This is a genomic window from Pelagicoccus albus, assembly GCF_014230145.1.
GTDB lineage: Bacteria > Verrucomicrobiota > Verrucomicrobiia > Opitutales > Opitutaceae > Pelagicoccus > Pelagicoccus albus.
This window is the reverse complement of the sequence record NZ_JACHVC010000005.1, coordinates 7,501-65,171: the sequence shown is the minus strand read 5'-3', so window position 1 is coordinate 65,171 and position 57,671 is coordinate 7,501. Positions and strand designations below refer to the sequence as shown.

Sequence of the window (57,671 nt, the reverse complement as noted above, 5' to 3'; positions counted from 1 at the left end):
ATGACATCCATCTTCAACAAGACAGCCTCCGAGCTGAACGAGCTGTATCCGGACCGAACTCGATTAGAAGTCGTGCATCGGGACGCTTTGGTACTGCTTTAGGCCCGCAAAACTCGCCAAGTCCTCCGCTCCGCGCGGAACGCGCAAGAAAATGCTTCTTCCGCGAGGAATGATCCCTCTTACTGGACTCGAATGGATTTTGAAATAGGCCCAGGCAAAAACACATTTGAAATTCCCGAGATCGATTTTCGGGCCGAACTGAACGACGAACAATTCGCCGCAGTCACTGCCAAGCCAGGCCCCCTCCTGATCCTCGCTGGCGCTGGTTCTGGAAAAACCCGCACCCTCACCTATCGCGTCGCCTATCTGCTAAGCCAAGGCGTGCGAGCCGGAGAGATCCTGCTGTTAACATTCACCAACAAGGCAGCCAAGGAGATGCTGACCCGCGTAGAAGAGCTAACCGGCGTGGAAGGCCGCAGCTTCTGGGGTGGGACTTTCCACAGCATCGGACATCGCTTGCTTCGCATGCACGGAGAGGCTATCGGCGTCCCGAAGAATTTTACTATCCTCGACGCAGGCGAAGCCGAAACCGTGCTGAAGCATGCCGTGGAATCCGTGGAGTCAGCCTTCTTCAAAAACAAGACCCACCCCAAGCCAGGCCCGCTTTCCTCCATCATTAGCATGGCGAGAAACACCTGCGAATCGATCGAACGCACCGTGATCGATTTTTTCCCGCAGCACCACGAGTTCATCGAGCGAATAGAGGGCTTCGCCGAGGCATACGCCAAACGCAAGAAGGAGCAAAACGTAGTCGATTACGATGACCTGCTCGTCTTCTGGCTCAAGTTATTGGACGAGGCCCCTGAGGTCGCCGAATATTACCAGCAACGTTTTCGCCATTGCTTGGTGGACGAGTACCAGGACACAAATGTCCTGCAGGCCGCCATCATCGACAAAATGGCTCCGCATCACAGGATCATGGCCGTGGGGGACGACGCCCAATGCATCTACTCTTGGAGAGGCGCGAACTTCGACAATATCCTAACCTTCCCGGACCGCCATCCCGAGACGGAAATCCTCCGCATCGAAACCAACTACCGGAGTACTCCGGAAATCCTAACGATGGCCAATGCGATCATTTCGAATCGCACCACCGCTGGTTTCGACAAGGTTCTTCGAGCCCACAAACCATCGAGTCAAAGGCCATACGTCGTGCAGGCCATGGATACCCGCGAACAGGCCCAATTCGTGATCACTCGCATCCGCGGCCTTATCGACGAAGGCCATGATCCCAAGGAAATCGCCGTTCTTTACCGCTCCCATTTCGTAGCCTTGGACATGCAAATGGAGCTCTCACGGGCCGGCGTGCCGTACCAAATCACCAGCGGCGTGCGCTTCTTCGAGCAAGCCCACATCAAGGACCTAGTTGCCCATTTGCGGCTCGTCTACAATCCCGCAGACGTCTCCGCTTTTCTTCGGATTTTCCTGCTTCTTCCGAAAGTGGGGGAAAAGACCGCTCAGAAACTCTACGACCACACCCTCGCAATCGCCAAGAAGAACGAGATCGACTTCATCGATGCTCTCCGTCACGAGGCGACTATCAAAAAAGCTCCCGCCGCCGCCCGAGCCGATTGGGAATCCGTCGCACTCAGCCTGCGAGACATGAAGCAGATCGCCGATAGCGGAAGCCCCGACGAAGTTGTTCAGGTCGCAATCGATGGCTGGTATTCTTCCTATCTTCAGGGAGCCTACGCCAATTATTCAAATCGCTTGGAGGATCTCAATTCTCTGGTTGGATTCGCAGCTCGTTTCGAGGAAATGCAGGAACTTATCGCTCAGATCACGCTCCTAAACTCCGAAACCGCAGACCGCATGGAAGAGTCCAACGAATCCATCCGCCTCACAACTGTGCACCAAGCGAAAGGCCTCGAGTTCAACGTGGTGTTCGTAATCGGAGCTGCGGATGGCTTTTTCCCGACGCGTCGATCCATTGACACGGGTGACACCGAAGAGGAAAGAAGGCTTTTCTATGTGGCCGTAACTCGTGCACGAGATGAGCTTTACGTGCTGTATCCCAAAATGAATACCAAAGGTGGACCGAGCATGTTCCTCAACCCAAGCCGCTTCCTGCAAGAAATCCCAACCGACCTATTTGAGCCCATTCGAATCCGAAGAAACTACGGCTGGTAGCCAATAATCCCATTTCAAATGAAACGCCTAATCACTTTCCTCACCCTAGTAGCTCTCGCCGCAACCGCCAGAGCAGAACTCACTGTTATTTCGTCCGCCCACCGCGAAGCGGATTCTTTCAAACGTTTCTCTGAATATCTCACCGGCAAGCCGAGCGAAGGCCGCTACGAGATCATTCGCAGCGATGACTCCAGCAGGGACGGGTTCTATGTTTCCTTGCTGGCCAGTGACAAAGCGGCTATCGAGCAAGTATCCACTGTCAAAGTACAGTTTGTCCGCGCGGGTACTCTGGAAATCGAGAGTTTCGAAAAGAAGGCGGATTCTCTGAAGAAGAAGCGAATCTTGGTCGGCTTTACCGAATCCGAATGGCACGGATCCAAAAACCATCCCATGGCTTGGAAAATCGAGCTTCTTGATTCCGCCGGTACAGTCTTGGAATCCGCCCAGAGCTTTCTTTGGTCCGAGTAGGACGGCTTGGAGAGACTGCCTTCCGATGCGCGAATGGACGCCATGGAAAACCCTTGATATTCTCCAGCCCTTCAGTGAGCAAAGCCTCTCGGAAACTTTAAACGGAGGCCAGGCCTTTCGCTGGAACTATTCGAAAAAAGACGAATATTGGCTAGGAGTCTGGGGACAGAATGTAGCCCGACTCCGCCTCACAGAAAAAGACTGTATCCAGTTTTCCCATCCAATTGACCATTTAGGATGCGAGACGGAATTGGCCCGATACCTAAGAGCTAAGTTCGATTGGGACCTCGCCATCAACAATCTCCCTTGGCGTAGCGATCCACATCTGGAGGCTGCAATTTCCGCCTTCACTGGATTACGAATCCTTAAACAACCCTTCGGCGAGGCAGTCCTTTGCTTTCTCTGTTCCGCCACCAAACAGATTCCCCAGATCAAGGTCATGTGCGAACGCATGGCACTTCGATTTGGGAATGAATTGACCGCAGGTATTCACGCCCTACCGACATGGAATCAACTTGCAACAGCGAGCGAGACCGAGCTCAGAGAGCTTGGGCTCGGTTTCCGTGCCAAGAATATAAAGAAGACCGCGGACATCCTCGCCCAGCATCCTGAACTCCTAGACCAAATCGAAGCGAGTCCCTATGCGGAGGCCAAGCAGCGTCTGGTCGAGCTACCCGGCGTCGGAGAGAAGATTGCCGATTGCGCCCTTCTATTCGGAGCGGCTAAGCTGGAGGCGTTTCCAGTAGATACATGGATCATCAAAGTCCTTGAAAATCGCTACGACCTTCAAGCCTGGACTCCTAGCCAACTCGCCCAGTTCGGTCGCATACACTACGGAGCCTACGCAGGCTTCGCCCAACAGTTCGTATTTTCCTACGAGCGTGCCACCGCAGTTACTCAAAGATCAAAGAAGTGAATACAGACGTGAAAGATTCCCATTGGGCAGAGCTTGCCCGCGAAGTAGCCACTAAAGCCCACCACGGCCAATTTAGAAGAGATGGGATCACTCCTTATATCGCCCATCCGGAAGCCGTTGCATCCCGGGTCGAAACCGATTTGGAAAAAGCGGTTGCCTGGCTACACGATGTCGTGGAAGACACGGAAACGAGCACACAGGATTTGAAATCACATGGCTTCCCGCCTCAAGTAATCGAAGCGGTGGCGACTATTACCAAAATGCCTGGCTTGCCATACGAGGAGTATTTGGATCGCGTCCGGGCCAATCGTTTGGCCCGCGCCGTGAAAGTGGCCGATATGCTTTCTAATCTCTCAGACCACCCCACTGAGAAGCAGATCGTAAAATACGCAAAGGGCCTTCTCTACCTACATCCGCGTCCCGCAACCCATAAATGAAAAGAATCATCCTAACCCTTGTTGCGTGTTGCTCAATTGGACTAGAAATTTGGGCCGCAGAAAAACCGATCGAGCCATTTCCCAAAGCAAAAGAAATTCTCTCTGAAACTGGATATCGCGGCACGATCCTGATCTATGACCTCGATCACGACACATACCACGCCAGCGGCCCAGCAATTGCAGATGAGCGATTCATTCCCGCTTCAACTTTTAAGATCCTAAGCGCGCAAGCCGCCTTGCAATCAGGTGTCATCGCAAACGCCTCCACAATCATTCCATGGGATGGGGTCGTTCGCGGGAGGCAGGAAACAAACCAAGATTTGGACCTTACCCATGCCTTTCGCATTTCCGCGGTTCCTCACTTCCAAAGCTTAGTTCGGAAAATTGGATACGATCAAATGCAAGCCTACATCGATTCCATCCCCTACGGAAACCAGTCCATAGAAGGCGGCATCGATAAGTTTTGGCTAACAGGCAAACTCAGGATTTCGCCACGCGAGCAAATCCAATTTCTCACGAACTTGTATCACAATAAACTGCCTTTCGACCAATCGGTAATGGATGCCGTCAAGGAGATGCTACGCAATCCTGAGGAACCGGAAACGCAGTACTTCGCCAAAACCGGATGGGCAACATTGGAGAATAACCTAAACGTTGGCTGGTGGGTGGGCTGGGCAGTACGAGACGACCGAAGATTGTTTTTCGCAACCGTCATCGAATCCCCCAACCCAGCTGATAACTTTGGCTTAGCACGCATTGAGACCACAAGAGAAGCGCTCGATGAAGCGTTCCAAGAATTCGAGTGATGAGAAGTTCAAATGAACTCCGTACCCTCTTGCAGCGCATCGACGGTCGTCCGTATCCAGCCTACAGGGACATCAAGGGAAGCTACGATTTCGAGTCCTTCACGCTGCGAATTGAAAAAGTGCAAGGAGACCCATTTGCCTCCCCTTCTCGCGTGAGCGTAACCATTTCCCACCAAAGGTCCGGGCTTCCAGCTTCGACATTCTCCAACAAGTCCAGACGCATCGGCAGCGAAAATTGCCTCGCCTCCCTCTTCTCCAAAGCCTGCCGAAAAGCTTCTGGCCAACGTGGTTCCGGCAAATCAGGACTGATCAGCATCGACACACCAGGCCAGGAAATGCTGGAGCGAAGCTGCCTACAAATCGGAACGAACGAGACGACAGCGAGCTTTTCCCTAGGCTTACCAGCCAATGGACGCCGCATAAATGGAAGGACTGCGAGCGAGCTACTCCTCAATCAACTTCCAAAGATAGTGAGCTCGGCTCTTATTCCCAGAGACGATGATCTCGATACAATATCACGCTATGCAGACGCCGCCGAAGACGCGGATTACCTCCGCAGTCAGTTAACTCCAAATGGCCTGGTAGCCTTCGTAGCAAACGGAGCCATTCTCCCTCGCAAATCCGGGGTAGACCAAGGCCCCCTTTCCGAGGCGGTTGCCTTCCAATCCCCCACCACCCTACGAAGAAGCTTCAAGCTTCCCCATGCAGGAGTCGTATCCGGGATGGCAATACCTGAAGGAGTCACCCTGATCGTTGGCGGTGGCTACCACGGAAAATCCACTCTTCTCGCCGCTATCGAAAGAGGCGTTCACAATCATCGCCCGGGAGATGGTCGAGAGCTGGTTGTCGCTCTAAGCGATGCTGCAAAAACGAGAGCCGAGGATGGCAGATCTGTAGCTAGGATAGACTTGAGCCCCTTTATCGGGAAGCTACCGGGAGATCGTGACTCCTCAGCATTTTCCACTCAAAACGCATCCGGCTCCTCCTCTCAAGCTGCTTCAATCATTGAGAGCTTGGAAACCGGCTCGAAGGTCTTGCTGCTCGATGAGGACATCTCTGCCACCAATTTGCTGATACGCGACGAACGAATGCAAAAACTGATCGCCGCCGACAAGGAGCCGATCACCCCCTTCGTCCAGCGAGTTAGGTCACTGTATCGGGATTGTGGGGTATCCACCATCATCGTGCTCGGAGGATCGGGTGACTATTTCGAACCAGCCGACTTGGTTATTGCGATGGACAACTACCTGCCACGCGATCTGACCCAGGAGGCCAAAAAGCTCAGTGGCCCGTCTCAAGATGCCGCTGCTCTGAGCCCCAAGAAGCTCGCTCTCCAGCCAGAGCAATCCTCTCGCTTCGCCCTACCCGATTCCATCAATCCCTATGTTTCAGGACGCGGTGCCCAGCCGAGAAGCAAAATCAAGGCTCGCGACCTGCGTTCACTCGGTTTCGGAAAAGAAGAAATCGACCTTTCTCTCGTTCCACAATTGGTAGATTCCTCCCAAGTCCGAACCATAGGAGCCGCCCTTCGTTACGCCGTAGACCAGCGACTTTTCGAAACGCTTAGCCTCCCGGAAGCCTTGTCCTGCGTAGTTCAGAAGATTGAGGAGGAAGGTTTGTCCCTCCTTGGAGACTACGATTTAGCCGCCATGCGGCTTCAGGACCTAGCGGCAGCATTGAACCGACTCCGCTCCCTCAAAATTCGGTAGCCTCCGAGCTATGCACACCGACTTCTGCATCGTTGTCTTGACCGACTCCCTTTATCTTCCCGGCACGCTTAAGCTCCTGGAATCATGGCGTCACCACAATCAGCCCCTCCCCGTAGTCGCCCTCAGCAAAGACCCTGAAACGCTAGCCGACTCAAGGCTCCGAGCGATCACGGAAAAGCAGGTCTTACTCGAAACGGATTCTTATCGGGATATCCAGCCTTACAAAAAACGTAGATCCCGCCGGCATGCTGAAACCTTCTACAAATTCGAAGCGTTCCGGGATTTCGGATACCGGAGAAACCTCTTTCTGGACAGCGATATTCTCTGCCTCGGACCGGTTCCGGAGCTATTGGGCGAAAACGACTGTCCCTTAATGGCCGCCCCAGACACCGGTTTTCGGAAAACACGAGGCTACAAGGGGCACTTAGCCGAGGTAAACACAGGCGTACTCTCGATCCACCGGGATTTGCTCGGAGAAAGGACCATTTCTCAGCTAAAGGAAATCGCCCAAAACGAACCTGGCCGCGGTGGGTACAATTCGGGCGACCAAGGGATCGTAAACAAATGGATACACCGAAACGGCATGGCCGTGAGTCTACTCACCCCTGAGTACAACCTTATCAAAAAGGACTATTCGGACTTGAGCGGCCTGGAGACCTGCCGACTTCTCCACTTTTGCGACAGAAAACCTTGGATCAAATCACTCGACCAACCGCACCCATTGGAGGAACTTTGGTTCCGGGGAGGCAAAACTTAATGACGCTTTGCCCTTGTGAGGCTGCCTAGAGAGCATAGTTTGAGTTTTCGAACCTCAACGGAAAAGCAAACAAAAGTGGCATCGACCGACAACCCAGGAGATTTTTTAGATCAACCACCTCGTGTAACTTCGCGACAGCGAATTGCCAAGACCCAGCGAAAACCGTCGGTCCCGATTAGCGAGTCGCTGAGGTTCTACCTGACCGCTTTCAACCGAGAGCACAATCTGCCGGTAAAATACAATCAGCTAGAACGCTTCCAGATGGGAGCGCCTCTCTACGACGCCAACGGGGAAGACACGCTCTGGGAGACCTTGATCTACGAGCCCTTCATAATGAGGCAGCTCAACGAGGGATTGAAGCGGATCTACGCGATCTTGAGATCTGGGGGCGACGAGTCCGTCATGGAGCACCTTTACGTCGACCGCATCGACTACTGCGTATTTGGAAACTCCAAGCCGTTTCGCATCCGCATCGTAAACTCCCGCAACGACAACCAAGACTACTTCTACATCAAAAAGGCGGACGCCTCCCGCGCCTATGGACTGGAGCTTGAGCATCTACTTTCTCCCAATCGCATGTTCTACCTAACCGATGGCGATACCTTGGTAGAAGAGCATGTGGTCGGCCTACCGGGCGATCGGTTTATCGACGATTGGATGCAGAGCCCTCGGCTCAAAGCGATCCGTATCGCCAAAGAGCTGATCAAGTTCAATGAACGCTGCTTCGTTCGGCTCCTTGGGGACATGAGAGCCTACAATTTCGTGGTAGGCATCACTCCTGATTTCGAGGAAACGCAAATCCGTATCCGTTCGATGGATTTCGACCAACAATCCTACGACGGTAGAAAGAACTTCTACCTGCCTCAGTTCTTCAAGGAGAACAATCCGTTGGTAGAATTCTGTACCAGTCACATCGATGCCAAGACAGCCAAACAGTATCAACGCGAGGAACATGCCTTGATATCCCGCCGTATCGACGCAATCAACCTCAGACTCCGCTCTCTTCTGGATAGCATGTCACAAGACAAGCTGGCCCCCATCGAGAATGTGCACCAGCTACGAGAGGAGTTATCTGTCCACTACAAGTCAGACAGTTTCCTGAGCTGCGAATCAATGGGAGCTTTGGTGAGACAGAGCCTCGACCTCATGCGGGAAAGGGCGAGACGCTAGATTCCGGATGGTCATCGATAGCCACATCCACCTTTACCCCGAAGAGCTCTCAAAAGATCCTGAGAGCTGGGCAAAAAGGCGAGGAGAAGGCTATTGGCTCGACTGCGTTGCTCCTCCGAAGAGTAAGAGTCTTCAGGCCTGGAGACGAGTCGACGAGCTGCTGGCCGATATGGACGCAGCTGGCGTTGATAAAGCGATCATCCTCTCCTGGTATTGGGAATCTCATGACACCTGTATCGAGAGCCAAGCTTGGCTTTTGAATTGGACAAAAGATTATCCTGATCGTCTCATAGGCTTCGCTCCCTTTAATGCCAAAGGCGGGAACCAAGCCCTCGAACTTCTGCGAATCGGGCTCGACTCGGGGCTGAGAGGCATTGGCGAACTCAACCCGCCGGCACAAGGCTACTGCTACCACGACGAGATCTTGGCATCAGCACTGGAGCTCGCCTCAGAATACGACGCTAGTGTGAACTTTCATGTCACCGACCCGACCACTCACGACTATCCTGGCAAAATAGAAACCCCTTTCGCGTCTTTGCTCGACCTCGCTAAAAAGCACGAGAGCACCCGTTTTATTTTCGCCCATCTAGGAGGATTAGAGCCAATGCGAAGCGAAGAGGATCTCCCCGACAATATTTTCTACGACACCGCAGCCTGCCCGCTTCTCTACAAAAAGCCTTTGTATCGGAATTTCTGCGACAGTATCGGCCATAAAAAGGTCCTATTTGGAACCGACTACCCCTTAAAGGTTTTTCCGAGAAACCCGAACTCGCCGGACTTCGTAACTGCCCTCGAAGAGATTCGAAACTCGGGACTCGACCAAAACGAACTCGCCGCAGTTTGCGGCCTAAACGCTAAGGAAATTTTCAATCTATCATGACACTCGAAGAACAATTCGAAACCTTCCTCGACAAAGACCCGCAAGTCCCTGCCAGCGCCTACGTCGCCCCTGAGGCCGTTCTCATCGGAGACGTGCGCCTAGGCGAGAACGCTAGCGTTTGGCCCTGCACCGTCTTACGAGGAGATATCAACTACATCGAAATCGGTGACCGCTCAAACGTACAGGACGGCTCCATCGTTCATCTAGCCGACGACCTACCCGTAGTCATCGGAAACGATGTGACTATTGGACACGGAGCTATCATCCATGCTTGTACCATCCAGGACGAATGCCTGATCGGCATGGGAGCCACTGTGCTGGACGGCGCTGTGATCGGACACCACTCGATCGTGGGAGCTGGATCTCTCGTCACGCCTCGCACCATCATCCCTCCTGGAAGCATGGTTATGGGTTCCCCGGCCAAGGTAAAACGTGCCTTGAGCGAAGAGGAACAGGCTAAGGTAAAGGATTGGGCGGCCAAATACGTCAAGGTCTCGGCTGCCTTTAAAAAGCGTGCTGAAGCCTAAACGGGCTCTTCGATGAACTTCGGAGCAAGCCAAAGCGAAACTCCGAAAATCAACCAGCAGCACCAGACAAACCAGTCTCCGTATTTGACGTAAAAGGTTTGTTTTCCTACCCAGCGGCGGTCTCGAGAAATCTCGAAAACCGTCGCTGATTGTTCCCAAGGGTCGAGCGAGCCTTTGATACTGCCGAATTCATCAATCCAGCCGGTCCAGCCATCATTGCCCACTCGAATGATGGGGCGGCGGGTTTCCACCGCCCTTAAGATGGAGTGCGCCCGATGTTGAGCGGCTGCTCCGCTCCTACCATACCAAGCGCTGTTGCTTGCCACAAACAAGAGACTTGCCCCCTCCTTCACAGCGTCGCGGGATATGCTAGGGAAAACGTCTTCGTAACAGACCAGCGACCCCACCCTCAAAGTATTATCCGGCAAATCCAATGGAAGCAACTGAGTCTTCTGCCCGGGGTAGATGTCTCCGTTGATCGGAACGACCTTCTCGATCCAAGGCCAAAACGAGCGTAGCGGAATGTATTCGCCAAACGGAACAAGGTGCTGCTTCGAGTAGTACAGGGGAAACAATCCATACTCAGGCCGGATGACGAATACGCTGTTGTACCATTCGGTCTCGCCTTCGCCCTTCTCGATTCCCATCGCTCCCGCGAAGATGGGAGATCCAAGTCCAGTCGCCAATCGAGTTCCCCAGGCCTCCATGACACCGTCATCATTGAGCGGATACGGAAGTACAGTTTCCGGCCAAAATGCGGCATCTGGCTGGGACGCTTTTAGAGCAAGGGTTTGCCACTCGAGCTGGTTGACGATTTTTCGCTCAAAAGCCTGATCCCATTTCTGGTTTTGAGGGATGTTTGGCTGAATCACCGCCGCCCGAAAGGCTGCTTCTCGCTGCTGTCCTGAACTCAACCTCAAGAGCAGAAAACTGATCGCCACAATAAACGACAGAGCGACGTAAAACTCCGGACAGATTCCACGCTTTCGCGTGCGGGCATATTGGACCAAGCGCAACAGGTAGGCAGCCACGCCAAAATTTAATAGAACGATGGCAAAGGACACGACCCAGCTTCCAAAAATGGAAGCGCTCTGCAGCATAATCGGCTCAGTTGCCTGGCTTGCAGACAACGGGAGCCAAGGGAAGCCAGTTAGGAAAAATCCGCGAATGTGTTCGAAGACTACCCACAAGCCCGCAGCTCCCAAAGTGAGAGGAATCCCGGTCCACATCCCCTCGCCCCTCGCCCGATTCGCCAACCAAGCTGTTCCCAGGGCCCACAGGGCAAAATAGAGCCCCATCACTCCCGCGAGGGAAATCATACCCGCCCAAGTGACGTGGTGCAGCCAAAAGATTAGCGCGATCCAGGAAGCCCAGCCAATCCCCAAGGCAGTAAGGAATACGGAACGCAATGAGGGAGCGAAGCTCAGCCAAATGACAAAAGGAACCAGAAAAACGTAAGCCGCCTCGTTAACCTCGAAGGGAGGAAAACTCGCCACGTAAAAAAGCGGCGTCAAAACGCACGCGATTACGTGGGCGATTCCCTTTCGATTCGCTTCAAACCATTGGGCCAGACCGGTGATCATGCACCGACTCTGATAGCTCCCCTACTTCAGGCGAAGCTTAAAAAGGCGACAATTCAGCCTCAAGCGGCGGGCCTTGTTCGATGAAAAAGGCCTCGACTGATCAGAGAAAGGAGTCTTCTTCGCGTTCGACCTTCCAAGCTCGCACTGCGCCCTCGGCGATCAGGAATATGGTTGTCGTCGACCGAACCGTAACCTCTGGGCTCATGATATTTTCGAATACGGTACGTTCTTCACCCGTAATCGGGTCGATATAGAGCCGCTCTTCCATATCGGTAGAGACCATCTCCGTGTCCGAGTCCTTTTGCTCGTAGATCCAAAGTTCAACGCCTTCCACCTCCTCGTTACCATAAGGACGGACGCTGTCGGGCTCGCCGATCAGTTCAACAAGGGCTTCCACTGGCATGCCCACTTCGATCACGATATCCTCACTTGGCGCTGGAACCGTAACGGTGGAGCAACTAGCCACGAAGAGTGAATACAACAAGGTTAGAATAGGGGGTACGAAAAAAGATAAGCGTTTCATTTAAAGTACAAAAAAGGTCCTGGAAGAATCGTAAAAAGCCCCCGAAGGGCATCATGCATCTCCGGGGGCTAAACCTACTCCAAATCGCTTTAGAATGAGAAGGTATTAGTAAGCTGCCAACTTGTGGTACCCGGTATTCGAACCGCTGCTACGTCTCCGTTTGGCTGGGTCGATATCGGAACCAATTCCTTTTTGGCGAACGCATCCCGTACGTTTAGCTGTATTCGCCAATCAATCTTGTCGTTAAGCCTCAGACTCTTTCCGATCCAGAAGTCGACGTGATCTTCCGAAGGTCCGCGATAGGGGCTGCTCAGATCGAAGGAGTAACCGCCGTCCACTTCAACAAGCGGGTAGCCAATCACAACGTTGTCTTCCCAACGGTAGCTCATGCCGACGTTTGTTCCGGCGAGTTTTCCGTCCTTGAAGTCGTAGCTAGTAACAAGGTTGTAGCGCCACTCTCTCAACTCAGGAGTAGCAGTGCCTTCCTGCAGCTCGGTAAGGGCGAAGTTTGAACGGAAGGTACCATTCCACTCATCACGTACAGTCGGTCCACCTTTCCACCAGATGCGGATGTCGCCCGCGGCGGTGTCTTGTATCCAGGAATCAACGAACTCGACCCACTCGATAAGAGCCGCGCCACCTACGTTGTTGCGGATCGCTTCGGTCTTGGAGGCGTTGAGCGAGATTCTCCAGTTATCGGTCGGATTCGCGACGAGTTCGAACTCTGTTCCTCTCGAGATTGCATCTTGCGTGTATGCCAAACCGGCAGGTTGCGACTGATAGAAGGAAATAACGTCCGTATTCAAATCTCCATTAAAGCCCCATGCGGTTGTGAACTTTTCAGGGATAGCAGCGGTGAATTGACGCCATGCAGCGATCGCAGCGGCTTCAACATCTGGATCGTCGTAGTTGTAACGCCAGCTGTTGTCCGTGTTGGAAGGATCCCAAACGCCATCCAAGGTGTATCCGTCAGAGATGTTGTAATCTGCGATATTCGCCCAGTTGGTTCCCCATGAAACCATGTTGCCGATAAACCAAGTACCATCGATGTAGCTAGAGCTAGAATCGTAAACTGTGGTCTCGTAGTCCGTGATCTTTAGAGCATAACGATTGTCCTTGGTCGTGATGTACAAGCTCTTGTCCACTGTAGAGCCATTTGGTGATGCGATTGGCTGACCAAACAGGTCGACTCGTCCGGCGCCAGGCTGGAAGTTTTCCGACTCGTTGTAAGAGAAACTGACATTGAGCGGAAGACGATCTCCAAGGAACTTGTTGAGGTGCACAACCGCACTCCAGCTCTGGGATTGGCCTGATTCCACTGCAGCTGGAACCGCGTCGTAAGTATAAAGTGGATTCCGGATATCAACTACGCGAGTGGCGGAATCAGTGATAGACTCCCCATCGGAGAGGACCGTGCCCGCGTTGAGCTGCCAAGCAGAGTCGGTATCTTCTCTCCAACCGTAGGTTCCTACCAAAGCTCCGTCCCAGAAGTATCCCTGCCAGACCAAGGCCTCGGACTCCACCTCTTCGCGGGCGATGTTACTGCCAGTAACCAGATCGTAGTTTACGAGAGTCTTACCGTCTAGAGCGGTCAGCACTTCGTAAGGTCGATAGGTCCAACCAACGTAGTTCGCTGGATTTTCAGACTGTGTGGACTCGCCTCCATCTGGACCAATCCAAAGTGCTCCTGGATCTACGCCGTCGGCATTCCAAGTCGCATCAAAGCTGTAGTACATACCGGATACAGGAGTATGAACGGCGGTAACACCTGGGATATTCAGATTGGTTGCCGAGCTATAGCCAAGCAGGGATCCGCCCAAGTAGTGAACAGTGTTCACAGCAACTTCGTTAGAGCTCCAGGAAGAGCCAGGCTGCTGCAACTGATCATGATTCGAAGGACCCGTCATGTAGCGTTGGAACGAGGTGTTGGAGCTTTCCCGATTGTCCTCCACGTAGAGTCCAGTGAAGTTATGGCGTCCCAACAAGCGATTGAGCCAACCGTCTTGATTCTTATCCGTGAAGTCGTATTCAGCGAATACAGTGAAACGCATGGCATCTCTGTCTTGAGCGTAGAGATTGTTTCCACCTTGGGCTGAATCCGCAATAAACGCGCGACCGAGGTTAGGATTAGCAGAGCCATCTCCTAGGGTCGTATTGGTATCGATCATGATGGCGATATTTGCGCCATTATTCATCATGCTGACATTTCCACGATCATAGGTTTGATCGTAAAATGCCAACTCGTAGCCGAGCTTGTTATTGAAGAATGTTTGTTCCACGGAGAGGTTTAGAGCGTTAAACCCTTCCCACTCCGCTTTGTTCGGCCCGTCGATGAGCGTGTTCCAGAAATCAAATACGCTCGCGTCCTGCAGGTAGATGTTCTTGTACTGACCGGTTTCCCATGCTGGAAGGTTTGCCTGTCGAGCATAGGTTACGTACGAGTCGATCGAAGTCAGACGCTGGTATGGATTGCTGATGTTTCCATCGATGCTTCCGTCCGGAGCCAATCCGGTGAAGGTCTTGATTTCATGGACAGTCGTTCCCGACAATTCAGTCGTGGAAGAATAAGGGAACACGGTAAGCGGTCCACCGAAGTTCTGACCAAAGTTCCCGATCATTGGGATGTAGTTCGGATTGGGAACGGAGTTACCATCTTCATCCTCCACCATGGAGCGGTTCACACCTAAGCCATAGAGGCCTGACATGTCTTCCGCTCCCAACGGTGTTCCGACCCAACCTCCGGTACCGCCATAGAGCGGGTAATTTCCGGAAGAATCAAGGACCGGATCCCAGAACTGAGTAATGCGGTCCATCGGGGTAATCGAACGCGGACGGTTCGCGTCGATTGTTCCGTCTTCGTAGCTACCCGAAATCTTGAAGCTGCTGCTGTCTCCATTGAGGAATTTTGGGTCGTAGCGGAAGGCTACGAACAATCTCTGGTCCTCTTCGAAAGCGGGCTTCTGGCGATACTTTTGATCCTCCATAAGTCCTGCAACCATGACAGAAAGCTCATCCTCAAGAACAACCTTGTTCGATTTAAAAGAGAGACGGGTACTGCCGTAGCTGCCAAAACGTAGCTCGACTTCGGACTCATCTTCGAAGCTAGCGGAATCAGTAGTTGTATTGATGATACCTGCTGGACTGCCCAAACCGAACAAGATAGCGTTTGGTCCGCGCTGCATATCGACGCGACTCACGTTGTATCCATCCCAAGGGATATCGGACAGGAAGTAGTTTCTAGTGTTGTCGGCGGAAGCAAGGCCTCGAACACGAGTGTTCTGCGAAGGACTGGTCGCGAAATCGTCATTGACGGTCGGGCCATTGCCGCGTCCGGCAAAGTTTCCTCCTACGCCTCCCACTTCAGTGTTGGTCGTATAAACGAGCAAAGACTGATTATCGACCGCCCCCGTATCGCGAAGGAATTCTTCGGTAACGACGGAAATGGCGGAGCCGACATCCTTGAGATCGGTACGGATACGGGTACCAGCCAGCGTACTCGTGGCACGATAACCTTGGTTTTCGTCACCTTCGACCGTGAAGGGAGATAGTTCGAATATTTCATCCTCCTCGCTCTCATCCTGAGCCGAAAGGAATGGAGAAACTAGAAGCGCCGTGGCCCAAAGGAGAGTTTGGGCCCGACGTCTAGACAATGGGTATCTATTTGTCTGTCTGATCGTGTGGTTCATGGTTGTTTAGCTGTTAGCTTGACCTCGCAAACACGATCCAGCCGGATCTCGAGAGACAATGAGACAGGGTCTTGTTTGGGCAGGCCAAATAAGCAGGGGAAGCGGTAGCTAGGGGTTTTGGCCTTCGGCCAAATTGGGTGTTATTTAGATAAAAGCCGCTTTTGGGGAGCGACGATAGGGGTTATATATTTCTCCAGTTTTACGGTAGGGTTTGCCAAATTCTGATCAGCGATTACCGGAATGAGTCGGAGGCTCTGATTCAGAAAACGGACAGGTAGGGGGTTGACGAATGCAAGTAGGTAGCCGCATTCATCAGCTAGAAAAACAATACGATAAATGATCTAGAAAATACTAGAATACCCTTAGTCTCACTATGCACCAAATTTAGCGGCGGACTTTCCACTGTAAATATATCTCAATTCGACTCTTACCTAATAATGAGTGAAGCCATTTTCAAAAAGAGAAAGCTAATCCTTGTCACAGGCATGCCTGCGGCGGGTAAAACGACCTTTGCCCAGTCGCTAGGAAAAAAAACCGGCAGCTGTATCATTGATATTGATACAGCTACCGAGCCTGTAGTCCGAGCGGCAATGGAGAAACTAAACGGGAATCCAGATGATCGCGACAGCCCTCTTTTCAAGGACACGTTCCGAGACGCGATCTACGAGACTCTATTCTGCATCGCCGACGCGAATCTTCCACATACCGACGTCATACTCACCGGCCCCTTCACCAAGGAGCTAAGCAATGCGAACTGGCCACAGCATATAGCCCAAAAGCTGAAGTCACCGTGCGAGGTCAGAAACGTTTTCCTTCACTGTGATCCCGAGCTGAGAAAACAAAGACTGATCAATCGGGCCAACCCCAGAGACAACGGGAAGCTGGCGAACTGGGAGAAACACTTGAGCTACTACGATACGGAGAGCTTTCCCGCCTACCCGCATATCGCAATCGACACGGGTATGGAAAAGCCGGCTGAGCGTGCACTCGAAGCCGGCTTGTTTGAGTAATAGAATTTTTAGACGAGCTTAGCTCTTGCCTGAATTCTCCTCCTCGATTCGGGCAATGTATTCAGAAACATTACACGTCAGCAAACGAGTGCCATCCTTGCGAACCTCCAGCACCTTGTTAACCAACGGGTCAAGGAAATCACGGTCGTGACTGACTAGGATTACGGTTCCTTCGAAGGCCTTGATTGCGTCCTGCAGCGTTTCCTTGCTTCGGATATCCAAGTGGTTGGTCGGTTCGTCCAAAATGATGGTATTGGCTCGGCGCATGAGAATTTTAGCCAAAGCCAAGCGATTCCGTTCCCCTCCAGATAGCACCGTAGTGGGTTTGAAAACGTCGTCCTTGCGGAACAAAAGTGCACCTAAAACTCCGCGTGGATTCGCGTCTTCATGTCCCGCTTCCGCAGCGGCAGCTTCCACTTCTTCCAATGCGGTTTTCTTCGGATCGAGTTCCTCCGCCTGCTGCTGAGCGAAGTAGGCCAGTACTGTATTTAGTCCCACGACACGTTCACCCTCCTGGAAGGGCTCGATCCCTGCCAGCACGCGAGCCAAAGTCGACTTACCAGCACCGTTGACACCCACCACCGCGATCCGGTCGCCCTTGTCGATGTGGAAATTGAAGTTTTTGAAAACCTCGATCGAGCCGTAGCTCTTCGACATGTTGACCAACTCGATAACCTTCTGGCTACTAGGAGGTGGCTCAGGAAACCGGAAGTAGATCTTTTTCTCCGTCTTCGGCATCTCGATAATTTCCATTTTCTCGAGAGCCTTAATACGGCTCTGCACCATGGATGCCTTTTTGACGTTGGAACGGAATCGGTTGATGAAGTCTTTCTGACGCTGAATCTCCTTCTCTTGGTTAGCCTTTTGCTTCCGCAGAGCATCCAGACGAACCTGCGACTCTTTAACGTAGAAGCTGTAGTTCCCCTTGAAGGATTCGATTCGACCGAGACTGAGATGCAGGGTACGATTTGTTATCGTATCTAGGAAAGCTCGGTCGTGAGAGATAACCATGATAGACCCTTCATAACGAGTCAGGTAATCTTCGAACCAATTTTGGGCAATGATATCCAGATGGTTCGTCGGTTCGTCAAGGAGCAGTAGCGAAGGTTGACGCAGAAGGAGCTTCGCAAGTGCAATACGCATTTGCCAACCACCCGAAAACTCGCCCGTGTCGCGGTCCATGTCGCCTGAGCTGAAACCAAGGCCCATCAAAACACGCTCGATCTTGGACTTCATCTTCTCCGGCTCGTACTCTTCGAGCTTTTGCTCCCAGCCTCCGATCATGTCGATCATGTCGTAGTACTCTTCGGAGCTGGTATCCATCTCAGCCAACTTTTCATCAGCTTCGTCGATCTTCGCCTGCAGCTCGAGGGCATCGTCGAAAGCGGTTTCGACCTCCTTGTACAAGGTACGCCCCCTCACCTCGATTCCGTCCTGAGGCAGATAGCCCAAGGTGACCCAATCTGGCTTTTCGAGCTCGCCTCCATCGATTTCTATCTCGCCCAACATTAGCTTAAGCAAGGTCGATTTGCCAGCGCCGTTGGAGCCGACAAGGCCGATGCGGTCGCGTACGCCGATCGTGAGCGATACATCGCCAAAAATGACTTTTTCGCCGTAGCGAAGGTGGAGGTTCTTGAGTCCGATCATGGTGTTGAAAAGCGGTGCACCCTAGCAAGGGTGGAAAAAAAAACAACGGCTCATTCAGAAAAATCGAATGAGCCGTCGAAACGGGAAATTGGTGGGATTGCAGAGAAAGGCTAGTGAGCGTGTTCGAGCTCGTAGCGGGCGGAGGTGAGCTCTGTAAGCTTGATCCAGGACTTCCACATCGCATGTAGCTCCATCTTGTGCTGGCGGATCTCGATCTCGAGGAGTTTGCGACGCTCTTCTGTCGCGTTCTTTAGCTCGCGAACCTTCGCCATCAAAGCGGATGCCTTTTCTTCGAAATTGTCGGAAAGACTAACAAGCTTGTTTTGCAACTCCTTGGAAGTCTCGTCGATCTCTTGGCAAATCCGCTCGAGAAGAAGATTTTTGTCCTTCTTGACCAGAATCTGGCGAAGTTTCACGTCACTCACCCAACGGAGATCGGAAACGAGTCCGAGCTTGGAAGCGGACCAAATCAACCACTTGGTCGGATCAAAATGGTACCAACGCACGCCGTTACGGTAGTCATTCGCCATCGTGTGGTGATAGTTGTGGTAGCCCTCTCCAAAAGTGAAGAATGCGAGGATCGCGTTATCCACGGCAGAAAGCTCCTTCGCATAGGTCCGAGCTCCCCATACATGACAGAGGCTGTTGATGAACCAAGTGCAGTGATGGATAGCGAAAAGTCGCATGAAGAAACCAGCGAATAGAGCCGCAATCGGGTGCATGAAGAAACATCCAATACCTACCACAAGCAGATTCACAGCGATAGTCATCAGCCCATAGTGGTTGTGCTGGAACATGACCCGCGGATTCTTCAACAGGTCCTTAACCAGACGCTCGTCGATGGGATCGTTGTAAGTAAACATCCACCAGATGTGAGCGTACCAGAATCCCTTTTTGATGCTGTAAGGGTCCTTATCGGTATCGACGTGACTGTGGTGGATACGATGGTCATGCGACCACTGCAAGGCGGACGCCTCGATAGCGAGGCTGGAAGAAATCAAGCATGCCCATTCATAAACAGGCTTGGCCTTGTAGGTGTTGTGCGAAAACAGACGATGGTAGCCAGCGGTGATTGAAAACACCGAAATTGCCCATGTGATTCCGAAAAGCACAAGCGATTCCCAACTGAACACCGAGATGTAAGCTGGTAGTAGCGCCAGCAGCAAAACGTGATAGCCAGCGATGAAAGCGAATATTCCCCAATTTTTAATGCGCATAGGATATAGATACGAAGGAGTAGAAAAAGGGCGCGGAAATTACCCAATGGCCAGCTTAACCAGCCTATAAGACGGTTTTTTGATAAAGTAATTCAACTTGAGTTCCCCAAGCCGGTTAAGATTTGTAAATCCGAATTGCCAAAAGCAGTCCGAGTCGCCACCAAGGCCTCTCGGTTTATGCAAGTATCACCTAAACAAATTCGCGGAATACTAATCGATATGGACGGCACCTTCGTCGACCATATCCAAACCATAACACGTTGCTTCCAATGCGCTTGTCGCGAGCTCGGATACCCGGAACCTTCGCCGGAAAAGGTGCTTCGAAGTATCGGTGGCTCAATGCCCGTCACTATCCAGAAGTTCCTCCCCCCCGAGCAGGTCGAGGCGGGAAAAGAAATTTGGCGCCGCCGTTTCGAAGAAATCCATCTGCAAGGAGTGGTCGTCCTTCCAGGAGCAACAGAGCTGCTGGAAACCTGCCGCGCGAAAGAGATGAAAGCGGGAATCTTCACCAACAAGACCGGCACTCATACTCGCGCTATCATCGAAAACGAAGGCTTCACCGAGATGTTGGACTTCGTACTCGGAGCAGAGGACACGCCCTACCGCAAGCCCCAGCCAGAGTTTACCGCCGCAGCGATCGAAAAGATTGGGATTCCCGGAAAGGGCCTCGCCATGATCGGCGACTCGCCCTTCGACATCAAAGCCGGCAAGGCGGGCGGCATGACTACACTTTGTGTCACCACTGGTTCGCATTCTCGCGCTGAACTGGAAGCAGAGGGAGCAGATTTAGTCTTCGATTCGCTGGCTGAAATCGCGGTCTGGCTCGATTCCTAGGCTGCAAAATCCCGCTTGCCGAGCCACCTCACAAGCATTCTCCTAGCGGTACCTTGCCAGCCGTCCCAAATACCGAATCTCTCTCCGGCGTCCTCGAACGGATCATTTTCTTCAACGAAGAAAATAACTATACCATCGCGGAACTCAGACCGGGAGACGGCTCGGAGAAGACCGTCGTAACGGGCCAGCTGGGAGGCGTGCAGTGCGGCGAAACCGTCAAGCTACTTGGATCCTGGACCAAACATCCGACCCACGGACCACAGTTCAAGATCAGCTCCTTCAAGTCGGAACTTCCCGCCTCCATCTACGGGATTCGCAAATACCTGGGCAGCGGACTAGTCAAAGGCGTCTCCAAAGGCTTAGCTGAACGCATCGTGGATCGCTTCGGAGACGACACGCTGAGAGTGATCTCCGAAGAATCGGCGAAACTCCAAGAGGTCAGCGGCATCGGAAAGCAAAGGGCTCGTTCGATCAAAGAAGCGTGGGACGAGCAGGTCGTTCAACGAGAGCTCTTTATCTTCGGTCAAACCTATGGGCTTTCCCCTGCCCTCTGCCTTCGCATGTACAAGCAATTCGGTCCGGAGGCCACCACCGTACTTCGGACCGAACCCTACCGAGCTGCCCGCGAGGTTCAGGGCATTGGCTTTAAGACCGCCGACAAGATCGCCATAAACACTGGTATCCCCAACGATAGCCCACAGCGCGTGGATGCCGGGATCGAGTTCGTATTGCAAGAGCTCCAAGACGAAGGCCACACCGCCTACCCTCACGAAGACCTCATTGCTCAAGCTTCCGGGACCTTGCAGACCGATCTGGAGGTAATCCAAACAGGAATGGCACGGCTCCTCGAATCAAAAGCCCTCCGATCGACCAAGGCCCACGATGGTCGTGCTTATCTGCAATTGCCCTTCAATTTCTTCGCGGAGGAGAAAATCGCCCTCGCCATAAAAAGGCTCAAAGGAACTCCTAGCGCCCTGCCCCCAATCAAACGCGACATCGCAGTGGACTGGGCTCAAGAGAAGGCTGGTTTCGAATTTGGAGACTCCCAAAAGGACGCCATCAAAGGGTCCCTTGCCAACAAGGTCTTTATCCTGACCGGAGGACCGGGCACCGGGAAAACGACCATTCTGCAGGCCGTCGTTTCCATTCTGAAAGCGAAGAAATCGAAAATCCTACTCGCTGCCCCGACTGGTCGCGCGGCCCAGCGTTTGGCGGAATCAACCCGAGCCTACGCCCAAACCATCCACCGACTCTTGAAGTTCGATCCTTCACAAGGTGGATTTGTAATGAACGAAAACAAACCACTGTCTGCGGACGTGGTAATCGTAGACGAGGCCTCCATGCTCGACGCCCGTCTGGCTGCGGCCCTTTTTCAAGCCATTCCCTCGAACGCCCACCTAATTCTGGTCGGAGACGTTGATCAGCTCCCATCGGTCGGAGCCGGGAACGTACTTAAGGATCTAATCGCATCCCGCAAAATTCGCTACGTCACCTTGGACGTCGTATTTCGCCAAAAGAAATTCAGCTCCATCGTCCATTACGCCCACGCCATCAACCGGGGCGAAGTCTCTCTGCCGACCGCTTTGGAGGACGTTCGGCAGTTGGATCCGAAAAAGGACTTCCAGTTCGTTTCCGCAAGCGACCAAGCAGACGCGGCACGAAAAGTGGCAGAGGTATTCAAGTCGTTCGTGCGAGACGAGCTTTGCCTCGATCCCGTAGCCGACGCCCAAACCTTGGCTCCGATGCATCGGGGCTTGGCCGGCGTCGGAAACCTGAACCAAACCTTGCAAGAGGCCCTCAATAAAAACCGCGAAGCGATCCCCTTCGGCGCCCTCAAGTTCAGAGTGGGCGACAAAGTCATCCAGACCCGCAATAACTACGACAAGAACATCTTCAACGGGGACATCGGCATCGTCACCGGACTGGATGGGGTGAACGGCTTGCTAGACGTGGATTTCGATGGAATCGAAGCCACCTTTGACAAATCCGAGATGATCGACCTGCAGCTCGCCTATGCGGTCAGCATACACAAGTCGCAAGGCAGCGAATATCCGGTCGTTGTAATCCCGCTTCTGAAAGCTCACTTCATGATGCTTCAGCGAAACCTCATCTACACCGCAGTCACTCGCGGGAAAAAGAAGATAATAATCGTCGGGGAAACCGCCGCCTACGCAATGGCCGTCAGGAACTCGGACGCCAAGTCACGTAGCACGCTACTGCAAGAGTTTCTGAGGCAAGGTAGCAGCCTTAGCTTTTGACGAAAACGGGGTCTTAAACCTTGCGAAAAGCGAGGGTCACATTCGCGCCGCCGAAACCACTGCTGTTGCTCAAAGCAACGCTGGGAGCTTCCGCCAAAGTTTCTCGAATGATATTCAAGCTGGCAAACTCCTCGTCCAACTCACGGATGTGAGCCGAGCCAGGCGTGAATCCTTCCTTGAACGCGAGGGATAAAATCGACGCTTCCAATGCGCTCGCTAGAGAGAGTCCATGTCCAGTCAACGCTTTGGTGCTGGAGATCTTCGGAGAGTGGCCTTCATTGCTAAAAACCTCCTTCAAGGCACGACCTTCGCTCAAGTCTCCAATCATGGTGGAAGTCGCATGGGCATTGATATAATCGACTTCGCCAGCATCTAAATTGGCCGAACGCAAAGCCCGCCGAATCGCTTCCGACAAGCCAACCCCTTCCGGATGAGACATCGCCACATTATGCCCATCGCTGGCCTGTCCCCAACCAAGCAATTCTGCATACGGCTGCACGCCGCGACGGTTCACTTCCTCTTCGCTTTCCAGCACTAGCACCGCGCCTCCGCCGGTGCTGACAAATCCATTCCGGTTTCGGTCGAAAGGACAGGAAGCCTTCTCAGGCTCAGATTCCAACGACAAGGCTCGCATCCCGGCAAATGGCAGCAGCGATTCGTCGTTTATGTCCTCTCCCGCAGCCACGAACATACGCTTCTGACGCCCCAGAGCGATGTCGTCGTAAGCGAAGCCGAGAGCATGACCCGACGAAGCGCAGGCCGAGGAAAAACCGCAGGAATTACCTCGTATCTTAAACTGCGCGACCAAGTTGAAACTCAAGGTTCCAGCGATCGACGATACAATGCCCGTCGGAGGGCAACGCATGGGGCCGACTTCGTGCAGGCGCTTGGAATTTTGGTAGAGCAAGCGAGTCGATCCAGCGGAGGAAGTGTATATGCCCGTATCCAGATTGGAAACGTCCGCTTGCTCCAATTTGGCCGCTTCGATCGCTTGAGCCATAGCCACATGCACATAGGTCCCGTGCGGAGGCAACGAGCGCAAAACGTCTCTGCGGATTCGGTAGGGAGCTGGCAGTGTCCAGTCTTCGAAATCGGGTGAGCTCACGTCGAATCCCTTGACGGTGCCAGCCAACTTTACATTGCCCGGCGTCTTGACGGATTCCTGCACAAACGGAGCGAAACCGTGGCGAAGCTCTCTCAAGCTCTCCGCTACGCTAGCCTCATCGTTACCGATGCTGCTGACAATTCCGATGCCTGTTACAAATACTCGTTGAATTCCCATTTCGCTCTATGCGTTTTCCTTGAGAGAGGAAAACACCGCGCCTTGGGAATCAAGTCGAGACTAGATGCGAACCCTACTCAGACTCTTCAGGGGCAACGATCAAAGTGATCTCATCCGCCACTGCCGTCTTTTCGCCCTTCACCGTGATCTTTCCAGAGTAAACCACCATGGGCTCACGGGTGCGCTTGAGCTCTACGCTTAGCTCTAAGGTGTCGCCTGGCTTGCATACCCGAAAACAGCGAACGCCATCCGCTCCCGTGAAGAAAATGGAATTCGCCCCACCTTCCGATTCCGTTTTCAGGAAGTGAAAAACGCCCAACTGCCCCAGAGCTTCCAGCATGATAGATGCTGGAAAAACAGGGTTTCCTTTGAAGTGACCTTCCAGGAATGCTTCCTTGCCCGAAATTTCGTAGGTCCCAGTCGCCTTGCTTCCTTCTATCTCCGCAGTCTGAAGAAAGAGGAAAGGTGTCTGCTGCGGCATGATCGCCGCGATCTCCTCGATCGGGTAGAACTTCGCTTTCGATTCGACCGGATCGCCAGTCAACTTGGATGAGATGAACGCTTTCAAATCTCCAACTGTTCGCAGATCCCAAAGCTCCTCATTTTTGATGCTAACACCGAGGGATTCCTCAACCATCATGATCGCTTCGAACATTGTCAGCGAGTCCATGCCCAAATCTTCCATGAATTTGGTCGAATCATCGCCATTCCTCAAGGTGTCTACCTGATCGGGCTCCAAAAAGCGCTCCACGATTCCCAAAACAACGGTCGGGACGAGTTCAACATCTCCGCTCTTCCTAAAGGCTAGGGCTGCTGCAATAGTTTCTGGGGAGCAACGCTTTAGCGTGTCCTTCAGTTGTTCGTCCGCACTTTCGTCTGGCGGTGTCTGTGCTAGTTTTGGTTTGATTCCCTCGTTTGACATTTGGAGCGAGTAAAAAAGGACAGGCTCTGTTGGCTTGTAAACAGCAAAAGCTTGGGTGTGGCCCGTCCTGAAAACAAAAATTATGTTAAGCTTCTGCGACATCGCCAAGCCGAATGAGTGCCAAACTCATCTTTTAGAGTTGATTCGAGAAAATACTTAAACTCCTATCGCCATTAAATGCGAACTGAGCCAACTAACTCGGGTCGCATACCCGAAATGGAATTCACGGACAAAGCACCGATCCTAATTCTCACTCATGAGTTCGCTCCCACCAAAGGTGGGATAGCAACCTTCACTGAGGAGATGGCGCGTGCAGCTGCCAAGTTAGGCAGAAAAGTTGAAGTGTGGGCCCCACGAGTTGATGGTTGGGAGGAAGAAGATTACCCTTTTAAAATCAGACGCTTAGACCTCAAAGGCAGCCAAGATCTGCGGTGTCAGATCAAACTGGCGAGGGAGATGATAAAACGCCGCCGCCAGCTCCGCAAAGCCATCGTCTACTTGTGCGAGCCGGGCCCCCTTCTGGCCATGTGCCACCTCCAGTACTTTAGGTCCTTTCAACCCGGCAAATTGATACTGACCTTCCACGGCACCGAGATCCAGACCTTCGCATCCCATCCGGGGAAACGAATGGCCATGAATTCGCTGATCAAACGGGCTGATCGAATTAGCACCCCATCCGAATACACTCACAAGCTCCTCAAGGGCAGCTTCCCTCACTCGAAACGGAAAACTTTCCTAACGCCGGGAGCGCTCCGTTCCGACTTCGCAGAAAACGAGGATAGGCCTAGCCGCAAATCAAAACGCGTCCACATCCTTACAGTCGGACGTTTACACCCTCGCAAAGGGCAGAGCTTTATCTTGAACGCTCTGATACAGCTACCGCGTGCTCTTCGTCGTCAAGTGACCTTCTGGGTCGTCGGAACCGGCAAGAAACATGGATACGAAGAAGAACTTCGCCAGCTCGCTGAGCAAGCCGACTTCGGAGTGACCTTCTTTGGCGACGTCACCAACGATCAGCTGGAGGACATTTACGCACGAGCGGACATTTTCTCTATGACGAGCATCAACTTCCGCAAAAGCGTAGAGGGATTTGGTCTCGTTTATCTGGAAGCAGCTGCCCACGGGCTACCTATTGTTGCCCATAAAGTGGGAGGAGTCGCCGAAGCCGTGTCCGACGGTGAAAACGGAATACTGGTGGAGCCCGAAAACCAGGAGCAACTCACGGCCGCTTTCGCCCAACTCATCCAAGATCGAAGCCTGCGAGAAAAGATGGGGGCCAACGGTAGGAAATGGGCTCGTCGCAACTCCTGGATACGCTCCGCTGATCTACTCTTCAATCGCTGGGACATCACCATAGATCCCACCATCGAAAAGTTTGAGCATCACGCTGAGCTCGTTTCGGACAGCCTCTGATCGAAGATAAGCGAGCTTGTCACGCTACGGGGAATCGCTCTTCTTCACTCTATGATCGAGAGTGTCTCCGAAGTTCGAGTACGTTACGCCGAAACCGATATGATGGGTATCGTCTATCACGCCAACTACCTGCCATGGATGGAGATCGGCAGAACCGAAATGCTTCGCGAAAACGGTCTACCCTACAAAGAGATCGAAGACCAAGGCCTGATGCTTCCAGTACTGGCGGTCGACTTGCAATACAAGCGTCCCGCAAAATACGACGACATTGTAACAGTCGTTTCTCGCATCGAAGAAAAGCCGACTCTCAAAATTAAAATCACCTACGAGCTGAAACGTGAAGAAGAGCTGCTCGCCACCGGATCGACTACCCACGTTTTCATGAACCAACACGGACAGCCAGTTAAGCCACCGCCTTACTTCAGGGACGCTCTGGATAAGCACTTCGCTTAGCCTTGGAGATACTCAGCCAAAACGGAGTCATCTTCCTCTTTGGCTTTCGCCTTTGCCAATAGAGCGTCAGCTTCGTCTCCGCAAAGTTGATACACTGCCCAAACAGCATGACTACGAACCAACGGTTCCTCATCGGTCTCCGCCAGTTCGAGCAACACTCGCTTCACATCTTCTAGAAACACCTCTCGTGACGCGCCATCTTTTGGCCACCAGTACTCTTCCCGCAAAAGGTTACCGGCAGCGACACATGCATTCCGCTTCAAGCCACGCAGCTTCGTTCGCTTAACAGGCATTTTCCGAAATACCTCGCGAAACGTTTCGATATCCATTTTCAGCAGGTCCAGCAACCCTAGCTCTGCCACTGCGTAGCGAGATTCCAACAGCTCTTGGCGGCCGGCTTGGGCAAAGCGGTTCCAAGGGCAAACGTCCAGACAGATGTCGCAACCATAGACTCGGGATCCGAATTTCGACCTCAACTCGCGAGGGATCGCCCCCTTGTTCTCGATGGTGTGATAGGAAATGCACTTTCGCGTATCGACAAGCCCCGGCTCGATAATCGCATTCGTCGGACACGCATCCATGCATCGGGTACATTTTCCGCAAAGTAGCCCCAGCTCTGGCTCCGCGTCCTTGTCAGGTCTCCCCTTTTGCAGCGGACCATCATTCTCAAATTCGAGCGGCACAAAGATGCTAGCCAAGAGCAGCCAGTTCCCATGCTCCTTAGAGATCAGCATCCCGTTCTTCCCTTGCCAACCCAAGCCGGCCGCGGCAGCCCAGCCACGCTCGACCACCGGCCCGGTATCGACATAGTAACGGTACTCTCGCGGACCAAGACCGAACCGCTCCTCGAGAAGTTTCCCAGCTTCTTTCAGGCCAGCCAAAACCGTGTCGTGATAATCCCGATACAGGGAGTATTTCGCGAAGCCCTTTTGTGTGGTCGCCGCGTCCCCAGCAGGTGGCAAATAATTGACCCCGAGCATAATCACCGAGCAAGCCGCCTCTAAAACGAGGCTAGGATCCAGTCTCTTTTCGAGCGACCGAGCCATCCACTCCATATCCGCATGATATCCGGCCTCGATCCATTCACGAAGCCGGTCATCATCCACGGGGTTGAGATCTGAGAAACGAACCACATCGAATCCGAGATTCAAGAACTCGGACCTAAGCTGTTCCTTCTCTTCCGAGGAGATCATGGGGTCCAAAGCTTCGACTCGAGTTTGTAGGAACGACAAACGTGTCCCACCACTTCGCCAACCGTCCTTCCTTCGGTCAGGATACAGCAATTTGCCTTACGATAGATCGGCTCTCGGACCTCGAGCAGTTTTTCAATTTCCGCCAGAGGATCAGCCACTTGCAGCAAAGGCCTATCAGTCGTGTGACGGGTCCGCTCGTAGATCCCAGCCGCTGAAGCCATAAGCGAAAAGACCAAGCCTTGCTCCTTGAGGATCTCCATGATTCCGGGCTGCACCGGCAAACCTCCGCCACAGGAGATCAAACAGCCTTCTCGTGGATGGCCCTTTTCTACAAAAGCTTTCTCCATCCGGCGAAAGACCGGCTCCCCCTCGGAAGCAAAGATTTCGGAAATGCTCTTTTCCGCCGCGGCCTCGATGGCGTGATCGCTATCGATAAACTCCAATCCCATACGCTGAGCGACGAGGCGACCGACAGTGCTTTTCCCGGTGCCCATAAATCCCACGAGGTAGAGGTTTGGTTTGCTTAACTTCTTCATACGGCAATCTTGCACCCAAAAGCGACCGAAGCTCTTAGTCTATCCAATTTTGCCAAACCTCCCATCCAATCCTGAATCCTACGATGCCATCGTTTTTGGTGGCGGCCTAGCAGGCAGTATTCTTGCCGAGCAACTTATCGCCCGTGGGCTAGAAATCCTCCTCGTGGACAACGCCAACCGGTCTCAATGCTCGAGAGTCGCCGCAGGCCTCATCAACCCCATCGGAGGAAAACGACTTAAACGGGTTTGGATGGCGGACGAGCTGATTCCATTCGCCACCTCTTACTACCAAAAGCTGGAGTCCCAGCACGGAACTCGCCTCTTCCATCCTCGCCCGCTTCATCGATATTTCTCGAACCCGGACGAAGCAAAACTCTGGACTAAACGCCTGCAGGAAAAAGGCTACGCGGAGAGCACGACAGCCTTGCCAGAACAGCAATCCTATCCGTGCGACAGCCACGGCGGCTTCGCCATACCAAAGGCTGGTTATCTCGATACAAATTCCCTGCTCGAGCTAATCCATTCCCAGCTGACAAACGAGAATCACCTACTGTCTTCGACATTCCACTACAACGAGATAGAAGCCAGTGAATCCCCAATATACTTCCGTGGTCGCCGAGCAAAGGTGGCTATCTTTGCGGAAGGACACTTAGCCACCGGCAATCCGCATTTCGAATTCATCCCTTACAAACCGGCCAAAGGAATCATCGCCCGCATCCGTCTAACCCAAGCTCCCGAGGCAAACTCTCCCATCCTCCTCAAAGGGAAGTTCCTTGTGCCGCGACACGACGGAACCCTGCAAATCGGAGCCACCTACAATTGGGACGACCCAAACGATACTCCGGATGAGGAAGGCATCGCCGAATTAGCGGAGTTTCTAGATCGCGAGTTCGGTGCCGACTCATGGGAGTTCGAAGAAATTCGAGCCGGTGTCCGCCCCGCTACCGCAGGAGCGTATCCAGTGGTCGGGCCCCATCCGAACAATAGCCGAATCATCGCCTTCAACGGTTTTGGCAGCAAAGGCTCGATGCAGATTCCCTACTTCTCGGCAGCTCTAGCGGACTTCCTTCAAAACGGTAAATCGCTCCAACCTGAGGTACTTCCGTCGCGCTTCATCAAAAAGGAAACCAAACGCGCCAAAAGGTGGCTCGCCACCAACGTGGCAAAAGACGCCGTCTTGCAGCGTCTAAAGGCAGGCGACACCGCCATCGATGCCACAGCGGGAAACGGGCACGACACTCAATGGCTCGCCGAACAAGTTGGAAAAGCCGGGCACGTATTCGCCTACGACATACAGGAGCAAGCTATAAAAACGACCAGAACACGCTTGGAAAAACACGGGCTGTCCCAACAAGCAACCCTGTTTCAAGCAGGACATGAAAACCTGCTCGTCACGATACCTAGCGAGCTTCACGGGAAAATTTCCGCCATAGTCTTCAACCTTGGCTTCCTTCCAGGAGGTGACGAAAAACTGATCACCCTGCCAAAAACCACTCTTTCAGCCCTCGATCAAAGCATACAACTTTTGCAAACGGGCGGGATTCTTAGCGTAACGCTTTACCCAAGCCATCCGGGAGCGAGCGACGAGGTCGATCAGGTATTGGCCTGGCTAAATGGACTATCGACAGACGAATTCGAAATCCGTATCGAGCGACACCCTACCGGCAATCAAAAGTCGCCCTACCCCTTTTTCGTGATCCGAAAATAGGAGTACTTCAAACACGCGTCAGCCGTCGGATTGCATCCCCATATTGCGGATACGCTTCGAGTAGCTCATCTCTATTCGCCAATTCAAATCCCTTCCAGTCGAAGCCGGGAGTCACGACGCAACACATGAGTGTCCATCCTTTGGATCCGGAATCGGCGGGAATACCTCCAAACCAACAGCCCGGCTCGAACACCTGGTGAGGCGACTCTCCCTTACCCGTATCCAAGCCGAGAGTTGCTTCCGAAGTGCTACCGTCGGGGTTGATCCGAAAAACGTCAAACGGATCGCCATCCACGAAAAAGAACTGCTCGACCACATCGAGCCGATGCAGAGCGGAAAATTCCTCCTGCGTGAACAAAGCGTAGATCGTGGTACTTAGCGGCCGACCATCAACATTCGCCTCCCCGGTGTGGATGCGTTTGAAAAAGCCGCCTTCGTGCTCGATTCGCTCAAGGCCTAAACCTTCGATCAGTGATTCCATGGTTCGCATTTTCGAAAGATCCCAAGCAGGCCTCCCTAGCTCAAGCCAAGATCACGCAAAGCTCGCCGAGACGTTGACCCCGCGCAATCCGACATCAAAGATGCCTAGTAACTATGAGCGTACACAGAACGACATCCCCTTCCGAGGCGTCCATGATGGACACCCAACAGCTCCGCGAAACGTATATGATTACGGACCTCATCGCCCCAGCCGAGCTTCGCTATCGCGTCACCGACTTGGATCGAGCTATCGTGGGCTTCGCCTGCCCTGACAACAACCAACTCGAACTTCAAGCCGACGCCAGCATGCGAGCCTCCTATTTTTGCGAGCGTCGCGAACTCGGGATCCTCAACATCGGGGAATCGGGAATAGTCACCGTGGACGGCAAAGAATACCAACTGAGCAACCGTGAATGCCTCTACATCGGCCGCGGAGCCGAAGAGGTAATTTTCAAGGAAGACCAAGGTCAGAAGCCGCAGTTCTATCTGGTCAGCTACCCAGCCCATACGAGCTACCCGACTACAAAAGCGAGTCACGCCGACGCCAACCGAGTCGACCTTGGATCGGGTAAAACCGCCAACGAGCGAACTATTTTCCAATACATCCACGAGGGCGGCATCAAGAGCTGCCAACTCGTCATGGGCTATACCGAGCTTGCCGAAGGAAGCGTATGGAACACCATGCCGGCCCACACCCACGACCGCCGCAGCGAGGTCTACCTCTACTTCGATGTGCCGGAGGGAAACATGATCACTCACCTAATGGGCGAACCTGAAGAAACGCGCCATCTGCTAGTACACGATCGTCAAGCGGTTCTCTCGCCGCCTTGGAGCATCCACTCAGGCTGCGGCACTTCGAACTACTGTTTCGTTTGGGCTATGGGAGGTGAAAACCAGACCTTCGACGATATGGACGGGATCGATGTTCTGGACCTGATGTAAAGGAGAGGATCTTTAGCAATTCCCAAGGTGGGGTGTGGCCGCCGTGCCACACCTAACATAGGTTCGGGACGGCGCCCGAACCCTACCTTTTAAAACAATTCCCCTTGCCCGGCTGTCTCTTTGAGAGCCGGGCAAAATTGTGCATAGCGTTCCCGCCACTCTTCTAGCTTCTTTAGGTAGAAATCAGCATCATACGGGGCGTTCTCTGGATCGTAGTCATCGGCCGGATACGCTCGCTGCCAATTCGTGCTCTGGCCTTTTTTCTTAGGAAGAATGTAGTAAGAAACACGATCCCCCATCCCGACCGCCTTCTCCATCTTCAGGGCGACCTCAAGCGAAGCTCTGCGCGGTTTTCCGCCCGCATCGATCTTCTTTTTGTAGGCATCCGGATTTTGGCTGAGGACTTCGGACTTGGCGACTTCTGATACGTCCAGGCGTTGTTCTCTAATCTTCCGCTCCACCTCTTCCGCCAGGCGAGCGGGATCCTCCTCGCTGGCACCGAGCAAGCTATAGATCAACTTCCAAGTCAGATCCTTCAGATAAGGCTCGATCCCTCTAGACCTCAAAGCCGAGCCGCGAATCGTAACCTTTTCTCCGTCAAACAGAGCATAGTTTTTCGCTTTGTAGCAAAACACAGATTCGTATTTTCCGTCGTACTCCAGCTCGATTTCTTGCGGCAAACCTCTCTGAGCCTTGGCCAGCAACACATCGGCGTGATCGAAAAACTCACCCGCGGAAACGTAGATTCCATCCGTATCCGCTTCGAGCGGCTCGCAGCCTTCCATCTTAAAGAACTCGATCAAAGACTGCAGGATCTCACGCCCCTTGGCCGTAACCTCCGCCGCGAGTTCCGCATCGCCAAACCGTGCTGCGGAGAAGCCGAGATAGCCATAAAAGGAATTGATCAAAATCTTAAAGCTGCTCTGCCGAGCGTTGAACTCCGCAGCCAAGGCCGGATCTTCCGTTTCCCGAGCGAGCTTCTTGTACTTTAGGCGATACTCTCGTAGACGCTTCAGCATCGGTATGAACGCGCCGAGATGATCCCGCTTGGGATTACGGCCAATGAGAAGCAGCAAGCTAGGATAGAGGGAAGCGACGTCGAAGTGTAACACCTTTTCGTATACGCCTTCCGCAAAGCTAGCCGTGAAGCCGCCTTCGAAAGTATTGGCTGCAACAGGAACGGGACAGGCGGCATTCGCATGAAAATACTCTTCCTGAAATACGAGATCCACCTTGCTGGCAGAACCGCGTAGACAGACTTCCTGTAAAGTGGTCGGAAATGCTTTCGCTTGTTCGAAGTAAGTCGGCAATAACCGATCCGCAACCCCTTCGGTTTCACGCAAATCGTCGCGAAGGTAATCCAAGAAAGTATCTCGGTCTTCATCGAACATACCTTGGATCTTTGCCCCTTCGATATAGGTCCGCTCCTCCCCCGCCTGAGACGTCACTCCAAAAAACCTGGCTACATCCTTCAAGCCATAGGACATAAGCTCGCGGGTCGTGATGTCGAAAATCTGAACCAGCAAATAAGTATCCACCACGGCACGACCGGGAATGTCGCAGCGTGGGTAGTCGATCATGCGTTCCGCCACCCGTATTCGGGTATTTCGAAACTTCGCGTCTTGACCGTAACGCCCCCAAGCTGGAGCGAGTTTAAATCGTTTCGCCCGTCGGCGAAGGTAATCGAGGTCAAATTTGAAGATGTTATGCCCCTCGATCACATCGGGATCCAGGCTTTGGATACGCTCCGCCATTTGTTTGAGCAAGCTTCGCTCCGCGGCATCCGTCCGTTCCTCCAGAACCAAGGTTTCCACCACCTCTCCGCAGCGAAGGCCGATTGCCAAAACACGATCTCCTTTGCGAGTCGGATTACTGAAGCCACCCTCTACCTCGCAGGCTGTTTCGATATCCAGCTGCAGTCGCCGCAGCTCCGAAAACTTCATCTCTCCAAAGAGACGAAGTCGCTCCTGCAAGAGGAACTGACTTTCCAGCAAGCGAATCCAATCAATCGCGCCACTTCGGCTATTGGCCTTAACCGTTTCCTGATAGGTCTCTAGCGAATCGAAACGGAGCAACCGGTTGTACTCCCCGTCTCCCGAAAGGCTTTCCTCAGCGACTCCTTCAAGCTCCGACCATGCTTCGTCTTCCCTGGCCCAAACGAAAGGCTTGAATGTACGGATCTTATGGCGACGCTCGCCCTCAGAATTACCCCACGTGAGATGAGCCTCCCCCTCCGGGCTCACCCATACGCCGCACAATGAATCAGTAGACAAGTCAGACATTGAGACAAACTAGCGCGACGTCAGATCTAGCGTCCACGGAAAAGGGAAGGCCCAGAACTCAGGGTCATGAGTAGGGCCCACGGGGACAAAAAAATGCTCCCGAAACAAAGTTCGGGAGCATGGGAAATTAGAATGGGAAACCGCCGGTTTAGAATGGTTTGAAATAAACCATGTAGACGGCGATCCCGACCGATACGATCAGGCCCGACAAAACGAAGCCTTTGGACTTTTTGTAAGCCATGCCAGCTAAGGCCATGAGGAAGAGCCAGGCGACAAGCTTCACGATGATCCACCCTGCGGTGTATTCGTAGCCAAGCTTGGCTATGAGGCCGAAAGCGCCCACGAGAGCGATCAGGCCTACGATGCCGTTGATGGCCATCATCTTCGGCTTCTTATGCTTCTGCGGATTCGCTGCGATGTAGAAGATCGAGCCGCTGAGCATAAGGATCGAAAAAACGTGGATTAGGGAATAGATTCTCGGGTCCATATAAGCCGAGGTTTAGCAACGCTTTACCTCAAAGGGCAATCCCTAACGCCCGCAGGCGAAAAAATACGCGTACCCCACCATTGTGCCGTATACCGAAGGGGCTCATAGTCCTGTTTAAATACAGGTGGGCGACCGTCAGACAGCCTCTGCTTTCCGGTTTACGGCTTAGCATCAACCACCCTTCGAGACTCCCGTAAAAGTAAAGTAGGCGATGAGCGTTTTATCAGTACCTCGAACACCGCAGGGTACGCGAAGACCTCCCATACACCGCGCCACGAAGCCCTCGTCAACAAATTTGAAACGGCCTCAGCTCTTTTGGAATTTTTTTGATCCTCCGCCCAAAATCAGCCCTCGAGCTAACCACAAGCAAATGAGCGAGTTAAACAATGCGAAGCTGATATCTACCGGATTTCTAAGCATTTCTCCCAATCGACCCCACACCAAGAAGGATACAGCCGCAGAAATGAGCAGCGCTTGCCAATCGGTCAGACGCTTAGGTTTCGCGATGGCAAAGAGCGACAGGTTGCAGAGCAGAACCACCACTCCTACGATCTTGGAAGCGAGAGCGAATTTACCAAAAGTGTCGGGTTCGCCCCGCCCTATTGTCAGAAATTCCATCAAGGCGAAAAGCACCTGATTAAAAAGCAAGAAGCCCCAAACGAGGGCCACCCCGAGCTGCCAGGTCGCAGGTAAGTCCTTACCGTTCTTGGGGATACGCCTCGCCAAGTCGCATCCTGAGGAGCAATAGGAGCTCTCCGCGTGCGAGGGAGAACCACAACGATCACAAAATCGAGAGGACATATCCCTAACGCTCGTCTTCCAAGTCCTCGTCGTCGCTTCCCCAGTCGTAACCGTCGCCGCTTTCTTCGGGCTCCGGCTGGTTCATCTGAGTGATGATTAGTTCCTGCAGGCTGGCGAATAGCGCGTAGGCCGCGTAAGCGATCTGCATCTCGTCCGTCCACTGCACGTCCTCCAGATCGCCCTCCTCCAGTTGGCTATCCGTCACAGTCGCCAGAAGCGTGTCGCGAATTTTCAGCCGGATAGCGGAGCAGGCGCGGATGACCTTATCCATCTCGTTGGAGTTGATAAAGGCCCGACCGCTGAGCATAAACTCCCCGTCGAAGAGCTCCGAAATCACCTTGATTTCCTCGCGTTGCGAATTCAGGAGGTCGCTCTTCCAAAAGTCTTCTAAAAGCTCGTCATCGTCCGGAAACTCGGCTGGTGAGGCTAGCTCGTTTTCCAACTGCTTGAGCAACGGCCCAATGGTGTCCATCAAGGATTCAACCAACGCGGGATCTAGTCTTATCTCAATCTGTCTCATCGCGTTCCAGGATTGCTGACAGGTGCCACTCTTGAAGCTGGTAGACGTAGCCCTCCGCCTTTTCTCGGTTACCCTTCCACACCAGTGACCGTCCCTTCTGGTGCACTTCCATCATGTGCTCCTCCGCCTTGCTTTTGGACATACGCAGCACTCGCTCGAGTACCATGGTCACGTAGGACATCAGGTTAACGGGATCGTTGAGCACCACCACACCCCAGACGTCGGACAAAGCCGTTTCGTCTTTGGTATCGGTCTCAGCCAAAGGCGAGCCTACACTGGTCACTGGAGCTACCATAAAAATTGCGGTGCGGGAAATTGAATTTTGTTCAAGCGCGGGGCATAGGGAATAGAGCTGGCCCCAAAAACGGGGAGCTTTGTGCGCCATATCAGCGAAATTACAAGAGCCCATCTCCTCAGACGCCGAAAAGGCTTGAGAAAGTCAGCACATCCGCGAACCCCAGCGAACACAAGAGATACTTCGGCCGTCAATGGCCAGTGACAAAAAAAGCGACCCGAACGCTCGGGCCGCCAAATTGAGAAAACGATTTTCCGCTGCGTTATGATTTGGAGCGGATAGCTTCCACTAACGTCGATTCCGCATCGGCAATCGAAACCTTCATCATATCGCCCTGATCGCGCCACTTCATCTCGACTTCGCCATTCTTCAGTCCGCGTCCACCAATTGTGATGCGCAGCGGAATGCCGATGAGGTCAGCGTCTTTGAATTTAAAACCAGGACGCTCTTCACGATCGTCAACCAATACCGTCGCTCCTGCAGCTTCCGCGGCCGCTCCGAGTTTCGCGGTCAACGCATCCGCTTCTTCCATTCCGGGATCAAGCGTGATGATTAAAACCTGGTATGGAGCCACGTGCCATGGCCAGACGATACCATTCTTATCGTGACATTGCTCGATGATGGACTGCAGCGTGCGAGAAATTCCGATTCCGTAGCAGCCCATGACCGCGGGCTGGCGGTTACCGTCCTTGTCGACGTAGTGAGCTCCATACTCAGTGTTCTCGCTGTATTTGGTGCCGAGCTTGAAAATGTGGCCCACTTCGATGGCTCTTTGAATTTCGAGCGGCTGTCCAGAGATCGGGCAAGGCTCGCCAGCCTGCACCTTGCGGAAGTCCCCGAACTTATCGATATCGAGGTCGCGGCTAACGTTTACGTTCTTGAGGTGCATCGCCTTCTCGTTGGCACCCGTCACGCCATTGCCTACCAAGCGAACAGCCTCGTCCGCGTATACGCCGTCGAGCTTGGAGCGATCTTTGATCGTCCCTTTCACTGCTCCGAGGCTTCCGGGGTAAGCGCCCATGGCTTCGAAGATTTCGTCCACCGTGGCAGGACGCAGCAATGAGTAGCCCAGAGAAGCGAGCTTCGCTTCTTCGACCTGGTCGCAGCCGCGAACCACAACCGCGAAAAGCTTGTCGTCACCGACGAACAAAAGCGTTTTGAACTGCTGGTCGGCAGGGATATTGAACGGCTCCTTGGCGAGTTTCTCGATGGTCTTCACGCCTGGAGTTTCGAATTTTTCGATTTCTCCAGCGGGAGCGATATCGGCGAAATCTGTAGGAATGATTCCGCTGGTCGCTTTTTCCACGTTGGCTGCGTAACCGCTTTCGATGTTGTAGACCACGTCGTCGTCGCCTACTTCCGCAGGCACCATGAATTCGTGCGAAAACGCGCCGCCCATGACTCCCGTATCAGCCTCGACCGAGATGAACTTGAGCCCACAGCGAGCAAAGAACTTTTCATAGGCGCCGGCCATTCGCTTGTAAGTGTCGGTCGCTTCCTCGTCGGTCGCGTCGAAACTGTAGCCGTCCTTCATGATGAACTCGCGGGCCCGCATCAAACCATAGCGAGGACGGATCTCGTTGCGGAACTTGGTCTGGACCTGATAAAAAGTCTTACCCATGTCGCGATAACTAGTCGCCTCACCGCCGATAAGAGGAGTGACGATTTCCTCATGAGTTGGTCCGAGAACAAACTGAGGGTCTTCCGGAAGCTCAGCCTTTTCGCCAGCGCTACCAACTTGGTACATTATCTCGCGAGCCGCATTCCAGCGAGGTCCGGCCTTCCAGTATTCGGCCGGCACTACCGCAGGCATCAAAAGCTCCATAGCCCCTGCTCGATCCATTTCCTCGCGGCAGACGTTCTTAACGTTCTCCAAGGCTTTCGCCCCGAGCGGAAGAAAAGCGTAGATGCCACTGCCAATCTTTCGAACCAATCCAGCTCGAAGAAGCAACTTGTGCGAATCGATTTCCGCCTCGGCGGGGCTTTCCTTCAAAGTTGGGATGTAATGCTTGCTCCAGTAGTCCATGGTTTTGAGGGCCCAAAAAATGCTCCCCGCCCCTCCCATACAATCCTTAAATACGCCTCGAGCCATCCCTGGATGAACGGGCGTGCATTTCGGGCTTTATTTCGACGAGGATTAGCGCTCCCTAGCCTCTGTCCATGAGCACTCCTGATTCACCAGAACCGCCACGCCCTCAGGCAGCCGACGCCCAAAACCGCAAGCCTTGGCCCATGTGGCCCATCGCCCTCGCAATCGTCCTTTTCATGGTCGTGTACACTTGGATAAACATGCAGTACCGCAAGGAAGGGAAAGCCTTCGAGCCTTACCAAGCCATGATGGATCGCAAAAACGCCATCGTGGAAAAGAACTTCTACGACTGGTACAGCATCAAGACCTCTCGCGCCCCATCGAATACCGAGATCGTAACTCCCGCCTCAGCAACCACCCAAGCCTACGAGAACGTGCTGGATCTGGAGATCCCAGAGCAGCTGAAATATTACATGGCTGGTCGTCCCGTGCTCGTTCCGGGATTTATCAAAACGGAATCACCGGACTCGCTAACGCCGGGAACCCCGTTGCCCATTCGTCTGCACGTGCCTTCTCTGCTGGCAGAAGACGATCGTCTCCACCTCCTCTCCTTCTACAAAGAGGGCCAGCTCTACATTCTGGCTACCCTCTACGTAGAAAAAATGGAAGACTTCGACCAAAGCCTCCTGCAAGGCGAGCCCACGCCAGTCACCTTTCTCCTACCGACCGATCCCATCGCGGCCGAGACGGTGGAGGTTCATTTCATCAATACCGATCGCCTGGCCAAGTGGACCATCCAGAACCTCGACCCGAGCGCTGCGACAGTAGAGGAAGAAGACGTGGATGGAGAACCCGCCGCTTCGTAAACACCGCTGTGCAAGACACTCTCGTCTTGCTTCGCTAGCTTCAGTCGCTTGGATACCACTACCTTAGCCACCATGGAAGCGAGCGACAGCCAAGAACTTATCAAGCCCACCGACCTGCGTGGCATCTTAAACTACGTACCTCGGTTTCTCGGACAAACCTTTGTCGTGGCGCTCGATGGATCGATAATCGAGAGCGATAATCTTCCCAACCTCCTGCTGGACATAGCGGTGCTACGTAGCCTGCAGATCAACATCGTCATTGTTCACGGTATCGGAAAACAGCTGGCCGACCTCTCCAGCCTGCGCGAAGTCGTCCCTAGCAATGTGGATGGAAGTGGCGCCACAGACGAGGCGACTCTCGACCTAGCGATTCGGGCCTCTTCCCGCGTATCCCACCAGATTTTGGAGGCCTTGACCAAAGCGAAGCTAAAGTGCGCCATCACCAATTCCATCAAGGCGAAGCCGGTTGGCATCCTGAAAGGCGTCGATTTGCTGAACACAGGGAAGACCGACCAGATCGATGGCGATTTCCTAAATCACCTGATCGCCCAGAACATAATTCCGATCATCCAGCCCATCGGCTTCGATCGAAATGGACACACGCTTCGCATCAATAGCGACGCGCTGGCAGTCGACCTGGCGATAGCCTTGGGCGCGACCAAGATTCTTTATCTCTCGCACGAAAACGGCTTCAACCTCGGTGGTCGCCTCACTCAGCAGATCCCCGTCGGCGACTTGGAAAGGTTTATATCAGAAAAGGAATTCGAAGCGCTTTCACCCACCTTGCAGAGTAAAGCCAGACACGCTCTCCGCGGAGTGAAAGCGGAAATTTCCCGCATCCACATTCTCGATGGACACATACACGACGGCCTGATCCGCGAGGTTTTCTCCAATGAAGGAGTCGGTACGCTGATATACGGAAACGAGTACCAGCAAATCCGTCAGGCCAAACGCGATGAGGTCCCGCTCGTCTACCACTTGACCCGCAGCGGAGTCGCCCGCGAGGAATTGGTCGAACGAACTATGGCGTCCATCGAAGAAAAAATCGACCGCTACTACGTCTACGAGGTCGATGGAAATATCATGGCCTGCGTGCTGCTCGAGAAGTTTGAAGAGGACCCTGGCCTAAGAGAGGTTTGTTCCCTTTTCGTACACCCCTTCTACCAAAGGAAGGGTATCGGCCGAAAGCTGGTACGCTTCGCCTGTCAGCTCGCAGAGCAGGAGGGAGCAGAGCGAGTGATCGCCTTGTCCACTCAGACTCAGAACTTTTTCACCAGTCTCCTTGGCTTCGAGGAAGTTGATGCCCAAATCCTACCTCCGAAGAGGAAGGCGAGGTACGACTCCAGCAAGCGGAAATCCAAGGTGCTACTGAAGACTTTTTCTTAGTCTAAGTGTTTCGAAACCGCGGTCTGCATGCGGAAACGAGCTAACTTACGCAACTCTTCGTCATCCGCGCGACGGATAGCGGATTCGAATAATTCATCTTCTGCGGATTGCTCGGCAATCTTTCGACTCAAGCTATTAAGACCCATTGTAGCGTCTTTCGTTAAGCCTCCAATGTAGGTTCCGCCGATCAACTGTACGATGTTCTTAGATTTCATAATTGGTTTGGTTAATGCTGATTTTAACGGATTTCTTTCGCCCGGCTTTAGGCAATGCTCTCTATGACCGATCGAATATTGATCCATAAAACTCTGATTTAGACGGAATCCACGACCTTCACCCACTTTCATGCCTTCTCGCATTCGCATCGTTTCAGACATTCATCTCGGACATAAGGCCAGCGTCATCGACGAACTTCCCGCGCTCAGACCGCTCGCCGAAGGCGTAGACTGGCTCATCTTCAACGGAGATACCTTGGAGCTAAAATATGGCGACATGGACGTAGACCACTACGATCCCGCGAAGAAAAAGCAGGAGTTCGTCGATGAATCCTCACGATGGGGCTGCCGCGTCTCTTTGATCACAGGAAACCACGACCCGGAAATATCTGAGTTGCACTCCCTCAGCGTCCTCGAAGGCAAAATCTTTATCACACACGGCGACGGCCTTTTCCGAGACATCGCCCCTTGGAGCTCCAACATCAAAAACCTCAAGCGATTCTCCGAAAACATAGACCCGGAGGCTACCGGAACCACAGCGGAAGAACTCCACGAATATCTGGAAAAGCACAAGCAGGCCACCTTACTAGCACACAAGCACGACAAGAAATATAACCCCACTCTATGGGGAAAAATGAAGATATTTCTCCACCAAACTTGGCCGCCCACAACCCCCTTCCGCATCATCAAAAGCTGGATGGAAGTCCCTAGTCGGGCTCTTTCCCTAGCCAGACGGTTCGACTTGGATCCTCAGTTCATAGTGGTCGGTCACACGCATAATCCAGGTATCTGGAGAAGAGGGAAAACGACCGTGATCAATCTCGGATCCTACTTTCCATGGCCCGGAGCTCGATGCATAGACATTGAGGAAGACTCCCTAACCGTGCGAAAAATCAGGAAGAAACAAAACCAGATCGAACTCGGGTCGTCGCTAGCAAAATTCAAGATCACCTAATCTGGGAGGTAGTCCCCAGCAACGGGCAGCGAGTTTAACTCAAGGGCCTTTAGGGCAAAGAATCTTGGGATTTGCGGGAAATCTCCGTAAATCCGCCCCCCTTCGGTAAGTTTTCAAAGGATAGATCCGATGAGGAATAGCCGCCTCGCGCGCGGCTGTTTTACGCAATTACGAACTATCCACTTTATGAGCTTCCGATTCAGCAATTCGAACGACCCACAAAACTCGTCGGAACACGAACTTTCTAATGGCCAGTCTCTCGATTTCGAGGGGGGTGAATCCCTGAAGCTCTCCAACGCCGAGAACATAGCAGACTTAATACCCCAAGGCCACGACGTACTCGTGCTCACCAAAGACGGCTCTTCCTACCTTCTCAAAAACTTCCTTCTTGCCGACAATACCGAACTGGAACTCCCAGACGGCACCTCCATCACCGCCAGCAGTTTCAACGCCTCAGTGGATGGGCACCATTCGCAAGAAGGCGAGACGAGAGCCTTGACCCTTGCGCCAGATAGCTCCGCGGCGTCACTTACCGTACAGAGCGTCACGATCCTCTCCATCATCAGTCAGCTCTCCCAAGATACCAGCGCCTTCGAACGTCTGAATTTGAACGCAGACGGCGAGCACAATGAGTCGCTACGGGAGAAGTTCGAATCAGTAACTCTCAAAGAATTGGAAGCCCTCGAGGGACAATCCGATTCGGAAAATGCGACCTCGCAAGACAGCGGACTCGTCGCGGCGACTTACGCGGAAAGTGCTGCCTCAGCCTCTCCTACAACGGACCTGACACCTTCGGCCAATGACAGTGGAGACGATTCCGGAACCAAAAAAGTTGTTATCGATGTAACTGACTCAGTCGATGTCAGCCTACTGGACGGTAACGTCCATTTGGTTGTTACGACCACAGTCATTGACGATAATGGAGACGAAGTTGCCTCCGAAATCGTAGTGAATGACGATGGTACCGTTGACCTGATTCTCGATATCGAGGACGACGACAGTGGCGACGAAGTAGAGGTCGAAATCATCATTTCAGATCCGAGCGACGATAAGATAATCGATCGAAGCGAGATGACCGTGGTTTTGCCGGATCCTTTTGCAGACGATAACGTAGCCCTACGGATCGATAGCGACGGAGTGCTCGAAAACGAGAGCGGTTACTCGGTGGGAACCCTCAGCGCGATCGGAATCGAGGACGAACTCGATGGACCATTAAGCTATTCTATCGAGTCCGATAATTCAGGCCTCTTCGAGATAGTAGGAGACCAGATTAAGCTCAAGGACGATGCTCAAATCGATTTTGAAACAGCACCGGATGGCTACGAAGTACAAGTTCGTATAGAAAACGAAGATGGCGATGCCCTGATTCGCACCATCACGCTCCACGCCGTAGACACGAATGATCGCCCGGAGCTCGCGGCGATAGAAGTCTCCACAAACGAGGACTCTGCGATACACTTCGAAACTGAAACGTTCGAACAAGCTTTCTCGGACGTCGACTCTGACGACACCCTCTCTGCTATCCGCATCGAAAGCCTTCCGGAGAATGGTACGCTTCTGCTAAATGGTGCAGCGCTGGCCATTGGCCAAACCGTAGAAACGGCAGAAATTTCAAATATCTCCTTCCAACCTAATCAGGATTGGAACGGCCAAACCGAATTCCAATGGTCCGGCTTCGACGGAAATGATTGGTCCGAGAGCCCTGCCTCCATCACCATAGAAGTCGAGCAAGTAAACGATTCACCAATCGCGACGTTCTCAATAGGAACCCAATCGATCGCCGAAGATTTCGCATTCAGCTTCACCCTTCCTGAAACGTTGTTCGCAGACGCCGACGAAGGCGACGAGATCAGTTATTCCGCGACCCTACCCGACGGCAGTGAATTACCGGATTGGTTAAGCTTCGATCCCAGTACCCTCGAGTTCTACGGCACACCGGAAAACGAAGACGTGGGAATGGTCACCGTCCAGCTGATCGCCAGCGACGGACAGAGCCAAGCGGTCGAATACTTTGCCATCGTAGTTCAAAATACCAACGATGGTCCCGTGGCCTCTGCCATAATGGACCAAAAGGTGGAGGAGGATACCCCCTTCTCTCTCGACGCATCTGATTCCTTCTCCGATGCAGACCTCGGCGATACCTTAAGCTACACCGCCACACTGATGAACGGAAGCGAGCTTCCGGAGTGGCTGCATTTCGACGAAACGACAGGACTTTTTTCAGGCACCCCCAGCAACGAAGATATTGGGGAAATATCGGTTCTGGTTGTGGCTTCCGATGGGCAAGAGAACGCTTCCGAAATCTTCAGTATTGAAGTCGACAATACAAACGACAGTCCAACGGCGACCTATATTGCTCCCGTCGAAGCGACAGAAGACGCTTTGTTTATTTTTGATGCGTCTGATGCATTCGATGACGTGGACATCGACGACACTCTAACCTACTCCATACGGACGGAGGATGGCTCTGACCTGCCATCGTGGATTTCGATCAATCCCGCAACGGGCGAAATAACAGGCACACCAGACAATGAACAAGTTGGTAACCTGAGCCTCATTATTTCTGCCACCGATTCAAGCGGAGAAAGTGTATCCACTTCGCTAGAGATTTCGGTGACCAATACAAATGATGGTCCGATCGTTTCCACAGGAATCGTCGATCAATCAATTGCTGAAGATTCTGAGTTCTTCTTAGATGTATCCTCGAACTTCGAAGACCCAGACTTACTCGATTCGCTTTCCTATTCGGCAACGTTGGAAAATGGCGATCCGCTACCTTCTTGGCTCAGCTTCGATCCCTTTACTGTAACCTTCAGTGGCACTCCCGAAAACTCGGATATCGGAGCCGTCTCTGTTACGGTTTCCGCCACAGATGAATCAGGTGCCGCTACAAGCAGCTCATTCCGTATCCAAGTTGAAAACACAAACGACGGACCAGTAGCTTCAGCTATCTCAGACCAGACCACCGATGAAGATGCTATCTTCTCGATAAACGTTAGTGAAAGCTTCTCGGACGTGGACGCAGGAGACATTCTCACCTACTCCGCTACTTTGGAGAATGGCGACCCACTGCCAAACTGGCTGTCAATCGATTCCACTACCGGAGAGCTCTCAGGTACTCCGGAAAACGCTGATATAGGATCAATCTCCGTCAAGGTAACCGCCACAGACTCCGCGGGCACCGCCGCATCAGAGACATTCGCGATTCAAGTCGAGAACACAAACGACGGTCCAGTCGCTTCCACGATCTCAGATCATACCACAGATGAAGATGCCATCTTCTCGATAAACGTTAGTGAAAGCTTCTCAGACGTGGACGCAGGGGACATTCTCACCTACTCCGCTACTTTGGAGAATGGCGACCCGCTGCCAAACTGGCTATCGATCGATTCCACTACCGGAGAGCTCTCAGGTACTCCGGAAAACGCTGACATAGGATCAATCTCCGTTAAGGTAACCGCCACAGACTCCGCGGGCGCCACCGCATCAGAAACCTTCGCGATTCAGGTCGTGAACACCAACGACGGACCAGTCGCTTCACACATCTCAGACTGGACCACCGATGAAGATGCTGTCTTCTCGAAAGACGTTAGTGAAAGCTTCTCAGACGTGGACGCAGGAGACATTCTCACTTACTCCGCTACTTTGGATAATGGCGACCCGCTGCCAAACTGGCTATCAATCGATTCCACTACCGGAGAGCTCTCAGGTACTCCGGAAAACGCTGACATAGGATCAATCTCTGTTAAGGTAACCGCCACAGATTCCGCGGGCTCCACCGCATCAGAGACATTCGCGATTCAAGTCGAGAACACCAACGACGGACCAGTCGCTACAGCGGATTCTGCTTCAACCGATGATGCCAGCATCGTCGAAATCGACGCCCTCGCCAACGATATTGACATCGACGTGGGAGACGCCTTGTCGATCGTAAGCGCTTCGGTTCCTGAAGGGAAAGGCACTGTATCCATTGTTGACAACAAGATTGTATACGATCCCAGAGGAGCTTTCCCTAACCTCGCTTTGGGCAGTGGCGAGTCGGTAGAAATAAGCTACACAATTGAGGACAATGACGGTGCCCAAAGTACTACTACGGCCACAGTCCTCGTCCAAGGAGACGACAGCTTAGTCGTCCTAGACGATGCCGCAAACGAGATTGAGACTTCGGATATCGCGAACCGCGTCTACGGTCGTGATGGAAACGATCGAATAGAGAGTGCCGGAGGGGAGGACTTCGTTCACGGGGGAGCTGGAGACGACGTTCTCGTAGGTGGGGATGGAAACGACGTTCTCCTAGGTGGGGATGGAGATGATACAATCTCCGGAGGAGATGGAGTCGATGTAATCTACGGAAACTCCGGAGCGGATAATATTGATGGAGGAGCGGGTGACGACAGATTGTATGTAGATGCCCAAGACACGATCCAAGGCGGCGACGGCTACGACAAGGTCTACGTAAAGGATGATTCCGGCGTCACCATAAATACCGTTGAATCTTCAATCGAAGAAGTGATTGGAGATTCTGGAAACGACACCTTCGACGCAACTGGTTCTGAGACTTCCGTGCGCCTAGACGGAAGAGAAGGAGATGACACCTTACTTGGCGGTGACGCTGGCGACGTGCTTTGGGGACGTGAAGGAGACGACATGATCCTGGGCGGCGATGGTAATGACGTCATTTACGGGGGAGACGGAACTGACATCATTGATGGTGGTGCAGGCGACGACAGGTTGTATGTAGATGCCCAAGACACGATCCAAGGTGGAGACGGGTACGACAAGGTCTACGTAAAGGATGATTCCGGTGTCACCATTAATACCGTCGAATCTTCAATCGAAGAAGTGATTGGAGATTCTGGAAACGACACCTTCGACGCAACTGGTTCTGAGACTTCCGTGCGTTTGGACGGTGCAGCAGGAGATGACACCATACTGGGCGGTTATGCCGGAGACGTACTTATTGGTGGCGATGGAAACGACACGATAACAGGTGGCGATGGAGCGGACGTCATCTACGGGAACGCTGGAGCCGATGTGCTTGATGGCGGAGCAGGCGATGATAGGCTGTATATAGATTCTGAAGACACTGTAGACGGTGGAGACGGCTACGATACCGTTAAGGTCAAAGACACCGAGGGCGTTAATCTGAATCTGACAGACGCCTCGATTGAACGTGCCTATGGAGACACTGGAGATGACTCCTTCGATGCAAGTGGATCCACTGAGCAGGTCTACATCGACGCTGGGGAAGGCAACGATACCATCGTAGGCGGTGAGGCGAACGATACCCTCAAGGGTGGATCAGGAGATGATACGATTTTCGCTAGCGCTGGAACTGACAGCATATATGGCGGCGATGGTGAAGATACTCTCATTCTGACCGGTGATCGTTCTGAGTACTCAATCGATCTTTCGGAAGACGGAAAGTTCACCATACGTGATACCGTCGCTGATCGCGATGGAGTCAGTGATGTTAGAGAGGTAGAAAATTTCGTCTTCAACGGGGTCGCCTACACCGCTGAACAGGTCCTGCACGGCGATATCGAAGTCAACCAGGAGATCGCTGACCAAAATGCCACAGAGGACATCAATTTCAGTCTATCGACATCCGATACATTTACAGCATTCGACGCAGGGGATACGCTAACCTTCTCAGCCACCCTCGAAAACGGGGATCCACTTCCAGATTGGCTCACTATAGATCCAGAAACAGGCGACCTCTCTGGATCTCCAGAAAATGGTGATGTCGGAGCTATTTCGGTCAAAGTTACCGTTTCAGACGAGAACGGAGCAAGTGCCTCAGATATCTTCGGTATTGAGGTAGAGAATACAAATGACGGCCCGATCGCATCTGCAATCAGCAACCAAACCGTCGACGAGGATTCTGCATTCTCCTTGGACGCCTCTGCCAACTTTACCGATGTCGATCAAGGAGACACCCTCAGCTACTCCGCAACGCTACAAGACGGGACTGCCCTACCAGCGTGGTTAAGTATCGACTCGAGCACAGGAATAATATCAGGCACTCCTCTCAACGAGGACGTAGGCTTGTTAGCTGTAAAGGTAGTCGCGACCGATCAATCTGGTGCGACGGCTTCAGATAACTTCACCATTCAGATTTTAAATACGAATGATGGTCCAGTTGCAGACGTAATCCCAGACCAAACGACCGACGAAGATGCACTGTTCACTCTCGATGTTTCAGACAGCTTCTCAGACGTAGACGCAGGCGACACCCTATCCTATTCCGCTACTTTGAGCGACGGATCCCCTCTCCCCTCTTGGCTTTCGATTGACTCCGAAACCGGGCTACTCAGCGGAACCCCGCGCAACGCAAACGTGGGAGATCTTGAAATCACCGTTGTCGCAAACGATGGAGAAGCAACCGCTCAAAGCAACGTTCTACTAGAAGTTCTGAACACGAACGATGGACCAATAGTCAGCTCCGCAATATCGAACCAGACTACCGACGAGGACGCTGCCTTCACACTTGATTCATCAACACACTTTTCTGATCAAGACATCGGCGACAGCTTGACCTATTCGGCTTCCTTGGCCGACGGAACAGGACTTCCTGCCTGGCTTTCAATCGATCCTGATACAGGTATTTTGACTGGGACTCCAGAAAATGGAGACGTAGGAATGATCTCAGTGACTGTTGTAGCCTCAGATGGGCAAGCTACAGCTTCTGATACATTCTCGATTACCGTTGAGAACACGAATGATGGACCGACCGTCACGGAGGTCATCGCAGACTCCACAGCACAAGAGGACTCCTCGTTTAGTCTGGATATTTCAGACAAGTTTGTAGACGAGGACTCTGCAACTACCCTCGCTTACTCCGCGACTTTAGAGGATGGATCCCCTCTCCCAAGTTGGATGCAGTTCAACTCCGAAACGGGTATTTTCTCCGGCACGCCAAACAACAATGATGTCGGCATCGTATCCATCACGGTAAGCGCTAGCGACGGATTAGAATCGACCAGCCAAACCTTTACACTCGAGGTTGAAAACACGAATGACGCCCCGACTGTCACAACCTCGATCGATAATGTGGATACATATGAGGACGACGCTTTCACGCTCGAAACAGCGGACAGCTTCGCGGACGTCGATAGCGGAGATGTTCTTACTTACTCTGCTACTTTGCTCGATGGATCTCCGCTTCCGACATGGCTAATCTTCGACACCTCAACAGGAACATTTTCCGGTACTCCTCTCAATGCAGACGTCGGGACGATCAACGTAACAGTTACCGCATCAGACGGCATTGAGAGTGCATCAAGTTCATTCGAAATCGAGGTAATCAATACAAACGATCGCCCCGTAGCGACAGCTATCCAAAATCAAGACATTGATGAGGACAGCGTATTCCTAGTCGAGGCTTCCAATCACTTCACCGACTACGACCTTGGCGATACTCTGACCTACTCGGCGACCTTGGAAGACGGGACACCGCTTCCCTCTTGGCTCACCATAGATTCCATAACGGGCGAACTGACAGGCACTCCAGAAAATGGAGATGTTGGCACCATCAGCGTAACTGTAGTAGCGACTGACCAAGCAGGAGAATTCGCATCGAACACTTTTAATATCAAAGTCTCGAATACAAACGATGGTCCTACCGCGACAACTATTGACGACCAAAATGTAGCAGAGGACTCATTGTTCAGTCTAAGCGTTGCGGATAATTTCTCAGACGAAGACGTAGGCGACAGCCTAACATTCACTGCTTCAATGCAGGATGGAAGCAGCCTACCAGACTGGCTTTCTTTTAATTCGGAAACAGGGGAGTTTTCTGGAACGCCCACTAACGACGACGTCGATTCGATTGAGTTGTTAGTATCCGCCAGCGATGGCGAGGCTAGCGTCGCTAAATCGTTCACGCTCACAGTGGACAATACAAACGATGGGCCAACCCTGTCAGCCACCATATCTGATACCAATGCGGTTGAAGACTCAGCCTTCTCGTTTGATGTTTCCAGCAATTTCTCAGACGTGGACGCGGGAGACACCCTAAGCTATTCGGCTACCCTCGAAGACGGATCGCCTCTTCCAAGCTGGCTAACTATCGACGATGCAACAGGACAGCTCTCGGGAACACCGGAAAATGCCGATGTAGGAACGATCTCGGTATCCGTGACTGCGACCGATAGCGAGGGCTCTTCCGTCCAGGATACATTTAGTATCACAATTGAAAATACAAACGATGGTCCCACAGCTAGCGTCATAGATAGCCAGGACGTCGACGAAGATTCACTCTTCACTCTGGACGCTTCAAACTATTTTGCAGACGAAGACATCGGAGATACCATGAGCTATTCCGCAACGCTCTCCGATGGGTCAGCTCTTCCCTCATGGCTTTCTATCGATTCCGAAACAGGCGAATTGTCCGGAACCCCGCGTAATGACGATATCGGCACCGTAACGCTAAAGATAACAGCGACTGATGGGGTCGAATCCGCGGAGACCTCTTTTGATCTTTCCGTAGCCAACACAAACGACGGACCGGTGGCGACGACGATTTTCGACCAGACCACTGACGAAGATGCAGCGTTCTCACTCGACGTCTCAGGTAACTTCTCAGACGCGGACGTTGGAGACACACTCACCTACTCGGCCACTCTGGCGAACGGTGACCAGCTTCCAAGCTGGCTGTCGATAAATCCAACTACAGGTGAACTCTCAGGCACTCCGGAAAACGGAGACGTTGGATCATACTCAGTAACCATAACGGCAACCGACGCTGCAGGATCATCAGCCTCTGATACCTTCGATATTCAGGTCGACAATACAAACGACGGGCCAGTCGTAAACACGTCCCAAGCTCAAACTCTGTGGAGTGAGAATTTCACAGATGAGTCTACTGGGGATACAATTGGCAATAACGGTGCATGGACAACAGATGATTCAGCGGCTGACTCAACAGCTATTCACAGTGTACAAAACGGAGCGTACAGTTTTGCGAAAACAACCATTTCTAGTGACAACGATGACGCTCTCGTAAAACTACAGACGCAATCCATCGACATTTCAGGTAAGACGAATCTCGAACTATCGTTCGATCTCATGAGTGAAGGAACGCTGGAAGAATCTGGAGGTTGGCTAGATTACTTTCAAGTGATAGCAATCGTAGACGGAGTCCCTACCGAAATACTTAGACAAGACGGGAACCTGACCCAGGGTGATGGAGCATTCTACAATTTTACCCTAACGAATCTTCCAGAAGGCGACAACCTCATTCTTTCCTTCGAAGCCAAAACAACGGGAGCATCTGAGATTTACGCGCTCGACAATATCCAACTAGATGGCGAGCCGATCCTCCTGACAGACCAAACTATCTACGAGGATGCGGCTTTCACTATCGATTCATCTTCCAACTTTACCGACGAAGACGCAGGCGACACGCTCACCTACTCAGCGACCCTTGAAAGCGGACTCCCGCTGCCAAGCTGGCTATCCATCGATTCCGAGACAGGCGAGCTCTCAGGCACTCCAGAAAACGGAGACGTCGGGGTAATCTCCGTTACGGTAACAGCAACCGACGGATCAGGAGAGACCGCTTCAGACACATTTAGTATCCAAGTCGAAAACACAAACGACGGACCGACCGCGTCTGCGATCTCAGACCAGACCACGGACGAGGATTCCGCGTTCTCATTGGACGTCTCAGGCAACTTCTCAGACGTAGACGCGGGAGACACTCTCACTTACTCAGCTACACTCGAAAGCGGACTCCCGCTGCCAAGCTGGCTCTCGATTGACTCCGCGACTGGCGAACTCTCCGGCACACCAGAGAACGGCGACGTAGGATCAATCTCCGTAACCGTCACCGCCACAGACGAGTCAGGTGCCACCGCTTCCGACACCTTCGGTATCCAGGTCGACAACACAAACGACGGACCAACCGCGTCCGCAATATCAGACCAGACAACCGACGAGGACGCGGCATTCAGCTTGGACGTCTCGGGCAACTTCGACGACGTCGACGCTGGCGACACCCTCACCTACTCCGCCACTCTCGAAAGCGGACTCCCATTGCCAAGCTGGCTCTCGATTGACTCCGCGACTGGCGAACTCTCAGGCACTCCAGAAAACGGGGACGTAGGGTCCATCTCCATTACCGTCACCGCAACCGACGAGTCAGGAGCCACCGCATCCGACACATTTGGTATCCAGGTCGACAACACAAACGACGGACCAACCGCGTCTGCAATCTCAGACCTGACAACCGACGAGGACGCAGCATTCAGCTTGGATGTCTCGGGCAACTTCTCAGACGTAGACGCAGGCGATAGCCTCACTTACTCCGCCACTCTCGAAAGCGGACTCCCGCTGCCAAGCTGGCTATCTATTGACTCCGCGACTGGCGAGCTATCCGGTACGCCAGAAAACGGGGATGTAGGGTCAATCTCCATTACGGTAACAGCAACCGACGGATCAGGAGAGACCGCTTCAGATACATTTAGTATCCAAGTCGAAAACACAAACGACGGACCGACCGCCACCGCAATCTCCGACCAAACTACCGACGAGGACGCGGCTTTCAGCCTGGATGTCTCAGGCAACTTCTCAGACGTAGACGCGGGAGACACCCTCACCTACTCCGCCACACTCGAAAGCGGACTCCCGCTGCCAAGCTGGCTCTCTATAGACTCCGTAACTGGCGAGCTCTCCGGCACCCCAGAGAACGGCGACGTAGGATCCATCTCCGTAACCGTCACTGCCACAGACTCTACTGGAGCAACCGCGTCAGACACATTAGGCATCCAGATCGAGAATACAAACGACGGACCAACGGCTATCGCCATCTCCGACCAGACCACGGACGAGGATTCCGCGTTCTCATTGGACGTCTCAGGCAACTTCTCAGACGTAGACGCGGGAGACACTCTCACTTACTCAGCTACACTCGAAAGCGGACTCCCGCTGCCAAGCTGGCTCTCGATTGACTCCGCGACTGGCGAACTCTCCGGCACACCAGAGAACGGCGACGTAGGATCAATCTCCGTAACCGTCACCGCCACAGACGAGTCAGGCGCCACCGCTTCCGACACCTTCGGTATCCAGGTCGACAACACAAACGACGGACCAGTTGTATCCGACGCCTCACCTAGCGGACTACAAGCCTCTTACTTCAACCTTGAAACAGCCCCCACTCAACTCTCCGATATAGATTTTGAGGCTACTCCCGATCACGTTGCAAACGTATCGGAAATAAACTACTTTATCGGCGAGGCCGAGATATACGACGGAGGTCCGGTTGATAATGTTGCGGTCAAGTACGAGGGAGATATTCATGTAGACGAGACCGGCACTTGGAGCTTCCAAGTCGGAGGGGACGACGGTTACAGGCTTTTCATAGACGGCGAGGAGGTTCTCGCAATGGACGGACTGCATGGACATGCCTCCACCACCGGTTCAATCGAGCTCACAGAAGGCTCGCACTCAATCCAACTCCTATACTTTGAACAAGGCGGGAGCTCCAGTCTTAAGCTGGAATGGCAAGGACCGAGCGATTCTTCTTTTTCCGTCATCGACAGCGAGTCACTTTCTCCCCCTCAAATTGCAACCGAAGACTCAGCATTCAGTCTAGACGTCTCTGGCAATTTTAACGACGTCGATGAAGGTGACACCCTAACCTACTCGGCGACGCTTGAAAACGGTGACCCCTTGCCAGAATGGCTCTCAGTCGATTCCCTAACGGGTGAGCTATCGGGGAATCCAGAAAACGAAGACGTGGGCTCCATATCCGTAACTGTCACCGCAACAGATTCAGCTGGGGCCACAGCATCTGACACATTCAGTATCCGGGTTGAAAATACAAACGATGGACCAACAGCCTCCGCCATTTCAAACCAGACAACAGATGAAGACGCAGTCTTCAGTCTAGACGTTTCGGGTAACTTCTACGACATAGATGCTGGCGACACGTTCACTTACACCGCGACCTTAGAAAACGGTGATGATCTCCCTGGTTGGCTGTCTATAGACTCCGAAACTGGCGAACTCTCAGGCATTCCAGAAGATGTTGATGTCGGGTCAATTTCCGTAACGGTAACCGCGACAGACTCAGGTGGAGCAACCGCTTCTGAAACATTTGGTATCCAAGTTAATAACACAAACGACGGACCAATTGCGAGCCCGATGGGGCAAAGCGGGCTGCGAGCGTCGTACTACGACCTCGATTCAGCCCCGACCCAGCTCTCTGACATAGACTTTGACGCCACCCCGGACTTCATCGAGGTCGTTTCAGAGGTCAACATGTCAGTCGGAGCAGGAGAGGTATACTCCGGAGGGCAATCCGACAACGTCGCGGTGAAATACGAAGGCTACATCGAAGTCGACGAGACCGGAACATGGAATTTTCAGGTTTCAGGAGATGACGGTTACAGACTTTTTATCGATGGCGAGGAGGTTCTAGCTCTTGACGGTCTCCACGGCCACTTGTCGACCACCGGATCAGTCGAACTGGACGAAGGCTCGCACTCCATCGAGCTCATTTACTTCGAGAGGGATGGCGGTTCCAGCCTTACGTTGGAATGGCAAGGACCGAGCGATTCAGAGTTTTCCATCATAGGCAGCGAATCGCTAACTACTCCAGACCTAGTACAAACTGCAACAGAGGACCTCGCATTCTCACTCGACATTTCAGGCAACTTCTCGGACGTAGATGAAGGAGACACCCTCTCCTACTCCGCGACTCTCGAGGATGGCTCGCCACTGCCAAGCTGGCTCTCTATCGACCCTGCTACAGGTGAGATATCTGGCACGCCAGAAAACGGGGACGTCGGGTTAATTTCCATAACTGTCACCGCCACCGACGAGTCAGGAGCAACAGCATCCGACACTTTCGGGATCCAAGTCGACAACACAAACGACGGCCCGACTGCATCCGCCATATCTGATCAGACCACCGACGAGGATGCGGCATTCTCTCTCGACGTCTCGGGAAACTTCTCAGATGTCGATGTAGGAGACACGCTTACCTATTCCGCCACTCTCGAGAACGGAGATTCACTCCCAAGCTGGCTCTCTATTGATAGCGAAACAGGCGAACTCTCGGGCACGCCCGAAAATGGGGACGTAGGATCATACTCAGTAACCGTAACGGCAACCGACACTGCAGGATCATCAGCGTCCGACACCTTCGGCATCCAGGTAGACAATACAAACGACGGGCCAACGGCTACAGCCATCTCTGATCAAACGGCAACGGAAGATTTCTTATTCACATTCGATATCACCGATAACTTTTCCGATGTCGATGTCGGTGATAATCTAAGCTACGAAGCCACCTTAGCCGACGGTTCAACTCTCCCTTCCTGGCTAAGTTTTGATGGGGCAACGGGTCAATTTTCAGGTACTCCCGATACCTACGATCTCGGAACGCTAGAGGTTAAAGTAGTAGCGAGTGATGGTGAGGCGACCACAGAACAAACCTTCTCAATCCTTGTCGAGAAGACCAACGATTTAATAACTGCTACGGTCGATGTAGACTCCTCTGCGAACACTGTCGCAGAGAACGCTAGCGAAGGAACGACAGTAGGTGTCACCGCTTCGGCTTCAGACGCCGACGCAGGTGATACCGTCACATACTCCGTGGACGACGCACGATTCACAGTAGACTCGGACGGAGTCGTCACCGTCGCCGCAGGTGCCTCCTTCGACGCCGAAACCGAAGCATCCATAGACATCGTCGTCACAGCAACATCATCCGACGGATCCACTTCAAACGAAACGTTCACTGTCGCGGTAAGCGACGTTGACGAATACGACGTATCCGCAGTTTCTGACACGGATTCGGACGCTAATACCATCGCCGAGAACGCATCCGAAGGAACGACCGTTGGCGTAACTGCTTCGGCGTCAGATGCCGACTCGACGGAAAACGTCACTTACTCCGTAGACGACGCTCGATTCACAGTGGACTCGAACGGAGTGGTCACAGTTGCAGCAGGAGCTTCCTTCGACGCGGAAACCGAAGCGTCCATCGACATCGTCGTCACAGCGACTTCATCCGACGGATCCACTTCGAACGAGACCTTCACCGTCAACGTCTCGGACGTAGACGAATACGACGTATCCGCCGTATCGGACACAGACGCTACGGCTAACACAATCGCCGAGAACGCATCCGAAGGAACGACCGTTGGCGTAACTGCTTCGGCGTCAGATGCCGACTCGACGGACAACGTCACTTACTCCGTCGACGACGCACGTTTCACAGTAGATTCGAACGGAGTTGTCACCGTCGCCGCGGGAGCTTCCTTCGACGCGGAGACCGAAGCGTCCATAGACATAGTCGTCACAGCAACATCGTCAGACGGATCCACTTCGAACGAGACCTTCACCATCGCGGTAAGCGACGTTGACGAGTACGACGTATCCGCCGTATCGGACACAGACGCTACAGCTGACACCATCGCGGAGAACGCGTCCGAAGGAACGACTATAGGTGTAACCGCCACTGCTGCAGACGCAGACTCGACCGATACCGTCGCCTTCTCCGTGGACGACGCACGTTTCACAGTAGACTCGAACGGAGTGGTCACCGTCGCCGCGGGAGCCTCTTTCGACGCCGAAACCGAAGCCTCCATAGACATCGTCGTCACAGCCACATCGTCAGACGGATCCACCTCAAACGAAACTTTCACCATCGCGGTAAGCGACGTCGACGAGTATGACGTATCCGCCGTCTCGGACACAGACGCTACGGCCAACACAATCGCCGAAAACGCGTCCGAAGGCGCAACCGTTGGTGTTACCGCTTCGGCTACAGACGCCGACGCCACCGACAACGTCACCTACTCGGTCGACGACGCACGCTTCACCGTAGACTCGAACGGAGTCGTCACCGTCGCCGCGGGAGCTTCCTTCGACGCCGAAACCGAAGCCTCCATCGACATCGTCGTCACTGCAACTTCTTCAGACGGATCCACTTCAAACGAAACATTCACCGTCAACGTCTCGGATGTAGACGAATACGACGTATCCGCTATTACAGACGCAGACGCTACATCTGACGTTGTTTCCGAGGATGCATCAAATGGAACCATCGTAGGCATAACAACCTCGGCATCAGATGCCGACGCAACCAACAATACCGTAACCTACTCAATTACCAGCGACCCGAGCGGTGCATTTGAGATTAATACCACGACTGGAGTTGTCACGATTGCAGACTCAAGTGCTCTGGACTACGAAAGCGCGACGAGTCATACGATTGAGATTACGGCGACATCATCTGACGGATCTGTATCAAGTAAGAACTACGCTGTATCGGTTGAAGATGTTAACGAAACACCAGTCGTTTCTCCAATCGCAGACCAAACGACCGACGAGGACGCAGCTTTCTCATTGGACGCCTCAGGTTACTTCTCGGACGTCGACGCTGGCGACACGCTCACCTACTCAGCTACCCTGCTAAACGGCAATCCCCTGCCAAGCTGGCTCTCCATCGATTCCGTAACCGGCGAACTTTCGGGCACGCCAGAAAACGGGGACGTCGGTTCCATATCAGTCACCGTAACAGCCACGGACTCCGCAGGAGCGACCGCGTCCGACACCTTCGGGATCCAAGTCGACAACACGAACGACGGACCGACCGCGACCGCCATCGCCGACCAAACCACAGACGAGGACGCAGCCTTCAGCCTCGACGTATCCGGAAACTTCTCCGACGTAGACGCAGGCGACACGCTCACCTACTCCGCGACACTCGAGAATGGCGACCCGCTTCCGAGCTGGTTATCGATCGACTCCGAGACGGGCCTGCTGTCCGGCACTCCCGAAAATGACGACGTAGGAACCATCTCGGTTACTGTGACCGCTACCGACTCGGCCGGAGCTACCGCTTCCGACACATTCGGATTACAAGTAGATAACGTGAATGACGCTCCAGTCACGACTTCAAGCAATACGTCTGGACTCAGAGCGTCATATTTCGATGTCGGAACAAGCGTGAGTCAACTATCAGATATCGATTTCACTAGCACACCTGATTACGAAGACGTCGTAACAGAAGTTAATTTCAATGTGACAACCTCATCAGCCTATACGGGAGGAGATACCGATTGTTTCGGAATACGCTACGACGGAAATATCGTCGTGGATGAGTCTGGGACCTGGAATTTCAGGGTGACTGGAGATGATGGATACAAACTCTTCATAGATGGGGTTGAAGTTATAAACCTAGACTACCAACACAGTGCCACCGCGACTACGGGTAGCATCGACCTCAGCGAAGGTGAGCACACCATAGAACTCTACTATTTCGAGGCTTGGG

At 53.0% G+C, this 57,671-nt stretch carries 39 protein-coding genes and 1 other RNA gene (2 of these 40 only partly in view); 22 read left to right on the top strand and 18 right to left on the bottom strand.

Annotation, left to right across the window (positions count from 1 at the left end; translation table 11 throughout):
* The 11 genes from proB to H5P27_RS19900 all read left to right on the top strand — a co-directional run.
* A protein-coding gene (gene proB / locus H5P27_RS02310) for a glutamate 5-kinase (protein ID WP_185658760.1) crosses the window boundary here: on the top strand, positions 1-102 show its final stretch. 984 nt of this gene lie to the left of the window's left edge; 102 of the gene's 1,086 nt are visible here — the last part of the coding sequence; its start codon lies beyond the left edge, outside the window; the stop codon is at positions 100-102.
* A 90-nt stretch (positions 103-192) separates the two neighbouring features.
* Positions 193-2,190, top strand: coding sequence for an ATP-dependent helicase (locus H5P27_RS02305; protein ID WP_185658759.1), 1,998 nt, complete (start codon positions 193-195; stop codon positions 2,188-2,190).
* A gap of 18 nt (positions 2,191-2,208) precedes the next feature.
* A complete protein-coding gene (locus H5P27_RS02300; RefSeq protein WP_185658758.1) occupies positions 2,209-2,658 on the top strand; it encodes a hypothetical protein in 450 nt (149 codons plus the stop codon).
* Positions 2,659-2,683: 25 nt separating this feature from the next.
* Positions 2,684-3,574 carry a DNA glycosylase gene (locus tag H5P27_RS02295; protein WP_185658757.1) on the top strand — a complete coding sequence of 297 codons (891 nt, stop codon included), beginning with the start codon at positions 2,684-2,686 and terminating at the stop codon, positions 3,572-3,574.
* On the top strand, positions 3,571-4,011 hold the full coding sequence (locus H5P27_RS02290) for an HD domain-containing protein (protein ID WP_221774578.1): 441 nt from the start codon (positions 3,571-3,573) through the stop codon (positions 4,009-4,011). Before H5P27_RS02295 ends, H5P27_RS02290 begins: the two co-directional genes overlap by 4 nt.
* On the top strand, positions 4,008-4,817 hold the full coding sequence (locus tag H5P27_RS02285) for a class D beta-lactamase (RefSeq protein WP_185658756.1): 810 nt from the start codon (positions 4,008-4,010) through the stop codon (positions 4,815-4,817). The genes H5P27_RS02290 and H5P27_RS02285 overlap by 4 nt, the downstream gene beginning before the upstream one ends.
* Complete coding sequence (locus H5P27_RS02280; protein WP_185658755.1) at positions 4,817-6,526, top strand: ABC-ATPase domain-containing protein; 1,710 nt, start codon at positions 4,817-4,819, stop codon at positions 6,524-6,526. Before H5P27_RS02285 ends, H5P27_RS02280 begins: the two co-directional genes overlap by 1 nt.
* 10 nt (positions 6,527-6,536) lie before the next feature.
* On the top strand, positions 6,537-7,283 hold the full coding sequence (locus tag H5P27_RS02275) for a glycosyltransferase (protein ID WP_185658754.1): 747 nt from the start codon (positions 6,537-6,539) through the stop codon (positions 7,281-7,283).
* Positions 7,284-7,424: 141 nt separating this feature from the next.
* Positions 7,425-8,453: a hypothetical protein gene (locus tag H5P27_RS02270; RefSeq protein ID WP_185658974.1), complete on the top strand. Its 1,029-nt coding sequence runs from the start codon at positions 7,425-7,427 to the stop codon at positions 8,451-8,453.
* A 7-nt stretch (positions 8,454-8,460) separates the two neighbouring features.
* A complete protein-coding gene (locus tag H5P27_RS02265; RefSeq protein WP_185658753.1) occupies positions 8,461-9,333 on the top strand; it encodes an amidohydrolase family protein in 873 nt (290 codons plus the stop codon).
* Complete coding sequence (locus H5P27_RS19900) at positions 9,330-9,860, top strand: gamma carbonic anhydrase family protein (RefSeq protein WP_185658752.1); 531 nt, start codon at positions 9,330-9,332, stop codon at positions 9,858-9,860. Before H5P27_RS02265 ends, H5P27_RS19900 begins: the two co-directional genes overlap by 4 nt.
* Here H5P27_RS19900 and lnt read toward each other — a convergent pair.
* From lnt to H5P27_RS02245, 3 genes are all read right to left on the bottom strand, one after another.
* Positions 9,857-11,443 carry an apolipoprotein N-acyltransferase gene (lnt, locus tag H5P27_RS02255; RefSeq protein ID WP_185658751.1) on the bottom strand — a complete coding sequence of 529 codons (1,587 nt, stop codon included), beginning with the start codon at positions 11,441-11,443 and terminating at the stop codon, positions 9,857-9,859. The genes H5P27_RS19900 and lnt overlap by 4 nt on opposite strands.
* A 100-nt stretch (positions 11,444-11,543) precedes the next feature.
* Entirely contained in the window at positions 11,544-11,966 is a 423-nt protein-coding gene (locus H5P27_RS02250) for a hypothetical protein (RefSeq protein WP_185658750.1), read from the bottom strand.
* An 89-nt stretch (positions 11,967-12,055) separates the two neighbouring features.
* Positions 12,056-15,616, bottom strand: a complete 3,561-nt coding sequence (locus H5P27_RS02245) for a TonB-dependent receptor (protein ID WP_185658749.1) — start codon at positions 15,614-15,616, stop codon at positions 12,056-12,058.
* A gap of 473 nt (positions 15,617-16,089) precedes the next feature.
* Between H5P27_RS02245 and H5P27_RS02240 the strand changes: the two genes are divergently transcribed.
* Positions 16,090-16,662 (top strand): P-loop nucleotide/nucleoside kinase family protein, encoded by a 573-nt coding sequence (locus tag H5P27_RS02240; RefSeq protein WP_185658748.1) that lies wholly within the window; start codon positions 16,090-16,092, stop codon positions 16,660-16,662.
* Between the two features lie 18 nt (positions 16,663-16,680).
* Here the strand turns inward: H5P27_RS02240 and abc-f are convergent, their stop codons facing one another.
* On the bottom strand, positions 16,681-18,309 hold the full coding sequence (abc-f, locus tag H5P27_RS02235; protein ID WP_185658747.1) for a ribosomal protection-like ABC-F family protein: 1,629 nt from the start codon (positions 18,307-18,309) through the stop codon (positions 16,681-16,683).
* 110 nt (positions 18,310-18,419) lie between these two features.
* On the bottom strand, positions 18,420-19,526 hold the full coding sequence (locus tag H5P27_RS02230; RefSeq protein WP_185658746.1) for a fatty acid desaturase: 1,107 nt from the start codon (positions 19,524-19,526) through the stop codon (positions 18,420-18,422).
* 177 nt (positions 19,527-19,703) lie between these two features.
* Between H5P27_RS02230 and H5P27_RS02225 the strand changes: the two genes are divergently transcribed.
* Both H5P27_RS02225 and recD2 read left to right on the top strand, forming a co-directional pair.
* Positions 19,704-20,360 carry an HAD family hydrolase gene (locus tag H5P27_RS02225; RefSeq protein ID WP_185658745.1) on the top strand — a complete coding sequence of 219 codons (657 nt, stop codon included), beginning with the start codon at positions 19,704-19,706 and terminating at the stop codon, positions 20,358-20,360.
* Between the two features lie 53 nt (positions 20,361-20,413).
* A complete protein-coding gene (gene recD2, locus H5P27_RS02220; protein ID WP_185658744.1) occupies positions 20,414-22,618 on the top strand; it encodes an SF1B family DNA helicase RecD2 in 2,205 nt (734 codons plus the stop codon).
* A gap of 13 nt (positions 22,619-22,631) precedes the next feature.
* Here recD2 and H5P27_RS02215 read toward each other — a convergent pair whose 3' ends face one another.
* Both H5P27_RS02215 and H5P27_RS02210 read right to left on the bottom strand, forming a co-directional pair.
* A complete protein-coding gene (locus tag H5P27_RS02215; protein WP_185658743.1) occupies positions 22,632-23,900 on the bottom strand; it encodes a beta-ketoacyl-[acyl-carrier-protein] synthase family protein in 1,269 nt (422 codons plus the stop codon).
* Between the two features lie 73 nt (positions 23,901-23,973).
* Entirely contained in the window at positions 23,974-24,822 is an 849-nt protein-coding gene (locus tag H5P27_RS02210) for a phosphopantetheine-binding protein (RefSeq protein WP_185658742.1), read from the bottom strand.
* A 177-nt stretch (positions 24,823-24,999) separates the two neighbouring features.
* Here H5P27_RS02210 and H5P27_RS02205 point away from each other — a divergent pair, with 177 nt between their 5' ends.
* Positions 25,000-26,235: a glycosyltransferase family 4 protein gene (locus tag H5P27_RS02205; RefSeq protein WP_221774576.1), complete on the top strand. Its 1,236-nt coding sequence runs from the start codon at positions 25,000-25,002 to the stop codon at positions 26,233-26,235.
* A 51-nt stretch (positions 26,236-26,286) separates the two neighbouring features.
* Positions 26,287-26,688: an acyl-CoA thioesterase gene (locus H5P27_RS02200; RefSeq protein WP_185658741.1), complete on the top strand. Its 402-nt coding sequence runs from the start codon at positions 26,287-26,289 to the stop codon at positions 26,686-26,688.
* Here H5P27_RS02200 and queG read toward each other — a convergent pair.
* Together queG and H5P27_RS02190 are read right to left on the bottom strand one after the other, a co-directional pair.
* On the bottom strand, positions 26,685-27,881 hold the full coding sequence (queG, locus tag H5P27_RS02195; RefSeq protein ID WP_185658740.1) for a tRNA epoxyqueuosine(34) reductase QueG: 1,197 nt from the start codon (positions 27,879-27,881) through the stop codon (positions 26,685-26,687). The genes H5P27_RS02200 and queG overlap by 4 nt on opposite strands.
* Positions 27,878-28,417, bottom strand: coding sequence for a shikimate kinase (locus tag H5P27_RS02190; protein WP_185658739.1), 540 nt, complete (start codon positions 28,415-28,417; stop codon positions 27,878-27,880). The genes queG and H5P27_RS02190 overlap by 4 nt, the downstream gene beginning before the upstream one ends.
* A 49-nt stretch (positions 28,418-28,466) precedes the next feature.
* Between H5P27_RS02190 and mnmM the strand changes: the two genes are divergently transcribed.
* Complete coding sequence (gene mnmM / locus H5P27_RS02185; RefSeq protein ID WP_185658738.1) at positions 28,467-30,125, top strand: tRNA 5-(aminomethyl)-2-thiouridylate-methyltransferase MnmM; 1,659 nt, start codon at positions 28,467-28,469, stop codon at positions 30,123-30,125.
* A gap of 7 nt (positions 30,126-30,132) precedes the next feature.
* On the opposite strand, the gene H5P27_RS02180 is transcribed toward mnmM, so the two are convergent.
* Positions 30,133-30,606 (bottom strand): cupin domain-containing protein, encoded by a 474-nt coding sequence (locus H5P27_RS02180; RefSeq protein ID WP_185658737.1) that lies wholly within the window; start codon positions 30,604-30,606, stop codon positions 30,133-30,135.
* A gap of 113 nt (positions 30,607-30,719) precedes the next feature.
* On the opposite strand from H5P27_RS02180, the gene kduI reads away from it, so the two are divergent.
* The gene (gene kduI / locus H5P27_RS02175; RefSeq protein WP_185658736.1) at positions 30,720-31,547 is read left to right on the top strand and encodes a 5-dehydro-4-deoxy-D-glucuronate isomerase; all 828 of its coding nucleotides are present in this window, start codon (positions 30,720-30,722) and stop codon (positions 31,545-31,547) included.
* Between the two features lie 89 nt (positions 31,548-31,636).
* Here kduI and H5P27_RS02170 read toward each other — a convergent pair whose 3' ends face one another.
* From H5P27_RS02170 to H5P27_RS02140, 7 genes are all read right to left on the bottom strand, one after another.
* Positions 31,637-33,829 (bottom strand): DNA polymerase domain-containing protein, encoded by a 2,193-nt coding sequence (locus tag H5P27_RS02170; RefSeq protein WP_185658735.1) that lies wholly within the window; start codon positions 33,827-33,829, stop codon positions 31,637-31,639.
* Positions 33,830-33,977: 148 nt separating this feature from the next.
* Complete coding sequence (locus H5P27_RS02165; protein ID WP_185658734.1) at positions 33,978-34,316, bottom strand: hypothetical protein; 339 nt, start codon at positions 34,314-34,316, stop codon at positions 33,978-33,980.
* 67 nt (positions 34,317-34,383) lie between these two features.
* Positions 34,384-34,566, bottom strand: a non-coding RNA gene (gene ssrS / locus H5P27_RS02160) — 6S RNA.
* 56 nt (positions 34,567-34,622) lie between these two features.
* Positions 34,623-35,117, bottom strand: a complete 495-nt coding sequence (locus H5P27_RS02155) for a hypothetical protein (protein ID WP_185658733.1) — start codon at positions 35,115-35,117, stop codon at positions 34,623-34,625.
* Between the two features lie 4 nt (positions 35,118-35,121).
* Positions 35,122-35,637, bottom strand: a complete 516-nt coding sequence (locus tag H5P27_RS02150) for a hypothetical protein (RefSeq protein WP_185658732.1) — start codon at positions 35,635-35,637, stop codon at positions 35,122-35,124.
* Positions 35,624-35,932: an ATP-dependent Clp protease adaptor ClpS gene (locus H5P27_RS02145; protein ID WP_221774575.1), complete on the bottom strand. Its 309-nt coding sequence runs from the start codon at positions 35,930-35,932 to the stop codon at positions 35,624-35,626. The genes H5P27_RS02150 and H5P27_RS02145 overlap by 14 nt, the downstream gene beginning before the upstream one ends.
* A 262-nt stretch (positions 35,933-36,194) precedes the next feature.
* A complete protein-coding gene (locus H5P27_RS02140; RefSeq protein ID WP_185658731.1) occupies positions 36,195-37,958 on the bottom strand; it encodes a proline--tRNA ligase in 1,764 nt (587 codons plus the stop codon).
* A gap of 134 nt (positions 37,959-38,092) precedes the next feature.
* Here H5P27_RS02140 and H5P27_RS02135 point away from each other — a divergent pair, with 134 nt between their 5' ends.
* Both H5P27_RS02135 and argA read left to right on the top strand, forming a co-directional pair.
* Positions 38,093-38,827 carry a hypothetical protein gene (locus H5P27_RS02135; protein WP_185658730.1) on the top strand — a complete coding sequence of 245 codons (735 nt, stop codon included), beginning with the start codon at positions 38,093-38,095 and terminating at the stop codon, positions 38,825-38,827.
* 72 nt (positions 38,828-38,899) lie between these two features.
* The gene (argA, locus tag H5P27_RS02130; protein WP_185658729.1) at positions 38,900-40,213 is read left to right on the top strand and encodes an amino-acid N-acetyltransferase; all 1,314 of its coding nucleotides are present in this window, start codon (positions 38,900-38,902) and stop codon (positions 40,211-40,213) included.
* On the opposite strand, the gene H5P27_RS02125 is transcribed toward argA, so the two are convergent.
* Entirely contained in the window at positions 40,210-40,428 is a 219-nt protein-coding gene (locus tag H5P27_RS02125; protein ID WP_185658728.1) for a hypothetical protein, read from the bottom strand. The genes argA and H5P27_RS02125 overlap by 4 nt on opposite strands.
* 130 nt (positions 40,429-40,558) lie before the next feature.
* Here H5P27_RS02125 and H5P27_RS02120 point away from each other — a divergent pair, with 130 nt between their 5' ends.
* Both H5P27_RS02120 and H5P27_RS02115 read left to right on the top strand, forming a co-directional pair.
* Positions 40,559-41,383, top strand: coding sequence for a metallophosphoesterase family protein (locus tag H5P27_RS02120; protein ID WP_185658727.1), 825 nt, complete (start codon positions 40,559-40,561; stop codon positions 41,381-41,383).
* A gap of 186 nt (positions 41,384-41,569) precedes the next feature.
* A protein-coding gene (locus H5P27_RS02115) for a putative Ig domain-containing protein (RefSeq protein ID WP_185658726.1) crosses the window boundary here: on the top strand, positions 41,570-57,671 show its 5' portion. Its footprint extends 1,895 nt past the window's final position; only the first 16,102 of its 17,997 coding nucleotides appear in the window; it begins with the start codon at positions 41,570-41,572; its stop codon lies beyond the right edge, outside the window.

Coding starts and splice junctions, on each gene's coding strand:
- H5P27_RS02305 (WP_185658759.1), top strand. CDS start 193: ATGGATTTTGAAATAGGCCCAGGCAAAAACACATTTGAAATTCCCGAG.
- H5P27_RS02300 (WP_185658758.1), top strand. CDS start 2,209: ATGAAACGCCTAATCACTTTCCTCACCCTAGTAGCTCTCGCCGCAACC.
- H5P27_RS02295 (WP_185658757.1), top strand. CDS start 2,684: ATGCGCGAATGGACGCCATGGAAAACCCTTGATATTCTCCAGCCCTTC.
- H5P27_RS02285 (WP_185658756.1), top strand. CDS start 4,008: ATGAAAAGAATCATCCTAACCCTTGTTGCGTGTTGCTCAATTGGACTA.
- H5P27_RS02280 (WP_185658755.1), top strand. CDS start 4,817: ATGAGAAGTTCAAATGAACTCCGTACCCTCTTGCAGCGCATCGACGGT.
- H5P27_RS02275 (WP_185658754.1), top strand. CDS start 6,537: ATGCACACCGACTTCTGCATCGTTGTCTTGACCGACTCCCTTTATCTT.
- H5P27_RS02265 (WP_185658753.1), top strand. CDS start 8,461: ATGGTCATCGATAGCCACATCCACCTTTACCCCGAAGAGCTCTCAAAA.
- H5P27_RS19900 (WP_185658752.1), top strand. CDS start 9,330: ATGACACTCGAAGAACAATTCGAAACCTTCCTCGACAAAGACCCGCAA.
- lnt (WP_185658751.1), bottom strand. CDS start 11,443: ATGATCACCGGTCTGGCCCAATGGTTTGAAGCGAATCGAAAGGGAATC.
- H5P27_RS02250 (WP_185658750.1), bottom strand. CDS start 11,966: ATGAAACGCTTATCTTTTTTCGTACCCCCTATTCTAACCTTGTTGTAT.
- H5P27_RS02240 (WP_185658748.1), top strand. CDS start 16,090: ATGAGTGAAGCCATTTTCAAAAAGAGAAAGCTAATCCTTGTCACAGGC.
- abc-f (WP_185658747.1), bottom strand. CDS start 18,309: ATGATCGGACTCAAGAACCTCCACCTTCGCTACGGCGAAAAAGTCATT.
- H5P27_RS02230 (WP_185658746.1), bottom strand. CDS start 19,526: ATGCGCATTAAAAATTGGGGAATATTCGCTTTCATCGCTGGCTATCAC.
- H5P27_RS02225 (WP_185658745.1), top strand. CDS start 19,704: ATGCAAGTATCACCTAAACAAATTCGCGGAATACTAATCGATATGGAC.
- H5P27_RS02215 (WP_185658743.1), bottom strand. CDS start 23,900: ATGGGAATTCAACGAGTATTTGTAACAGGCATCGGAATTGTCAGCAGC.
- H5P27_RS02210 (WP_185658742.1), bottom strand. CDS start 24,822: ATGTCAAACGAGGGAATCAAACCAAAACTAGCACAGACACCGCCAGAC.
- H5P27_RS02205 (WP_221774576.1), top strand. CDS start 25,000: ATGCGAACTGAGCCAACTAACTCGGGTCGCATACCCGAAATGGAATTC.
- H5P27_RS02200 (WP_185658741.1), top strand. CDS start 26,287: ATGATCGAGAGTGTCTCCGAAGTTCGAGTACGTTACGCCGAAACCGAT.
- queG (WP_185658740.1), bottom strand. CDS start 27,881: ATGATCTCCTCGGAAGAGAAGGAACAGCTTAGGTCCGAGTTCTTGAAT.
- H5P27_RS02190 (WP_185658739.1), bottom strand. CDS start 28,417: ATGAAGAAGTTAAGCAAACCAAACCTCTACCTCGTGGGATTTATGGGC.
- H5P27_RS02180 (WP_185658737.1), bottom strand. CDS start 30,606: ATGGAATCACTGATCGAAGGTTTAGGCCTTGAGCGAATCGAGCACGAA.
- kduI (WP_185658736.1), top strand. CDS start 30,720: ATGAGCGTACACAGAACGACATCCCCTTCCGAGGCGTCCATGATGGAC.
- H5P27_RS02170 (WP_185658735.1), bottom strand. CDS start 33,829: ATGTCTGACTTGTCTACTGATTCATTGTGCGGCGTATGGGTGAGCCCG.
- H5P27_RS02165 (WP_185658734.1), bottom strand. CDS start 34,316: ATGGACCCGAGAATCTATTCCCTAATCCACGTTTTTTCGATCCTTATG.
- H5P27_RS02155 (WP_185658733.1), bottom strand. CDS start 35,117: ATGTCCTCTCGATTTTGTGATCGTTGTGGTTCTCCCTCGCACGCGGAG.
- H5P27_RS02150 (WP_185658732.1), bottom strand. CDS start 35,637: ATGAGACAGATTGAGATAAGACTAGATCCCGCGTTGGTTGAATCCTTG.
- H5P27_RS02145 (WP_221774575.1), bottom strand. CDS start 35,932: ATGGTAGCTCCAGTGACCAGTGTAGGCTCGCCTTTGGCTGAGACCGAT.
- H5P27_RS02140 (WP_185658731.1), bottom strand. CDS start 37,958: ATGGACTACTGGAGCAAGCATTACATCCCAACTTTGAAGGAAAGCCCC.
- H5P27_RS02135 (WP_185658730.1), top strand. CDS start 38,093: ATGAGCACTCCTGATTCACCAGAACCGCCACGCCCTCAGGCAGCCGAC.
- argA (WP_185658729.1), top strand. CDS start 38,900: ATGGAAGCGAGCGACAGCCAAGAACTTATCAAGCCCACCGACCTGCGT.
- H5P27_RS02125 (WP_185658728.1), bottom strand. CDS start 40,428: ATGAAATCTAAGAACATCGTACAGTTGATCGGCGGAACCTACATTGGA.
- H5P27_RS02120 (WP_185658727.1), top strand. CDS start 40,559: ATGCCTTCTCGCATTCGCATCGTTTCAGACATTCATCTCGGACATAAG.